This window comes from Nocardia sp. CC227C (assembly GCF_030767025.1).
GTDB lineage: Bacteria > Actinomycetota > Actinomycetes > Mycobacteriales > Mycobacteriaceae > Nocardia.
In genome coordinates this window covers 114,393-172,063 of the sequence record NZ_JASITE010000001.1, presented here as the reverse complement: position 1 = coordinate 172,063, position 57,671 = coordinate 114,393, and the positions used below count along the sequence as shown (strand labels likewise).

The 57,671-nt window shown below is 70.3% G+C and carries 50 protein-coding genes, 2 tRNA genes and 1 other RNA gene (2 of these 53 cut by a window edge); 30 read left to right on the top strand and 23 right to left on the bottom strand.

The window, feature by feature from the left end; all coding sequences use genetic code 11:
- From QMO76_RS00780 to QMO76_RS00760, 5 genes are all read left to right on the top strand, one after another.
- Positions 1-641: the 3' portion of a DUF4191 domain-containing protein gene (locus QMO76_RS00780; RefSeq protein WP_306359170.1), read on the top strand. It extends 103 nt beyond the left edge of the window; 641 of the gene's 744 nt are visible here — the last part of the coding sequence; the start codon falls outside the window, past its left edge; its stop codon occupies positions 639-641.
- Positions 642-785: 144 nt separating this feature from the next.
- Positions 786-1,316, top strand: coding sequence for an anthrone oxygenase family protein (locus QMO76_RS00775; protein ID WP_306359169.1), 531 nt, complete (start codon positions 786-788; stop codon positions 1,314-1,316).
- Positions 1,313-1,804: a hypothetical protein gene (locus QMO76_RS00770; protein ID WP_306359168.1), complete on the top strand. Its 492-nt coding sequence runs from the start codon at positions 1,313-1,315 to the stop codon at positions 1,802-1,804. Before QMO76_RS00775 ends, QMO76_RS00770 begins: the two co-directional genes overlap by 4 nt.
- A 44-nt stretch (positions 1,805-1,848) precedes the next feature.
- On the top strand, positions 1,849-3,126 hold the full coding sequence (locus QMO76_RS00765; RefSeq protein WP_306359167.1) for a sensor histidine kinase: 1,278 nt from the start codon (positions 1,849-1,851) through the stop codon (positions 3,124-3,126).
- Positions 3,123-3,791 carry a response regulator transcription factor gene (locus tag QMO76_RS00760; protein WP_306359166.1) on the top strand — a complete coding sequence of 223 codons (669 nt, stop codon included), beginning with the start codon at positions 3,123-3,125 and terminating at the stop codon, positions 3,789-3,791. The genes QMO76_RS00765 and QMO76_RS00760 overlap by 4 nt, the downstream gene beginning before the upstream one ends.
- A 15-nt stretch (positions 3,792-3,806) precedes the next feature.
- Here QMO76_RS00760 and QMO76_RS00755 read toward each other — a convergent pair whose 3' ends face one another.
- The 3 genes from QMO76_RS00755 to QMO76_RS00745 form a co-directional block, all read right to left on the bottom strand.
- Complete coding sequence (locus QMO76_RS00755; RefSeq protein WP_306359165.1) at positions 3,807-4,700, bottom strand: alpha/beta hydrolase family protein; 894 nt, start codon at positions 4,698-4,700, stop codon at positions 3,807-3,809.
- 108 nt (positions 4,701-4,808) lie between these two features.
- Positions 4,809-7,016: an MMPL family transporter gene (locus QMO76_RS00750; protein WP_306359164.1), complete on the bottom strand. Its 2,208-nt coding sequence runs from the start codon at positions 7,014-7,016 to the stop codon at positions 4,809-4,811.
- 114 nt (positions 7,017-7,130) lie between these two features.
- Positions 7,131-7,661 (bottom strand): RDD family protein, encoded by a 531-nt coding sequence (locus tag QMO76_RS00745; protein ID WP_306359163.1) that lies wholly within the window; start codon positions 7,659-7,661, stop codon positions 7,131-7,133.
- Between the two features lie 396 nt (positions 7,662-8,057).
- Here QMO76_RS00745 and glnA point away from each other — a divergent pair, with 396 nt between their 5' ends.
- Positions 8,058-9,494: a type I glutamate--ammonia ligase gene (gene glnA, locus QMO76_RS00740; protein WP_282782153.1), complete on the top strand. Its 1,437-nt coding sequence runs from the start codon at positions 8,058-8,060 to the stop codon at positions 9,492-9,494.
- Between the two features lie 225 nt (positions 9,495-9,719).
- On the opposite strand, the gene QMO76_RS00735 is transcribed toward glnA, so the two are convergent.
- Both QMO76_RS00735 and QMO76_RS00730 read right to left on the bottom strand, forming a co-directional pair.
- Positions 9,720-10,397, bottom strand: a complete 678-nt coding sequence (locus tag QMO76_RS00735) for a response regulator transcription factor (protein ID WP_306359162.1) — start codon at positions 10,395-10,397, stop codon at positions 9,720-9,722.
- On the bottom strand, positions 10,394-11,617 hold the full coding sequence (locus QMO76_RS00730; protein ID WP_306359161.1) for a sensor histidine kinase: 1,224 nt from the start codon (positions 11,615-11,617) through the stop codon (positions 10,394-10,396). Before QMO76_RS00730 ends, QMO76_RS00735 begins: the two co-directional genes overlap by 4 nt.
- A gap of 284 nt (positions 11,618-11,901) precedes the next feature.
- Here QMO76_RS00730 and QMO76_RS00725 point away from each other — a divergent pair, with 284 nt between their 5' ends.
- The gene (locus QMO76_RS00725; RefSeq protein WP_306359160.1) at positions 11,902-14,070 is read left to right on the top strand and encodes an MMPL family transporter; all 2,169 of its coding nucleotides are present in this window, start codon (positions 11,902-11,904) and stop codon (positions 14,068-14,070) included.
- Positions 14,071-14,248: 178 nt separating this feature from the next.
- A complete protein-coding gene (locus tag QMO76_RS00720) occupies positions 14,249-15,115 on the top strand; it encodes a tyrosine-protein phosphatase (protein WP_306359159.1) in 867 nt (288 codons plus the stop codon).
- A 58-nt stretch (positions 15,116-15,173) separates the two neighbouring features.
- Here the strand turns inward: QMO76_RS00720 and QMO76_RS00715 are convergent, their stop codons facing one another.
- Positions 15,174-15,641 carry a hypothetical protein gene (locus QMO76_RS00715; protein ID WP_306359158.1) on the bottom strand — a complete coding sequence of 156 codons (468 nt, stop codon included), beginning with the start codon at positions 15,639-15,641 and terminating at the stop codon, positions 15,174-15,176.
- A 109-nt stretch (positions 15,642-15,750) separates the two neighbouring features.
- On the bottom strand, positions 15,751-15,900 hold the full coding sequence (locus tag QMO76_RS00710) for a hypothetical protein (RefSeq protein ID WP_306359157.1): 150 nt from the start codon (positions 15,898-15,900) through the stop codon (positions 15,751-15,753).
- Between the two features lie 214 nt (positions 15,901-16,114).
- On the opposite strand from QMO76_RS00710, the gene QMO76_RS00705 reads away from it, so the two are divergent.
- The 4 genes from QMO76_RS00705 (at position 16,115) to QMO76_RS00690 (ending at position 21,091) form a co-directional block, all read left to right on the top strand.
- Positions 16,115-17,026, top strand: coding sequence for an oxygenase MpaB family protein (locus tag QMO76_RS00705; protein ID WP_306359156.1), 912 nt, complete (start codon positions 16,115-16,117; stop codon positions 17,024-17,026).
- Between the two features lie 112 nt (positions 17,027-17,138).
- Positions 17,139-18,788, top strand: a complete 1,650-nt coding sequence (locus tag QMO76_RS00700; RefSeq protein WP_306359155.1) for a CocE/NonD family hydrolase — start codon at positions 17,139-17,141, stop codon at positions 18,786-18,788.
- Positions 18,785-20,179, top strand: a complete 1,395-nt coding sequence (locus QMO76_RS00695) for a M20/M25/M40 family metallo-hydrolase (RefSeq protein WP_306359154.1) — start codon at positions 18,785-18,787, stop codon at positions 20,177-20,179. The genes QMO76_RS00700 and QMO76_RS00695 overlap by 4 nt, the downstream gene beginning before the upstream one ends.
- Positions 20,180-20,260: 81 nt before the next feature.
- Complete coding sequence (locus QMO76_RS00690) at positions 20,261-21,091, top strand: alpha/beta hydrolase (protein ID WP_306359153.1); 831 nt, start codon at positions 20,261-20,263, stop codon at positions 21,089-21,091.
- Positions 21,092-21,104: 13 nt separating this feature from the next.
- Here the strand turns inward: QMO76_RS00690 and QMO76_RS00685 are convergent, their stop codons facing one another.
- Positions 21,105-22,130, bottom strand: a complete 1,026-nt coding sequence (locus tag QMO76_RS00685; protein ID WP_306359152.1) for an endonuclease/exonuclease/phosphatase family protein — start codon at positions 22,128-22,130, stop codon at positions 21,105-21,107.
- Positions 22,131-22,272: 142 nt separating this feature from the next.
- Between QMO76_RS00685 and QMO76_RS00680 the strand changes: the two genes are divergently transcribed.
- The 5 genes from QMO76_RS00680 (at position 22,273) to QMO76_RS00660 (ending at position 26,887) form a co-directional block, all read left to right on the top strand.
- A complete protein-coding gene (locus QMO76_RS00680; protein ID WP_306359151.1) occupies positions 22,273-22,605 on the top strand; it encodes a glyoxalase superfamily protein in 333 nt (110 codons plus the stop codon).
- A 126-nt stretch (positions 22,606-22,731) separates the two neighbouring features.
- A tRNA-Ser gene (locus QMO76_RS00675) sits at positions 22,732-22,803 on the top strand.
- A gap of 9 nt (positions 22,804-22,812) precedes the next feature.
- Positions 22,813-22,884, top strand: a tRNA-Pro gene (locus QMO76_RS00670).
- Positions 22,885-22,915: 31 nt separating this feature from the next.
- The gene (locus QMO76_RS00665) at positions 22,916-25,288 is read left to right on the top strand and encodes a hypothetical protein (RefSeq protein WP_306359150.1); all 2,373 of its coding nucleotides are present in this window, start codon (positions 22,916-22,918) and stop codon (positions 25,286-25,288) included.
- 216 nt (positions 25,289-25,504) lie between these two features.
- The gene (locus QMO76_RS00660) at positions 25,505-26,887 is read left to right on the top strand and encodes a hypothetical protein (protein ID WP_306359149.1); all 1,383 of its coding nucleotides are present in this window, start codon (positions 25,505-25,507) and stop codon (positions 26,885-26,887) included.
- A gap of 28 nt (positions 26,888-26,915) precedes the next feature.
- On the opposite strand, the gene QMO76_RS00655 is transcribed toward QMO76_RS00660, so the two are convergent.
- The 4 genes from QMO76_RS00655 to QMO76_RS00640 all read right to left on the bottom strand — a co-directional run bounded on the left by QMO76_RS00655 (position 26,916) and on the right by QMO76_RS00640 (position 33,944).
- Positions 26,916-27,839: a helix-turn-helix domain-containing protein gene (locus QMO76_RS00655; protein WP_306359148.1), complete on the bottom strand. Its 924-nt coding sequence runs from the start codon at positions 27,837-27,839 to the stop codon at positions 26,916-26,918.
- 60 nt (positions 27,840-27,899) lie between these two features.
- Entirely contained in the window at positions 27,900-30,911 is a 3,012-nt protein-coding gene (locus tag QMO76_RS00650) for a bifunctional [glutamine synthetase] adenylyltransferase/[glutamine synthetase]-adenylyl-L-tyrosine phosphorylase (RefSeq protein ID WP_306359147.1), read from the bottom strand.
- Between the two features lie 71 nt (positions 30,912-30,982).
- Positions 30,983-32,323 carry a glutamine synthetase family protein gene (locus tag QMO76_RS00645; RefSeq protein WP_029932578.1) on the bottom strand — a complete coding sequence of 447 codons (1,341 nt, stop codon included), beginning with the start codon at positions 32,321-32,323 and terminating at the stop codon, positions 30,983-30,985.
- A gap of 94 nt (positions 32,324-32,417) precedes the next feature.
- Positions 32,418-33,944: an alpha/beta hydrolase gene (locus tag QMO76_RS00640; RefSeq protein ID WP_372341863.1), complete on the bottom strand. Its 1,527-nt coding sequence runs from the start codon at positions 33,942-33,944 to the stop codon at positions 32,418-32,420.
- Positions 33,945-34,118: 174 nt separating this feature from the next.
- Here QMO76_RS00640 and panB point away from each other — a divergent pair, with 174 nt between their 5' ends.
- From panB to QMO76_RS00620, 4 genes are all read left to right on the top strand, one after another.
- Positions 34,119-34,976 (top strand): 3-methyl-2-oxobutanoate hydroxymethyltransferase, encoded by an 858-nt coding sequence (gene panB, locus QMO76_RS00635; protein ID WP_306359146.1) that lies wholly within the window; start codon positions 34,119-34,121, stop codon positions 34,974-34,976.
- A 226-nt stretch (positions 34,977-35,202) separates the two neighbouring features.
- The gene (locus QMO76_RS00630; RefSeq protein WP_306359145.1) at positions 35,203-35,616 is read left to right on the top strand and encodes a hypothetical protein; all 414 of its coding nucleotides are present in this window, start codon (positions 35,203-35,205) and stop codon (positions 35,614-35,616) included.
- Entirely contained in the window at positions 35,616-36,572 is a 957-nt protein-coding gene (pip, locus tag QMO76_RS00625; RefSeq protein ID WP_306359144.1) for a prolyl aminopeptidase, read from the top strand. The genes QMO76_RS00630 and pip overlap by 1 nt, the downstream gene beginning before the upstream one ends.
- Complete coding sequence (locus QMO76_RS00620) at positions 36,569-37,465, top strand: CHAD domain-containing protein (RefSeq protein WP_306359143.1); 897 nt, start codon at positions 36,569-36,571, stop codon at positions 37,463-37,465. Before pip ends, QMO76_RS00620 begins: the two co-directional genes overlap by 4 nt.
- Positions 37,466-37,505: 40 nt before the next feature.
- Here QMO76_RS00620 and QMO76_RS00615 read toward each other — a convergent pair whose 3' ends face one another.
- The 3 genes from QMO76_RS00615 to QMO76_RS00605 all read right to left on the bottom strand — a co-directional run bounded on the left by QMO76_RS00615 (position 37,506) and on the right by QMO76_RS00605 (position 41,802).
- Entirely contained in the window at positions 37,506-39,521 is a 2,016-nt protein-coding gene (locus QMO76_RS00615; protein ID WP_306359142.1) for a LuxR family transcriptional regulator, read from the bottom strand.
- A 290-nt stretch (positions 39,522-39,811) separates the two neighbouring features.
- A complete protein-coding gene (locus QMO76_RS00610) occupies positions 39,812-40,753 on the bottom strand; it encodes a hypothetical protein (protein WP_306359141.1) in 942 nt (313 codons plus the stop codon).
- A gap of 2 nt (positions 40,754-40,755) precedes the next feature.
- Positions 40,756-41,802 (bottom strand): 3-oxoacyl-ACP synthase III family protein, encoded by a 1,047-nt coding sequence (locus tag QMO76_RS00605; RefSeq protein WP_306359140.1) that lies wholly within the window; start codon positions 41,800-41,802, stop codon positions 40,756-40,758.
- Positions 41,803-42,316: 514 nt separating this feature from the next.
- On the opposite strand from QMO76_RS00605, the gene QMO76_RS00600 reads away from it, so the two are divergent.
- The 4 genes from QMO76_RS00600 (at position 42,317) to QMO76_RS00585 (ending at position 46,181) form a co-directional block, all read left to right on the top strand.
- Entirely contained in the window at positions 42,317-43,981 is a 1,665-nt protein-coding gene (locus QMO76_RS00600; protein WP_306359139.1) for a fatty acid CoA ligase family protein, read from the top strand.
- A 14-nt stretch (positions 43,982-43,995) separates the two neighbouring features.
- Positions 43,996-44,148 carry a hypothetical protein gene (locus QMO76_RS00595; RefSeq protein ID WP_306359138.1) on the top strand — a complete coding sequence of 51 codons (153 nt, stop codon included), beginning with the start codon at positions 43,996-43,998 and terminating at the stop codon, positions 44,146-44,148.
- Positions 44,145-45,179, top strand: a complete 1,035-nt coding sequence (locus QMO76_RS00590) for an NAD(P)-dependent oxidoreductase (RefSeq protein WP_306359137.1) — start codon at positions 44,145-44,147, stop codon at positions 45,177-45,179. Before QMO76_RS00595 ends, QMO76_RS00590 begins: the two co-directional genes overlap by 4 nt.
- A gap of 171 nt (positions 45,180-45,350) precedes the next feature.
- A complete protein-coding gene (locus tag QMO76_RS00585) occupies positions 45,351-46,181 on the top strand; it encodes an alpha/beta fold hydrolase (RefSeq protein WP_306359136.1) in 831 nt (276 codons plus the stop codon).
- Positions 46,182-46,211: 30 nt separating this feature from the next.
- Here QMO76_RS00585 and QMO76_RS00580 read toward each other — a convergent pair whose 3' ends face one another.
- The 3 genes from QMO76_RS00580 to rnpB form a co-directional block, all read right to left on the bottom strand.
- The gene (locus tag QMO76_RS00580) at positions 46,212-47,645 is read right to left on the bottom strand and encodes an RNB domain-containing ribonuclease (RefSeq protein WP_306359135.1); all 1,434 of its coding nucleotides are present in this window, start codon (positions 47,643-47,645) and stop codon (positions 46,212-46,214) included.
- A gap of 13 nt (positions 47,646-47,658) precedes the next feature.
- On the bottom strand, positions 47,659-47,991 hold the full coding sequence (locus QMO76_RS00575; protein WP_306359134.1) for a hypothetical protein: 333 nt from the start codon (positions 47,989-47,991) through the stop codon (positions 47,659-47,661).
- 474 nt (positions 47,992-48,465) lie between these two features.
- An RNA gene (gene rnpB, locus QMO76_RS00570) (RNase P RNA component class A) lies at positions 48,466-48,878 on the bottom strand.
- A 29-nt stretch (positions 48,879-48,907) separates the two neighbouring features.
- On the opposite strand from rnpB, the gene QMO76_RS00565 reads away from it, so the two are divergent.
- Complete coding sequence (locus QMO76_RS00565; protein ID WP_306359133.1) at positions 48,908-49,795, top strand: alpha/beta hydrolase; 888 nt, start codon at positions 48,908-48,910, stop codon at positions 49,793-49,795.
- Positions 49,796-49,930: 135 nt separating this feature from the next.
- Here QMO76_RS00565 and QMO76_RS00560 read toward each other — a convergent pair whose 3' ends face one another.
- The gene (locus tag QMO76_RS00560) at positions 49,931-51,193 is read right to left on the bottom strand and encodes a bifunctional RNase H/acid phosphatase (protein ID WP_306359132.1); all 1,263 of its coding nucleotides are present in this window, start codon (positions 51,191-51,193) and stop codon (positions 49,931-49,933) included.
- 28 nt (positions 51,194-51,221) lie between these two features.
- Positions 51,222-51,959: a zinc ribbon domain-containing protein gene (locus QMO76_RS00555; protein ID WP_306359131.1), complete on the bottom strand. Its 738-nt coding sequence runs from the start codon at positions 51,957-51,959 to the stop codon at positions 51,222-51,224.
- Between the two features lie 189 nt (positions 51,960-52,148).
- Here QMO76_RS00555 and QMO76_RS00550 point away from each other — a divergent pair, with 189 nt between their 5' ends.
- A complete protein-coding gene (locus QMO76_RS00550; RefSeq protein WP_306359130.1) occupies positions 52,149-52,589 on the top strand; it encodes an OsmC family protein in 441 nt (146 codons plus the stop codon).
- A 104-nt stretch (positions 52,590-52,693) separates the two neighbouring features.
- On the opposite strand, the gene QMO76_RS00545 is transcribed toward QMO76_RS00550, so the two are convergent.
- Positions 52,694-53,824, bottom strand: coding sequence for a Nif3-like dinuclear metal center hexameric protein (locus tag QMO76_RS00545; RefSeq protein WP_306359129.1), 1,131 nt, complete (start codon positions 53,822-53,824; stop codon positions 52,694-52,696).
- 55 nt (positions 53,825-53,879) lie between these two features.
- Positions 53,880-54,959 (bottom strand): Rv2231c family pyridoxal phosphate-dependent protein CobC, encoded by a 1,080-nt coding sequence (gene cobC, locus QMO76_RS00540; RefSeq protein WP_372341877.1) that lies wholly within the window; start codon positions 54,957-54,959, stop codon positions 53,880-53,882.
- Positions 54,960-55,114: 155 nt separating this feature from the next.
- On the opposite strand from cobC, the gene QMO76_RS00535 reads away from it, so the two are divergent.
- Both QMO76_RS00535 and QMO76_RS00530 read left to right on the top strand, forming a co-directional pair.
- Positions 55,115-55,612 (top strand): low molecular weight protein-tyrosine-phosphatase, encoded by a 498-nt coding sequence (locus QMO76_RS00535; RefSeq protein WP_306359127.1) that lies wholly within the window; start codon positions 55,115-55,117, stop codon positions 55,610-55,612.
- Positions 55,613-55,626: 14 nt separating this feature from the next.
- Positions 55,627-56,517 (top strand): SURF1 family protein, encoded by an 891-nt coding sequence (locus tag QMO76_RS00530; RefSeq protein ID WP_306359638.1) that lies wholly within the window; start codon positions 55,627-55,629, stop codon positions 56,515-56,517.
- 66 nt (positions 56,518-56,583) lie between these two features.
- On the opposite strand, the gene QMO76_RS00525 is transcribed toward QMO76_RS00530, so the two are convergent.
- On the bottom strand, positions 56,584-56,904 hold the full coding sequence (locus QMO76_RS00525; RefSeq protein WP_306359126.1) for a hypothetical protein: 321 nt from the start codon (positions 56,902-56,904) through the stop codon (positions 56,584-56,586).
- 270 nt (positions 56,905-57,174) lie between these two features.
- Between QMO76_RS00525 and QMO76_RS00520 the strand changes: the two genes are divergently transcribed.
- A protein-coding gene (locus tag QMO76_RS00520; protein WP_306359125.1) for a VCBS repeat-containing protein crosses the window boundary here: on the top strand, positions 57,175-57,671 show its 5' portion. It continues 631 nt past the right edge of the window; only the first 497 of its 1,128 coding nucleotides appear in the window; it begins with the start codon at positions 57,175-57,177; its stop codon lies off the right edge, out of view.

Sequence of the window (57,671 nt, the reverse complement as noted above, 5' to 3'; positions counted from 1 at the left end):
CGTTCCAGATGCAGCGCAAGGAAGACAAACTGCTGCTGCCGCTGATGATCGGCGCACTGGTCGGCGTGACGGCACTGTTCCTGATCATCGGCCTGATCTTCGATGTGCAGTGGTTCCTGCTGCCGATCGGTCTGCTGCTCGGCGCGCTGGCCGCCTTCATCATCTTCGGCCGCCGCGTGCAGAAGAACGTGTACGCCAAGGCCGAGGGGCAGGCGGGCGCGGCCGCGTGGGTGCTGGACAACCTGCAGGGCAAGTGGCGCGTCACCCCCGGCGTCGCCGCCACCACCCAACTCGACGCCGTGCACCGCGTCATCGGCCTGCCCGGAGTGATCCTGGTGGCGGAGGGCTCGCCGGGCCGGGTGAAGTCGCTGCTCGCCCAGGAGAAGAAGAAGGTCGCCCGCCTGGTCGGCGACACCCCCATCTACGACGTGGTCATCGGCAATGACGAGGGCCAGGTCGCGCTGAGGGATCTGCAGCGCTTCCTCACCAAACTCCCCCGCAATATCGACGCCAAGCGCATGGAACTCATCGAGGGCCGCCTGTCCGCCCTCGCCACCCGCGGCGGCCCGGCGCTGCCCAAGGGCCCCATGCCGACCGGCGCGAAGATGAAGGGTATGCAGCGCACCATCCGCCGCCGCTGATTCCCGCCCGGGTTCGGCTTCCGTGCCCCGCCGCGTCGCCGCGGCGGGGCACGGCTGCATCCCGGAGGCATACGTCGATTGACGTACGCGGGTGGGGCGTGCGGGCCGATGTAGCCGCTCCCGAATGTTCCTACCGTCTCCGGCATGCGAAAACAGTTGACCAGATTGGCTGTTCCGACGGCGTACGCCTGGATAGCGATGGTGGCATTCGGCGGAATCGCGGTGGAGACGATCATCATCTACCCGAATGTCTTTCACGATGTGCCCGCGTCGCTGGCCGGGGCATCGGACTTCTTCGAGGTGACCGGACCCGCGGACTTCTTCCCGCCCATGGGGGCGCTCACGGTGGTGGCCGCGCTGGCGACCACCGCGCTGGCCTGGCGGATTCCGGGGGCGCGCTGGTGGCTGGCGGGCAGTCTGGGCTCGCTGGTGCTGGGCGAGTTCCTGTTCTCGGCGGTCTATTTCTGGCCGCGCAACGAGATCATGTTCGACGAGGGCGCGGCCGTGCATTCGACGGAGGTGCTGCGGCGGACCGCGACGGAGTTCGAGAACGGGCACTGGGTGCGGCTGACCATGAGCGGGGTGACCGCGGTGCTGGCGTTCATCGGCTACCTGCGGGTGTACCGGCACGCGACCGGTAGTGCGGCCGGTGCCGTCCGGGAGGTGGCGGCATGAACGAGCGGGCACCCGACCACGGGCCGGGAGGACACCGCACGAGCGCCACCGAACGCATACGCGCCGCGCTCGACATCTCCCCGCTCGCGGTGATCGCGCTGGCGGCGCTCGGCGTGCCCCGGGTGATCGCGCACGATCTGGGGCCGGTGCCCGCGGCGGTCAACGCGGTGCTGGTATTCGCGCCGATCGCGGTGTGGATCGGCTACGTGCTGTGGCGGCGGGTGCCGAATCCCTTTCCGGCGCTGCTCGCGGTCGGCGCGTGCTACGGCCTGCTGCTGGCGCTCACCCACCAGGTGCTCTGGGGCGCGGCCTTCGCAGACGATCCGCCGCGGTTGGGCGGCAATCTGGAAGGCAGGCTCTCGCCGGGCGCCGAGGAGTTGGTCATGCGCGGTTTCGCCATGGGCAGCAGCGTGGTCACCGGCGTGCTGCTCGGTGCGGCCACGGGCGCGGTGGCATGGTTGCTGGCGAAGGTCACCGATCGCGTCTGACGGACGATGACGACAGCGGAGACCCAGGAAGTGGGGCTGGTGAGGTGGAACCGACGGAGCCGCGAACCGGCGCGGGATCTCCCGGCGCGGATACTCCCGCCGCGCAACTGGAACCCTCCGCCGGGCTCGCTGAGCCGAGGCCGACATCGCCGCCTTCCGGCATCGAAGACCGCGCCGGGGCGAATCCCGTCCACCGCGGGCGGCTGATCGATCTCGGTCTCGGCATGCTGACCCTGGTGGTGGTCGGCACGGCCATCACGGCCAATGTCGGCGGGTCGGCCGCCGGGGTCGCGCCGTCCGCCTATGCCTTCGGCGCGCTGTTCGGCGGTCTGATGCTGGTGCGCCGCCGCTGGCCGGTCGGCACGCTGCTGGTGTCGAGCGCGGCGCTGCTGGCCTACTACATGCTCGACTATCCGCCGATCGGGTTGGCGCTGCCGGTGGCGGCGGCCCTGTTCTCGGCGGCCGAGCGTGGGCGGCTGTGGTGGGCGGCGGGCACCGCGCTGGCGCTGCTGGCGATCTCCACCGCCGTGCGGGTGGCGCAGGGCGACAATCTGGGTTTCGTTCTCGGACTGGAACTTCCGTCCTCGGCCGGGCTGATGGCGGCGGTGATCGCGCTCGGCGACAGCATCCGCTCCCGGCGCGGCTGGCGCGCCGAACTGGAACGGCGGGAGCGGACAGCCGCCGCGGAGCGCGAACGCGAGGCCGCGCGCCGGGTCGAGCGGCAGCGGGTGCGCATCGCCCGCGACCTGCACGACCTGCTCGCGCACACCGTCTCGGTGATCGCCCTGCACACCGACGTGGCCCGCGAATCGCTGCGTGACGATCCCGGCACCGCGGAGCGCTCGCTGACCGCCGCCCGCACCGCCTGCCGGGAGGCGAGCCGGGAGCTGCGCGCCACCGTCGACGCCCTGCGCACCCCGGAGGCCGCCGAACCGCCGACGCCCGGCCTCGACCGGGTCGATGAACTGATCACGGCCACCCGGGATTCCGGGCCGACGGTGCGATTCACGCGCTCGGGCGGTACCGCCCCGCTGCCCGCCATCGTCGAGACCACCGTCTATCGCGTAATTCAGGAATCGTTGAGCAATGTGCTGCGCCACGCGGACGCCCGCGCGGTCGATATCGAATTACGGTGCGAAGCCGCCGAATTGGTGGTACGCATCGCCGACGACGGGCGCGGCTCCCGAGGTGATGCGACCGGATGGGGAATCATCGGCATGCGCGAACGCGTGGCTCTGCTCGGCGGCAGCCTGCGCGCGGAGAATCGACGGCGGGGAGGCTTCATGGTGGAGGCACGCGTACCGGTGCGGAGCGCGGCGTGATCCGGGTGGCGCTGGTGGACGACCAGCACCTGGTGCGGGAGGGGCTGCGGGCGCTGCTGGAGCGCGCCGACGATATCGATGTGGTGGGCGAGGCCGATACCGGCGCGGCCGGAGTGGAACTGGTCAGCGCCACCCGGCCCGACGTGGTGCTCATGGATATCCGCATGCCGGGCGGCGACGGATTGGCCGCGACGAAACACATTGTCGCGCAACCGGAACTGCGCGACGTGCGGGTGGTGGTGCTCACCACCTTCGACACCGACGACAATCTGCTGGAGGCCATGCGCGCCGGGGCCACCGGATTCCTGCTCAAGGACACCGATCCGGACGGACTGCGGGCGGCGGTGCGGATCGTGGCGGGCGGCGACGCCCTGCTCTCCCCCGCCGTCACCCGCCGCGTGATGCGGGCCGCCGCGGCCGGACCGCACCCCCGCGCGGCCGAACTCCTGGACCGGCTCACGGCCCGCGAACGCGAGGTCCTGACCGAAGTCGGTGCGGGACGGTCGAATTCCGAGATCGCGGCGGCGCTGCACATGAGTCCCGCCACCGCGCGGACCCATGTCGGGCGGCTGTTGACCAAACTCGACGCCCGCGACCGGGCACGATTGGTCGCACTCGCCTACGAGACGGGGCTGATCACGCCGGGCGCGCGGCCGGAGCGCTGATCGACCCGCATGGCATCACCCGACATGCCTGCCCAGGAACGCCACCACCTCCGGCGTCACCGTGCGCCAGTACGCGTCGGTATGCCCACCCGGTGTGATGGAGGCGATCTCGAGCGGCGCACGGGCGATGAACTCCCGACAGCCGTGCACGAACTTGTCGCGGTCCCCGCACCAGAGCGCCATCGGGGCGGGACCGATTTTGCCGATATTGCGCAGCGGATCCAATGCGGCCCACTGGCTTTCGCTGGCGAAGGCATTGCGTCTGCGCATATCCGCCCAGGAGGTCAGCAGCCCCGGCGAGATGGTGGCCACGGCCCGCACCGGATCGCCGCGTTCGGTGCGACGGCGGGCGTAGAGCATGGCCCCGAAGCCGCCCATGGACACACCGGTGCAGGCGAAGGGCGTTTCGGCGTGGCCGCGGGCGGCGAGCCAGTGCGGCACCTCGTCCAGCAGCATGGACATCGGGTCGTCGCCGGGATGGTTCTCGTGCCAGTAGCTGTCGCCGCCGTCGACGGCGACGAAGCCGAAGGGCGGCGTCAGCCGCGCCGTGACGGCGGTGGCCAGGGCGTGGCCGATCCCGCCGACCCCGGCGGCGGTGTGCGCATTGCCCTTCAGGCCGTGCAGCAGGATCGAGATGGGCAGGTCGCGCACCCGCACCCCGGGCGGCAGGATGGTGACCACGTCCACCTCGCGCCCGCGCGCCGCCGAGTACACGCGCTCGTGCCGGATCACCGGCCCCGATACGACGGGCGTGATCTCCTCGTAGGCGTTGCGCAGCAGCACATGACGTACACCGGGCGGGCCGTTCAGGGCGTTCGCGGCGAAGGCGGCCACGCCGAGCAGTCCGGTGGAGGCGAACAGCGACCGACGGCTGAGTCCACGTGCCGTGGCCCGGTAGCGCTCGCTCATGCAACCTCCGAAGTCGTCACGACTGGACGTCCGCACAGTACCGACCGTATCTGAAAGTCGGTGAATAGCCAGCTACGCCGAAATGAACATGTCCGAGGTACGCATCTTTTACATTGTGCCGGACTTGACCGGGTCAATACGGGAGCCACGCCGAGCCCCGTCCTCGTCGATTACGGCTTCGCTCAGACCGATTCGCTGCTGGATCCGCTTCATCCAGGCCGGAGCCCACCAGCAGCGATCACCCAGCAAACGCATCACGGCCGGGACCAGCAGCATGCGCAACACGGTGGCGTCGATGAACAGCGCCGCGATCATGCCGTAGGCGATGTACTGCATGAGCACCAGATCGGAGAAGGCGAACGCGCCCGTCACCACCAGCAGGATGAGCGCCGCCGCCGTGATGATGCGCCCGGATTGCACGGTGCCGATCCGGATCGCCTCCTCGGTGGTCGCGCCCGCGCCGCGCGCTTCGACCATGCGGGACAGCAGGAACACCTCGTAGTCGATGGACAGGCCGTACACGATGGCGATGATGAGCACCAGCATGTTCGCCTGACCGGGCTGCGGGGTGAAATCCAGCAGCCCGGCCCCGTGGCCGTCGATGAATATCCAGGTCAGAATGCCCAGGGTGGAGCCGAGACCGAGCCCGCTCATGAGCGCGGCCTTGATCGGCAGCACCAGCGACCCGAAGGTCAGGAACAGCAGCAGCGTGGTCACCAGCAGGACCAGTCCGATCATCCACGGAATCCGGACCAGCAGGGCGTCGATGGTGTCCTTCTGCAATGCGGGCACGCCGCCGACCAGGACGGTCATCCCGTCGGGCAACTCCAGCGACCGGAGATACTCGATGGTGGCCCCGGCGTCGTTGATGTCGACCACCGCCGCCTTGGCCCGGTAGATGTCGGGCTGCGCGGGTGAGCGCGCGGGAATGTCGAACTGCCCCACCAGACCGGGCGCCTGATTGGCCTGATTCCACACCGGCCCCACCGCCTGGGAGTTGTCGGCGATGAAGACCAGTTCGAGGGGATCGGATTTGCGCAGCGGGAAGTAGTGGTCGATCTCCTCCTGCGCCACGCGAGCCGGATTGTCCGGCGGCAGATACTTCTCGCTGAAGCCGCCGAAGACGAGATTGTGCATGGGCACGATGAGCAGCACCAGCGCCAGCAGAATCGGGACCGCGACCTTGCCCGGATGCCGCATCACCCAGGCGGTGGTACGCGCGAGCAGCCCGTCGTCGAGTTCCTCGGCCGACTTGGTGCGACGGAATCGCTTCAGCCCCAATAGATCCACCCGGGGCCCGAGTACCGCGAGCACGGCCGGGAGGATGGTGATGGCGGTGACGGCGGCCAGGGTCACCGTCGCGATCGCCCCGTAGGCGATGGATTTCAGGAATGCCTGCGGAAACAGCAGCAGCCCACCGAGACTCGCCACGATCATGGTGGCCGAGAAGACGACGGTACGCCCGGCGGTCAGCACCGAACGCCGCACCGCCGTGCGGGTGTCGTTGCCCGCGGCCAACTCCTCCCGGAACCGGCTCACGACGAACAGGCCGTAGTCGATGGCGAGTCCGAGCCCGATCATCGAGACCACCGGGGAGACAAAGGAGTTCACCTCGGTGAAGTTGGCGACGAACCGCACGATACCGAACGCGCCGAAAATGGTGAGCAGCCCGGTGAGCAGCGGCAACGCCGCGGCGACCACGCCGCCGAAGATGAAGAACAGCAGCAACCCCACGAACGGAACCGCCAGCAGTTCCATGCGGCGCAGATCATCGGCGACGGTGTCCTCGAGCGCGCCCGCCACCGGTTGCAGCCCGCCGACTCGCATCTCGACGCCGGGAATCTCGAAGACGTCCTTGACCGCTCGGTAGTTGCGCTGGATATCGGTGTCGTTCTCCCCGCGCAGCGCGATGGCGGCGACGGCGCGGCGCTTGTCCTTGGTCGCGGTGGCGGCGCTGATCGCGCCGGTCTCGGTACGCCAGTAGGTGCCGACGATGCGGGAGATCTGCCCGGGATGCTCGCGCGGCAGGCTGTCGAGGTGATCGACGACGGTTCGGCTGAACTCCGGGTCGTCGACGGTGGTGCCCGGCGGCGCGGTGAACAGCACCACCACGTCCACATCGTGGTTGCGCCCGAAGGCCGCGTCGGCCAGCCGCCCCGCCTCCGCGGACTCCGACGACGGATCGAACATGCCACCCGAACTCAGATGATCGTTCAGGCTGAGCCCGTATCCCCCCAGGGCCAGCAGTGCCGCGACCGCGAGACCGATCACCGCGAACCGCAAGCGGCAGACCACATTTCCCCACCAAGCGAACAAGAGGCATCCTTCCGCGCGGTTCCCGCCGCCATTAAAGGTACATAACCCCTTTTCGCAATCGATGCCTCCGGGCTATGACACGAGGCCGGTACGCTCGGGCGACGCGCGCCAGGATCAGCGGGCGCGGACGAGGGCGGTGCCGGTGGCGCGGTCGTGCATGCCGCGGCCGTCGCCGTCGGTGAAGAGGGCGGGGACCACGAAGACGAGCAGAATCTGGCGCACCAGCGCGCGGACGAAGCCGACCGGCGCGTCGGCGTCCACGCGCAGCACCCGCTCCTTCAGGAAGAACTGACCGGGGGTGTAGCCGAACAGGGTCACCGTGGCGACGCCGATGACGAACCACACCAGCAGCGTCGGAGTGGACAGCGAGCTGATGATGACGACCAGATCCGGCGGCGGCTGTTGCCCGGCCGGGATGTCCATCTCGGCGATGAGCTTGTCCGGATTCGGGCGGAAGATGACCGCGGCCAGCCCCAGCGCCATGAACCAGTCCACCAGCAGGGCCGTGATGCGCCGCAGCATGGTGACCAGCGAGCCGACCCCTTCCTGCGGCAGTCCCAGATCCTTGCCCGGGTAGTCGCCGGGGGCGGAGCCGCCGGATTCGGCGTTCGGTCCGGACAGCCAGGAGCCGGTGATGCGTGCCATGCACCCAGCTTAGGGGCCCCTGCGGCGGCGTTTCGCACGGCGTGTGGGCGCTGGGGTGTCCGCGAGGTAACCGAAGGAGTGCTGAACCGACCGGTCCGGCGGTGAGGATTCTCACGCGTGCCCGGGTCGGCGTGGTAATCCCCCTATCTTTTCGGCGTCATGCGCGGCGATTGCCGCTGTTCGATGGCAGGATGTCGGTGCTGGTCGAGCGCAGCTCAGCGCCCTGCGCGGCCGTTTGCCGAACGCCGGGACACCGACGAACCCCCGGCCAGCTGTACGTGTAACACTGGCGAAACACAGCCTTGATTGTGGGGAAACACCGCATCCATACCGTCTGGTCGCGACGAACCCATGCAATCGTGAATTGGCTGGGAACCGATCCGTAAGGAGTACTAAGTGGCGTTCAGCACGGCCGACGAGGTCATCAAGTACATCAAGGAGGAGGAGGTCGAGTACGTCGACATCCGGTTCACCGACCTCCCGGGTGTGCAGCAGCACTTCTCGATCCCTGCGAAGGCGTTCACGGCCGATCTGGCCGAAGAAGGTCTCGCGTTCGACGGCTCGTCCGTCCGCGGCTTCCAGTCGATCGACGAGTCGGACATGCTCCTGCTCCCCGACTTCAGCACCGCTCGGATCGACCCGTTCCGTGCCGCGAAGACGCTGAACCTGAACTTCTTCGTGCACGACCCGTTCACCCGTGAGGCCTACTCCCGCGACCCGCGCAATATCGCGCGCAAGGCGGAGGAGTACCTGCGGTCGACCGGTATCGCCGACACCGCGTACTTCGGTCCCGAGGCGGAGTTCTACATCTTCGACTCGATCCGCTACGACTCGGCCATGAACGGCGCCTTCTACGAGATCGAGTCGATCTCCGGCTCCTGGAACACCGGCGCGGAGTTCAACCCGGACGGCTCCCTGAACCGCGGTTACAAGGTTCGCAACAAGGGCGGCTACTTCCCGGTCGCGCCGTACGACCACTACGTCGACCTGCGCGACAAGATGTCGACCGCCCTGCAGCAGGCGGGCTTCGAGCTGGAGCGCGGCCACCACGAGGTCGGCACCGCGGGCCAGGCGGAGATCAACTACCGCTTCAACACCCTGCTCGGCGCGGCCGACGACCTGATGCTGTTCAAGTACATCATCAAGAACACCGCGTGGCAGGAGAACAAGACCGTCACCTTCATGCCGAAGCCCCTCTTCGGCGACAACGGCTCGGGCATGCACGTGCACCAGTCGCTGTGGAAGGACGGCAAGCCGCTGTTCCACGACGAGGCCGGTTACGGTGGCCTGTCGGATCTGGCGCGCTGGTACATCGGCGGCATCCTGCACCACGCCCCGTCGCTGCTGGCGTTCACCAACCCGACCATCAACTCCTACCACCGTCTGGTGCCGGGCTACGAGGCCCCCATCAACCTGGTGTACTCGCAGCGCAACCGCTCCGCCGCGGTCCGCATCCCGGTCACGGGCAACAACCCGAAGGCCAAGCGCATCGAGTTCCGCGCCCCCGACTCCTCGGGCAACCCGTACCTGGCCTTCTCCGCCATGCTGATGGCCGGCCTGGACGGCATCAAGAAGAAGATCGAGCCGATGGCCCCGGTCGACAAGGACCTCTACGAGCTCCCGCCGGAGGAGGCCAAGAACATCCCCCAGGCCCCCACCAGCCTGGCCTCGGTCATCGACCGCCTCGAAGCCGACCACGACTACCTCACCGAGGGTGGCGTCTTCACCGAGGACCTGATCGAAACCTGGATCACCCTCAAGCGCGAAAACGAAATCGCCCCGGTCAACCTGCGCCCGCACCCGTACGAGTTCGAGCTGTACTACGACGTGTAAGCCTGACCTGCGCGTTCATGCCTGAATCGGCCCGTCGGTACGCGGCGGGTACGCAGTAGGCAGACAGAAGCGGCGGCCACCACTGCTCATGCGGTGGTGGCCGCCGCTTCAGCGTGGGTGCCGGAGTTCCGCGACCAGCCCCGCGCCCGGGCAGTTCGAGGTCATGACCGAGCACGCGCGGTGGACGAGGGTGGATACGGCCGAGCCGCAGGGCCGCAAGGGGATTCAGTGGCCGATGGGGTGGTCGCCCGCTTCCACCAGACCGCTTTCGTAGGCGAAGACGACGATCTGGGTGCGGTCGCGCAGGCCCAGTTTGGTGAGGATGCTCGAGACGTGGGATTTGACGGTGGCCGCGCCGATGAAGAGCTGGGCCGCTATCTCGGGGTTGCTGGCGCCGCGGGCGATGGCGGTCATGACGTCGCGTTCGCGGTCGGTGAGACGGGCGAGGCGGGCGGTGGCGGCGGAGTCGGCGGTGAGGCGGTGGGCGAAGCGGCCGATCAGGCGGCGGGTGATGGAGGGGGCGAGCAGGGCGCCGCCGTCGGCTACGGTGCGGACGGCGGCGGCGAGCTGGTCGGCGGGCATGTCCTTGAGGACGAAGCCGCTGGCTCCGGCGCGCAGGGCGCGGTAGACGTAGTCGTCGGGGTCGAAGGTGGTGAGGATGAGGACGCGGACCTCCCAGTCGGCCTCGGCCAGCAGGCGGGAGGTGGCCTCGAGGCCGTCCAGCTCCGGCATGCGGATATCCATGAGGACGATATCGGGGCGATGGCGGTGAGCGGCCTCGATGGCCGCCAGTCCGGTTCCGGCCTCGCCCACCACCTCGATGTCGTCGTGCATGCGCAGCACCATGGTGAAGCCGCTGCGCACCAGGGCCTGATCGTCGACGACGAGGACGCGGATGGTCATGCGGGGTCCTTCGAAGTTGCCAGGCGGTGGGCGTCGGCCCCGGCGGGGAGCCGGGCGGCCACCCGGAAACCACCGCCGGGGCGGGGCTCCGCGTCGAGCGTGCCCCCCAACAGTAGTGCGCGCTCGCGCATCCCGACTATGCCGTGCCCCGGCACGGCCGCCCCGGGACGGGCGGCGTCACCGCGACCGTCGTCGAGCACGTCCAGAGTGATCCCACCACCGGTCTTCTCACCGCGCAGGCGGATGTCGACGTGGGTGCCGGGGCCGCTGTGCTTGACCACATTGGTCAGCGCCTCCTGAACGATCCGGAACGCCGACAGTTCCAGGCGGGCGGCCAGCGGGGTCGGGAATTCGTCGATATCGACCGTGACGTCCAGGCCCGCCCGGCGGACCTGGTCGATCAGCCGCGGCAGATCGGCCAGGCCGGGCTGTGGCCCCAGATCGTCGTTGTCCACCTCGGGCCGCAGTACACCCAGCAGATGCCGCAGTTCGTCCAGTGCTTCGCGACCCGCCTCCTCCACCGCGGCCATGGCCTGGCGGGCGGCCTCGGGGTCGACGGCCGCCACGGCCTTGGCCGCGCCCGCCTGCACCGTCATCATGCTGACCCGGTGGGCGACCACATCGTGCAGTTCCCGGGCGATACGCGTGCGCTCCTCGGTGAGGATGCGCTGCTGCTCGGCGGCTCGCTCCCGGCGCAGCTGTTCGGCGCGCTGACCGCGCAGCCGGACCCGGCGGCCGATGTACCAGGCCAGTTCCATGACCACGACCCCGGCGAAGATGTCACCGAGGGCGAAGCCGTCGAGGGCTCCGTCGAGGATCACCAGCGCGATCGCGCCCGCTGCGCCGAGATAGGACCAGCGGCCGTCGCGGGCGTAGCGCCCGGTGGAGTACAGGGCGACGATGGCGATACCGCCCAGGCCGGAATAGCCGCTGCCCACCGTCACCGCCCAGGTGAACAGGACCGACCCGAGCACCGGCAGCGGGTGGCGGCGGCGCAGGCACAGCGCCGCGCTCGCCACCGCGAACAGAACCAGGACGACGACCGGAACCGACGACATCGGCCGCAGCACGAGCGTGTCGCCCGGCCCGTCGGCCACGTGGACGGCCGCGACGAACAGCACGGCGGCGAGCACCGCGTCCGCGGTGCGCGGCCAGCGGCGGAACGGTCCGCGGAACCCGCGCGCGGGGGCGCTGTCGTCGCCGGTCACGACCCCGGCCATCCGCTGGGGTGGTGGGACCGGCCGGGTACACCGGCTTCCCGGCGCGAGTTGTCGATGGGCACCAGGCAACGGTAGGTCAGCCGCCCACCGCCGGTAACCCACCGCGGGCTACCCGCCCCTCCGCCGCACGGGGGATCGCCCCTGCCTCGGCGACCCCCCTCGCGACGGAACGGAAACCTCCGGGCGGCGGACGACCCGCACCACCGCTCACCCCGACGATGAAACCCGCTGGCCGACAAGGGAGTCGGGACCTTAACCCAACCATCGCCGAGGAGTGCACGACCATGGACACAATCACCCGCCGCATCGGCGACGCCAGCGCGCGGAGACCCTGGGTTGCGGTCGCCGCCTGGCTGGCCGCCGTCGCCGTCGTCCTGACCGCCGCCGGCACGCTCGGCGGTTCGTTCGTCGACGACTTCGTCGCTCCCGGCAGTCAGAGCGAGCAGGCCATGGAGCTGCTCGCGGAGCGGTTCCCGGAGGCGGCGGGCGGCAGTGCGCTGGCGGTGTTCGCGGTGCCCGAGGGGCAGCGGCTCGGCACGCACCGGCCGCTCATCGAGGATGCGGTCGGTCGCATGGCCGAGGCGGAACATGTTGTGGCCGTGACCGATCCGTTCACGGCGGGCACGGTGTCCGCGGACGGCCGGATCGGCTTCGCGCAACTCACCTTCGACCAGCCCGCGACCGACCTCGCCCCGGAATCGCTGACGCCGCTGAATACGGTCCTGGAGCGGCTGCGCGAATCCGGTGTCACCGCGGAGCTGGGTGGTGACGCCGCGTTCATCAACTCCGAGACCCCCACCTCCGGGGCCGAGGCGGTCGGCGTCCTGGTGGCGCTGCTGGTGCTGGTCGTCGCCTTCGGGACGCTGGTGGCGGCGCTGGTGCCGATCGTGCTCGCCCTGGTGGCGGTGGCGGCCGGGCTCGGCGGCATCGCGGTGCTGGCCGCCGCCATGGATGTGTCCACCAGCGCGCCGACCATCGGCGCGATGATCGGTTTGGGCGTCGGCATCGACTACGCGCTGTTCATCGTGGCGCGCTACCGGGAGAACCGGGCCACGGGGCAACCGAATGCGGAGGCGCTGTCGAACGCCATGGGGTCGTCGGGGTCGGCCGTGCTGTTCGCCGGTGGCACCATCATGCTCGCCATGGTGGCGCTGGTGCTGACCGGTGTCGGCTTCCTGATCTCGATCGGGCTCGCCACCTCGCTGGTGGTGCTGATCGCCGTGACCACCGCGCTCACGCTGCTGCCCGCGCTGCTGGCACTGCTCGGCGACCGCATCGACGCCGGGCGGGTGCTGCGGCGCTCCCGGCCGCACGCCCCGGAGCGGTCGGTGTGGTGGCGGGTCGCGCATCGGGTGGCCGGGCGGCCCTGGCCGTATCTGCTCATCGCGACGGCGGTGCTGGTCACCCTGGCCACCCCGGCCCTGCACATGCGCACCGGATTCCCCGACGCCGGAGACGATGTCACCGCCACCAGCCACCGCCGCGCCTACGACCTGCTGGCCGAGGGGTTCGGACCGGGCGTGAACGGGCCGCTGCTGCTGGTGGTCGATCAGCGCGACGAGAGCGCCGATATCGTGGGATTGGCCGAGCGGGTCGCCGCCGATCCGGGCATCGCCTCGGTGGGCGACGCACGCACCTCGTCCGACGGTGACACGGTGATCCTGCCCGCCGTGCCCACCACCGCGCCCGCGGACCCCGCCACCTCGGAAACCCTGGAGCGGCTGCGCGCCCTGGCACCCGACAATGTCGCGGTCTCCGGAATGACCGCCATGACCGACGATCTCACCACCCGGCTGAACGAGGTGCTGCCGGTCTTCCTCGCCGCCATCCTGATCTCGTCGTTCCTGTTGCTGCTGATCGTCTTCCGTTCCGTGGCGATACCGGTGAAGGCCGCGGTGATGAATCTGCTGTCCATCGGCGGCGCGTACGGCATCGTGGTGGCGGTCTTCCAATGGGGTTGGGGCGCGGGCCTGCTCGGTCTGGATCGCACGTACCTGATCGCCTCCCCCATACCGACCATGTTCTTCGCCATCCTGTTCGGCCTGTCCATGGACTACGAGGTGTTCCTGCTGTCCCGGATCCGCGAGGAGTACGAACGCACCCGCGACAACACCGAAGCGGTGGCCCGCGGCATGGCGGGCACCGGCCGCGTCATCACCTCGGCCGCGCTCATCATGACCGCCGTGTTCGCCAGCTTCCTCGCCAATCCGTCACCGCTGGTCAAGATGATGGGCCTGGGTCTCGCGGCGGCGATCGTGCTGGACGCCACCGTCGTCCGCCTCGTCCTGGTCCCCGCCACCATGACGCTGCTCGGCCGGGCGAACTGGTGGCTGCCGAACAGGCTGCACCGCCTGCTCCCCCGCCTGCACCCGCACACCCGACCGGCCTTGTCGGAAAACTCCATTCCTGATATCAGTATTACCAATCCACATATGACGACCCGTCATTATTGAAATATCAACGGGTGGAGCACTTCTCACGGCCGTGTCCATCCCGCATCCCGCTGGGCGGGGTGGGTGTCCCAGTCGGTGGAAATGTCCGGGCGAAGCCGATATCGGAATGGTCACCGGATCTACGTTCGCGGCCATGAAAATTAGTTTGACAGGGCGGCTTCGCCTTTCACTGATCGGTATGACCACCGCCGCGGCAGCCGTGCTGGGACTCGGGGCGACGTTGGTGGCCCCCGCGGCCATCGCGGAGCCCGAGTTGGCGGCCGTGAGCCGGATCGAGTTGCAGGGGGCGGTGAATGTTCGCGACATCGGCGGGTATTGGACCTACGACGGATCGAAGACCAAGTCGGGGAAGGTGATTCGATCCGACGCGCTCGGAAAGCTGACCGATGACGATGTGGCGAAATTGGGGACGCTGGACCTGGAGCAGGTAATCGACATGCGGACGCCCGCCGAGGTGGAGGGGCTGGGGGCAGATCGGCTGCCGCCGGGGGTGCCGTTGGTGGCGCGGCCGATCGACGACACCGGCCTGTTCACGAAGATGTTCGAGGCGATCAGTTCGCGAGATCCGGTGAAGCAGGAGGAATTGCTCGGCGGCGGCAAGGCCGAACAGATCATGGGCGATGTGTACCGCAGCTTCTTCACCGCGGATTCGCTGGCCAAGTTCGGGCAGACGATCAAGGATCTCGCCGCGACCGACGACGCGACGCTCGTGCACTGCACGGCGGGCAAGGACCGCACCGGCTGGCTGACCTACGTGACGCTGCGCGCCGTGGGTGTGCCGGAGTCGTTCGCCCGCAAGGACTACCTGCTGTCCAACCAGTTTCGCGCCGAGTCCGACGCCGCCCTGCGGGAACAACTGAAGCAGGCCGGGCTGATGGAGAATCCGGATCTGCTGATCCCGCTGCAGGAGGTGCGCGACGAGTACCTGGACATCGCGTTGCAGACCATGGAGCAGAAGTACGGTGACTTCGGGAAATTCCTGACCGACGGCCTCGGCCTGAATCCGATGACCATCGTGAAACTGCGGAAGAACCTCGTCGACTGACGAATCCGTGACCGCCGCCCTCCCGCGCGCCGCGCGGGAGGGCACCGCGCGGGAGGATTCAGCCGCCGCTACGCCGCGCCATCGAACCGAGCACGCTCAGATCGAGATCCCCCGACGCCTCGGTCCAGCCGGTGGCGCGCAACTCGGTGGGTGAGCCGACCCCGAGCGCATCGTGCAGACCGATGGCGACCGAGCGGGCCAAATCGACCAGCGCGCTGTGCGAGATCGGCCAGAGTAGGCTGCGCCGCCAGTTTTCGATCTCCCGCTGCAACACCGGCGCATTCCAGCCCAGATCGGACAGCCGCTGCGCCGCGTCATCCGAAATCGGTTCCATCAGGTAGTAATTGCCGGTCAGTTCGGCGGACAGTTTGATGTCGAACTGTTGGAATTGCACATAACGATTTCCGGGCGCGGCGATGATAAGGGTTGCGCGGGATGGCAATTCGGCCAAACAGCGGACCAGTGCCTGGACGAATCCGTCCCATTCCGTTGTCACAACACGCTCGCTCTGCCCCCGTATGCCCATCGTGGCCGATCATACGCCGTCAGGTCGTCTGGGTCACCGCGCTCGCGAGGAAATCCACGCCCGTGGAACCGCCTCTCCCACATCGAAATGCGGCAGCGGCGCACATGTGTCAGCGATGCGGCGGGTGATACCCGATCGATGCGCTGAACACGGCGGGCGGACCGCCGTCGGCCACCGGTCGCGACCGTTCCCGCACCGCCGTCCGATGCCGATCCAGCCAGTGCCGGACACGCGCGCGCAGCGCGGACAACGCGATCATGATCGAACCTCCCTGTGCCCCCGAACCCGCTCCGGTTTCCAGCGAGTACCCACCGGACGCCGGACCACGCATGCGATATCGCATCGGATGCGGATGCCGCGCGCGGCACCGGATGCGGTTGCCACCCGAGCGAGATAATGAGACGATTCAGTAGCAACTCTCTCACGCTGTCAGGGTGTCGGCACCCGACAGCACGTGATCAAAGGAGATCACCATGACCGCCGCCGTGACCCCCCTCGATTCCGCGACCAAGAGAGCACACCCCGAACGCCGCCCGTTCGGTCCCGGCACCCGCATGTGGGACGAGGTCGGCCTCATCACCTTCTCGTTCACCGCCGGTTCGGCCTTCCTGCTACAGACCATGGAACCCACCATCTCCGCGGTGGTGGACGAGCACTCGACCTTCCGCACCGACCCCATGGGCCGCGCCGTCCGCAGCATCGCCTCGGTGATGATGTGGGTCTACGGCGGCGACGAAGCCCTGGCCGAGGCCGACCGGCTGCGCGAACTGCATGCCGGGCTGAACACCGAGAAGGAGGGCGTCCGCTACACCGCGCTGTCCTCCGGCCCCTGGGCCTGGGTGCTGCACACCGGCATCTTCGCCTTCACCGAGGGCAACCGATACTTCTCCCGCACCCCGCTCACCGAGGCGGACAAGGAACAGTACTACCAGGAGACCGTGCAGCTCATGCGCAACTTCATGGTGGCACCCAAGGAGATTCCGGCCTCCTACCGGGAGTGGGAGCCGTGGTTCGAGGACATGGTCGAGAACCACCTCGTTCCCACCCGGACCGCGCACGACTATCTGCGGGTCATCCGGTCCGTCGCCCCGCCCACCTGGCTGCCCGCGTTCCTGCGGCCGGTGTGGAAGGCCGCCGTCGCGCCGGTGGGACGGTTGCAGTACTTCTTCACCGTCGGCACCACCCCGGAGGTGGTGCGCCGCAAGCTCGAGCTGGAATGGACCGAGCGGGACGAACGCAATCTGAAGCGGCTGGGCTGGATTCTGGGCCGCACCATTCCGCTGCTGCCGGAGCGGGTCCGCTACTTCCCCATCGCCTACGAGGCGCGCCGCCTCGAGCGCGACCGCGCCCGGCTGCGCAAGGTGATCGACTTCCGGCCGCTCTGACCTCGGTCGCGATGCGCCCGCCGCCCGGCGGGCGCGCGTGTTACACCCCCGGTTCCTGGGGCTGGACGGACGCCCAGGCAGACTCGATAGTCCTATGGTGCGATCGGGATTCGTGAGGTGGCGGGTGGTGGCCGTGGTCGCGGCCACGCTCGGAATGGTGTTCGGGGCGGTGCTGCCCATGCGGGCGGCGGCGGAGGCGGCGTATCAGCACCGGCAGGAGTTCATCACCGCTCCCGACGGCACCCGGCTGCACGCGGACGTTCTGCGGCCGGTCGGCGTGGCCGACGACGTGCGGACGCCGGTCATCATGACGGTGAGTCCGTATCGGGCGCATCTGGCGTATCTGAGCCAGCCCCGCCTCGGGGGCGGGCCGTCCACCAAGGACCTCAGCGTGGAGATGTTCCTCGCGGCCGGATACACCTACGTGATCGTGGACCTGCGCGGCTTCGGCGGCTCCAACGGCTGCCCCGACTTCGGCGGTCCGAACGAGCGCTCGGATGTGAAGACGGCGGTAGAGTGGGCCGCCGGCCAGCCGTGGTCGACCGGGCGGGTGGGCCTGACCGGGATCTCCTACGAGGCGTGGACCGGCATCATGGGCCTCGCCGCCCGGCCCGCCGGATTGGCGGCCGTCGCCGCGTTCGCGCCGGTGGTGGACCCGTACTCGTACCTGTACATGCAGGGTATCGCCTGGAAGTTCTCCGGCAAGCCGGTGACCGAATCCGGGGTGCGGCCGGGCGATCTGGCGGGCATGGAGCATGTGCTCATCGCGTCGACACCGGGCCACTGGGCGGATTCGGCCGAATACCAGGCGAATGCGTCGAGCTTCGATCCGGGCTGCTTCCAGCGGTATCTGAGCGAGACCGGCAATCACGATCCGGCCACGCGGTTCTGGCAGGAGCGGGATCTGGTGGAGCAGGTGCGGGGCAGCACCATTCCGCTGTTCCTCGGGCAGGGGTTCGTCGACTACAACACCCGCGCGCACCGGGTGTTCGAGCTGTGGGACGCACTCGGTCCGGGCGAGCACAAGGCGTGGTTCGGGCAGTGGGGGCATCGCAACTGCTTCGAGAAGTGCGGGACGCCGTTCTTCGGCGATGAGCTGATGGGCTTCTTCGACAAGCATGTGGCGCGGCGGGACGTGACGGTGCCCGGACCGCGCGTCACCGTGGGCCAGTTCGACGGGCGCTGGCGCGGGGAGCAGACCTGGCCGCCCGCCGACGCCCGCCCGGTGAGCGTGGCGGTGCGACCGGGCGCCTACACCGATCGCGGCCTGGTGCCCGGCCCCGACCGCGACGTGTGGAGCTTCAGCCAGCCGCTCGCGCAGGACCAGCACTTCGCCGGCGTCTCCACGGCCACCCTGCATCTGGACGGCCCCGCCGAGGCCACCGTGACCGTGGAGCTCTACGACGTCGCGCCCGACGGCCGGGCGACGGTCATCACCCGCGGCATCGCCCCGGTGAGCGCCACCGCGAATGTTCGCCTGCTGGCCCAGGATTGGCCGATCCCGGCCGGGCACCGCATCGGCGTCCGCATCACCGACGTGATCGACGACGTGTGGGCGCATCCGCCGGCCTTCGCCCGCGTCACGCTGACCGGGGGGCAGGTGCGGCTGCCGCTGCTGGAGACGGTGCGCACCCCGGATATCCCCGGCGGGCTGACCGAGGGCATTCCCAAGTGGCGCGCCGAGAAGACCATCACCCTCCCGCCCGAACTGGTGAACAATGCAACGGTGACAGTCGACTTCCCGCCCCGAGCCACCCGATGACCGCGACCGCCGCCACCGGCCCCGCCGTCGACGCGGCCACCGCCGAACGCCTGGCCGAGGCTTTGCGCTGCGTCACCATCTCCCGCGAGGATCCGGCGGAGACCGACGACAGCCAGTTCGCTCGGCTCGCCGCGCATCTGGAGCGCAGCTTCCCGCTGGTGCACGAGCGGCTGGACCTGGAGACCTTCGGGCACAGCCGGTTGTACGCCTGGACCGGAACCGAGGAGTCCGCGACGGCATCCGAGGCGGCGGGAACCCTCGGTCGCGCGCCCGCGGCGGCCATCCTGCTGGCGCATCTGGATGTGGTGCCCGTCGACGACGAGGCGGCGTGGACCCATCCGCCGTTCGCCGGGGTCGTGGACGACGAATTCATCTGGGGCCGTGGGGCCATCGACGACAAGAGCCGCGCCGTGGCGCTGCTGGAGGCGGTGGAGGCGGCACTGGCGGCGGGGGTGCGACCGCGCCGGACGGTGTATCTGGCACTCGGACACGACGAAGAGGTGTTCGGCGACGGCGGGGCCGTGCGGATGGCGCGGCGGCTGCGGGAACTCGGCGTGCGGGCCGATCTGCTGCTCGACGAGGGCGGGGTGATCACCCAGGGCGTCGCCGACGGGGTGGACCGGCCGGTGGCCACCATCATGGTGGGCGAGAAGGGCTATGCGACGGTGCGGCTGTCGGTGTCGGCGGTGGGCGGGCACTCGTCCATGCCGGGGCGGCGCACCGCGGTCGGCCGCTTGGCGCGGGCGGTGGCGCGGGTGCAGGAGCATCCGTTTCCGCTGCGCATGACCCCGGTGACGGCCGATATGCTGGCCCGGATCCGGGTGTTCATGTCCCAACCGCGGCGCACGGCCCTCGGCTTGAGCCGGGTGGCCGGTCCCGCCATTCTGCGGGTGCTGGCGCTGCGCCCGCAGACCGAGGCCATGGTGCGCACCACCACCGCGCCCACCGTCATCCACGGCGGCGTGAAGGCGAACGTGCTGCCGCAGCGCGCCGAGGCACTGGTGAATTTCCGTATCCTGCCGGGTGATTCGGTGGACGGCGTGCTCGCGCACTGCCGCCGGGTGATCTCCGATCGCGAGGTGGCCGTCGAGCTGGTCGGCATGTCCTCCGAGCCGACCACGGCCCGCTCCCCCGGCCCGTGGTTCGCGACCATCGCGGAGCTGGCGCGCGCGGTGGTGCCCGGGATCGCGGTGACCTCCGGCCTGGTGCCCGGCGCGACCGACTCCCGGCACTACGACGATCTCGCCGAGACCCGCTGCAATTTCGCGCCGATCGTGCTCACCGGCGCGGACCTGGAGCGGATTCACGGCACCGACGAGCGGCTGTCACGCGAGAACTACGGCCGCCTGCTCGATTTCAACCGCCGACTCATCGAAAACCTGGCTCGCTGATCCGCCCACGACCGCGCCGCGGTGGGAGAATGGCCCGGCACCCAGGCCCGGATTGTCGCGTTATGCGACCGAGGAGGAGCGATGACCACTACCGAGACCGGCGAATTCGACGGCAAAGGCGGCCGGATCTACTGGCGAGCGTGGCTGCCCGAGGCCGAACCGCGCGCGGTCGCGGTGATCGTGCACGGCATCGCCGAGCATTCGGGACGCTACGAACACGTCGGCCGGCGCCTCGCCGACGCCGGTATCGCGGCCTACGCCCTGGACCACATCGGGCACGGGCGGTCCGCGGGCGGCAAGGCCAATATCGAATCCATGGAGAGCACCGCCGACAATGTGGAGACCATGCTCTCCATCGCCACCGAGCGGCATCCGGGGCTGCCGCGCTTCGTGATCGGCCACAGCATGGGCGGGCTCATCACCGCCTACCTGGCCACCCGCGCGCCCCTGGACGTGTCCGGCATCGTGCTGTCGGCGGCGGCCGTCGAGATCGAGGCCGGGAACCCCATCCAGCGCATGCTCGGCCCGCTGGTCTCCCGGTTCGCCCCGAATCTCGGTGTGCTGAAACTGGATTCGACGCTCATCAGCCGCGACCCCGCGGTGGTGCACGCCTACGACACCGATCCGCTGGTGTACACGGGACCGGTGGTGGCGCGCACCGGAGCGGAAATGCTGGAGGCCACGGTCCGGGTGAAGGAGCGCCTGTCGACGCTGACCGCGCCGCTGCTGGTGCTGCAGGGCACCGCCGACGGCCTGGTCGCGCCCGCGAGCGCCGACGTGCTCGAAAAGGGCGTCGGCTCACAGGATCTCACGGTCATCCGGTACGAGGGCCTCTACCACGAGGTGTTCAACGAGCCGGAGCAGGACAAGGTGCTCGGCGATATGCTCGCGTGGCTGGAGGCGCGCCTGTAGGAGGCGCGGTCGCTCACAACCGCAGACGGGCGAGCACCGCGCGGTGGTCGGAATCGGGGATCACCAGGGTGCGCACGTCCTCGGCCTGGCCCTCGGCGACCAGCACCCGATCGATGCCGATGACCGGACCCCAGGACGGCTGTTCGGGCCAGCTGGTGAGCCGCCCCGCACCGGCCAGTTCGGCGGCGTCGGCGAAACGGCCGGTCAGCAGCTGCCGGTAGGCGTAGTGGTCGAAGGTGGCGTTGAAATCCGCGCCGACGACGGCGGGGCCGGACGTGGCGGTGAGCAGCTCGCGAATGCGGCGCATCTCATCGACCCAGGCCGGGAAGTTCAGCGGCGGTGGGACGGGGTGGAACTGGAAGACCGTCACGGGTCCGCGCCGCGGGTGCAGCATGGTGGCGCGCAGATTAGCCAGTTCGAAGCCCTCGAGGGTGACGCCGTCCCGGAGCGGGTGGCGGCTGAAGATGCCGCCGCCCGCGCCGCCGCCCAGCGGCGCGACGTACCGGTACGGCAGTTCGGCATCCAGCCCGGCGGCCTCCAGGCGCAGCAGCATCTCGGGGGTGAGCTCCTCGAGCGTCAGCAGTTCGATGCCGTTGTCGCGCACCTCCCGCACCAGCGCGTCCGCGTCCGCCTTGCCGAAATACAGGTTGGACTGCATGACCGGCATCTCGACGGCGTAGTCGGCCTTGCCGTCCGGCACGAACAGGGTGAGCTGGCTGAACAGCGCGGCCGCGACGACCGCTCCGGCCAGCAGTGCGCTGCGCCAGCCGCGCGCCAGCAGCAGCAGCGCCGCACCGGCCACCGCGCCGAGCATGAGGTAGGGCGCGAAGGAGGCCGCCAGCACGATCTCGCGCTGCGCCCACGAGGCGTAGTGCAGGGCCACCCCGGCACATCCGACGACCACGGACAGCCAGCCCAGCACCAGCAGCACCCGGGAGAACCGGTGCCGCACCCGATCGGCCCGCGACCGCGCCGGCACGACCGTGTCGTCGGCCGCCGCATCCCCCGGATATCCGGCGAAACCCTGCTGTTGCACCACGTGATACCTCCCCTTCGGCGACCACCCTACTGGACAGCGGCACGCCCGCTTCCGGCCGCGCGAACGCCGCCGATGTGCTCGTCCGCCCCGGCATCCGGCACACCGGGGCGCGACTGTCGGTGGCGTCTGCGACCATCGGCGCATGCGCGAACAGGTTGTCCCCGTGCTCCGCGTCGCCGATGCCGCGGCCACGGTCCACTGGTACGAGCGGCTCGGATTCACCCAGCGGTGGGAGCACCGTTTCGCACCCGACCTCCCGGCATTCGTCGAGGTGGCGCGGGGTCATATGCGGTTGTTCCTGTCGGAGCACACCGGTGACGCCCAGCCGGACACGCTCGTCTACCTCTCGGTGCGCGATGTCGACGCCATCGCCGCCGAATTCGGTGTGGCGGTCGAGGACGCGCCGTGGGCGCGGGAGATCGAGCTGCGAGATCCCGACGGCAACCGACTACGGATCGGCACACCCACCGACTGAGATCACCGGGCGCGCGTCCTCCGGCACCACGCTTTCACCCGCCCGGAAGACTCGACGGGCTCCAGGCTGGACGCCCGGTAAATTCGCGTGCCCGATCACGTGGCCGCGGATACGATCCGAACGTCTCGTGGAGTAGATCAGCGGCAGATCTCCCGGCTGCTCACCGGGCGGGCGCGGGTTCGAATCCCGCCTCCACGTCTACGACGCCCTGGTGTAGCTCAGTGGCAGAGCACCCGGCTCGGCACCGGGAAGGCGCGGGTTCGAATCCTGCCGCCAGGTCTGATCCGTCATTTCAGTGTGGGGAGATTCGTTGTCCGATCAGTCGTTTCGGGACGGTCCGGCGCGGTACGCGACCGGGCAGTTGGAGCGCGCCGCCGCGGCGGCCGCCCGAGCCGCCGAGGGCGCGGAGCGGGAGCGGGCGCGCACCCGGGTGCGGCGCTGGCGCGACGTGCTGGCCGGCATGGCGAACGGTTCGCTGCGCGTCGGGGACCGCACGCCGGTCGCGGGGCTGCCCGCGTGGGTGACCCTCGAGGTGGCCCACGGCGGCTTCGCGACGGGGCGGGCGCTGGCGGAACTGCCGCTCGGCGCGGCCGAATCCGCGCTGCTCGCACGACTGCCCGACGAGGTGCCCGGTCGCACCGATCGGGAGCGGTTGAACCGCTGGTATCTCGGCGATGCCGGGCAGGCCGAACTGCTCACCGCCCTTCGATCCGGGCGCTATCGGATCGAGGTGCCGGAGGACGCCGCACTGCCCGTGGTCGCGCTGCTGCTGGACCGCGGTTTCGACACCGAAGCCCTGGATCTGGTGGCGGAGCTGTCGCCGCTGCTGGGTCGGCTGCGATTCGTGCCGCCGTTCGACCCGACGGCACGACCCGCGGGCACGGCGGTGCGGGTGGCCTCGGTCGGCGAGGTGCGCCGCGCGTTGCGTGCCGCGCGGACGCCGGAGCCGCTGACCGCCATGCGCACCACCCTGGAGGTGTGGAATCCGCTCTACGACCGGTTGGTCGCCCTGTGGTGCGCGACGGTGGCGGGTGAGCTGCCGACGCTGGACGAGGCCGGGGCGGTCCGCGGCGGCTGGCCGTGCCGTCGGCTGCCCGCGAACTGGGCGGGCGAACGCGACCGCTGGCTGGCCGATGTCGCTGTCGCACAGCGGGATTACGGCCGGATCGGGCGGCACGCCCATCCCAAGGGCAATTTCGCGCGCCTGCACGACGCACTGCTCAGCTGCCCCGACGGTAGCGCGAATCTCACGGCCCGCCAGGTCGGCTGGATTCGCCGCGCCATCGCCAATACGGTCACCCGGCACGGTGCGCCGGACAGCGCCGAACGCGCCCGGGTACGCGCTGACCATAAGAAATCCATTGCGGCCCCGCCGCATACGGCATTCGCGGCAGTGCTCACCGAGCGGCTCCGGGACTATCCGGCCGAGGGCGGCATTCCCGACCTCGCCCCGATATCGGCTCCGGTCTCCGACGCCGACGGCTGCGACATCCCCTCCGGCACAGCCGTTCCCCGGCATCTGCTGGACAAGGCGGCCCGTGCCCTGGAGGCGTCGGCCGACGAGTTGATCCGGCGCGGCATCATCGGCTCCGGCGATATGCTGGCGCGGGTGCTGCCGCAGCTCACCGCGCACCTGCTGGCCGCCGATATCGCCGACCCGGCCGCCGCGAACCTCTACGGGCAGCTCTATACCGCCTTCCGACGCCGCCGCGGCCTGCTGCTGCTGAACCTGCGGGGCCAGGCGCGCTTCGAAGAACTGCCGTGGGTCACCGCGATGGAACCGCTGCGGGTCGACGGTACGGCCGGATCGCGCGCGGACGCCGCCCGTGCGCGACGCGGTACCGGCGGCTCGACCCGCGACAGCGCGCGGGCGGCGCGGCGGCTGCTCGGGCAGATGACGCTGCTGACGCTCGGCGCGTTTCCGTATGCCGTACTGCCGAATCCGCTGGTGCGGGAATTCGGTGCGCTCGCGCGGCAGGCGGAGCTGGGATTGCCGCTGGTCGAGGAGGTGGCGGCGGATATCTTCATGGGCACCTTCACCACCAAGTGGGCCGATGCCGCGCAGGTGGCCGGGCGGACGCTGGAAGGAACGCTGTACCAGGCGTATTACGACCTGCCGTCGCCCGGCGACTGGATCGGGCACGGCAAGACGAAGCGGCGGTGGGGCCGGGCCACGGCCACGGGATTCACCGAACTGTGCACGCGCCGGGCGGGCGAGGCCGGTTGCGACGGCGGCTATGTCGCGCGCAATGGGGCGATTCTGGAGCAGAGCCAGATCCTCACCACACACAATCTGGCGGTTCTCATCGACGCGCTCGACTTGTCGGAGCGCGTACGGGAGGACGCGCCGGACCTCGCCCGCGACACCTTCACCTGGGTGGTACGCCAGCTGAGCCGCCCCACGCCGACCCAGCACGCGGAGCTCACCGCGGCGAAGAACGCCGCCTACGCCTGGCGTCAGGGAGTGTTCCTGCTCGCCGCATGCGACCGCGACACCCAGCGGGAGCAGGTGCTGCGCCTGCGCGCCGACGCCGGGGGCACCCCGCTCGCACTCGCCGTCGAGGGCTTGGGCCATATCGTCGAAGGCGGTCGTTTCACCCGGCAAGGCTGGGTGCCCGACGGCTCCGGCCGCCGCCTGCTCGGCTGGACGGCACGGCGGCACTGGCTCTTCGGCGGGCCTTAGGTCCGGTGTCCCTACCGGACGCCGCCTGCTCAGCTGGACAGTGCGGCGACACCGGCCGTCCGGCGAGCCCGCCACGGGAACTCCCCGCCCCGTACGTCGACCGACCGGATGCTTCGCGGCGTGGCGCGGCGAATCACCGGAAGGCACACCCGCACCGGAACCCGGCGAGCACCGGGTGCGTCCTATCTACACGACACCCGTGGACGGAGGCCGCCGATGGACCCGGAACTGCCGCACCCCGGCGTCGCCGCCCGCCGCGCCCAGCACGGTGCGGAACGCGAGCAGCGGCGCGTATCGCACGCTGGCGTCGACCCCGACTACATCTGGCGGATGGAGCATTTCGCCGGGCTGACGCACGCCGAGATTCACGAGCGAGTGCGAGAGATGGATCCAGCCGCCATGCACGAGAGCGCCGACACCTGGGTCGCGGTCGCCGACAGCCTGAGCGGAGCGGCGACCGGCCTGCACATGACGGTGCAATCCGCGCTCGCCGAGGCGTTGCAGGGGCAGATCGCCGAGGCCGCCGCGGCGGCGGCACGTGCGTTCGTGGCACAGGCCATGGACGTCGCGGAGGTGGCGCGCAATGCCGGGCGTCGCATCACGGCCGCCGCCTACGGAGCCGAGGCAGTGCGGAGAACGGTGCCGCCACCGGCTTCCGACGTGACGACGGGCGCGCACGCCGCGACGGCCTTTCCGACGGGCATCGCGGACCCGGCGGCGCAGCGATTCGCGGAGGAGCAGTATCAGCTCGCCGTGGCCGCGCTGGAGGCGAACTACGTGCCGATCTACCCTCCGGCCGGATCCGGCGTACCGGCCTTCGAGCCCATCCGATCCGCCCGGGATGGGAGCGAATACGGTTCCGCCACAACGCTTCCCGACCCGACCGCGCCCGGCCGCCCGAGCTCGGCCACCAACCCCGCTCACCCGACCGGATACGATGGCCGATCCGACGCGACATCGGACCGCGAGAGCCGGTTACCCGCTACGCCCACCGAACCGACTGCCGCTGTCGGGAATTCGCCTGGCCCCGAGGACCAGAACGCGCCCGCCCGGACCGACCCCGGAACGTCCGAGCCACCGCCCCACGCCAGCTCGCAGGGCGCGGCGCACGACGATCCCACGACCACACCGTCCGGCGTGGCACCCGGCCCGTCGGTGCTACCACATTCCGCGACGACACCCGGCCCGACCGCACCGCTTCACCCGACGACGCCCGGCCCGACACCGTCACCGCCCCCGCCCGCGACGCCCGGCCCGATGACACCGCCGGGCTCACCGGGGACACCCGCCTCTCCCCTGACACCCGGCGACCCCGGCCGCGGCACCCCCGGCCAGCCGACCGACCGAACCTCCCGCGCCCCAACACGTTCCGAAAACCCATCCCGTGGCGCGTCCTGGCTCCCGGGCCTGTACCCACCCATGGCGGCGCGCGGCGGCGGCGACCAGGACGCGCCCCGCACCACCCCCGCCTGGCTCGTCTGGAATCGCGAGCGGGAACTCCTCGGCGACCCGCCACCGTGCGCCCCCGAGATCATCGGCGCGGATATCCCCGCCACCCGACCGCGCACCCGAGCCACCGACCGAGCGGATGGGCCGTGATCACACCGGCACGGCGTGACGACGCCGCTCATTCCCGCCGCCGCAGCCAGTTGATCGGATCGCCGTCATCGAGTTCGTACGCGCCGTCCCGCATTTCGGTGCGCAGCCAGTGCCGCACCAGGTACCGCCGATGCGCCGAATAGCCGAGCACGTGCGCGATCACACTGCCGAGCACGAAACTCTCCGGCGGATCGCAGAGCGCGTCGATGAGGGTGTCCTCCCATCCGCCGCGCCGGTCGATCTCGCGCACGGTGTCGAGCCAGCGCACCGCCACCCGCTCGTGCCGGTCCACCAGTTCGGGCAGGTCGTTGCCGCGCGGACCGGGCATATCCTCGCCGTCGATGGCGGCGAGCCACACCTCCTTGGTCTCGACGAGATGGTCGAGCACCTCGGCGATGGAGACTTCCGGCCCCCGGAACGCTTCCACCGTCAGCTCCGGCATCCGCACCCGCCGATACTGTTCCTCGGTGAGCCGCCCTGCCGCGGTGAGCAATTCGCGCGCATCCTCGATGTCGTGGTGCAGCAGCAGCGTCGTCGGATCCATATCCGACCGCCCCCGCGCCGCGTTCTCCACCCAGAGCGACGTGGGCGGATGGAAGTGGATGCCATTGGCCGCGGGCAGCCACCTGCGCCGCTGCTCCGCGGTGGTGGCGCTGGGCGGATGTCCGAAGGCGCGGCGGAACGCCCGGCTGAAGCCCTCCACCGAGTCGTACCCGGCCGCGAACGCCACCTCGGTCACCGATTCCCCGGTGGACAGCGCCCATGCCGAGCGCTCCAGCAGCACCCGCCGCTTGAGGGCGACCGGGGACTCCCCGGTGCCGCGGGAGAACTGCCGGGTGAAGTGGAAGGGCGAGGCGTACGCGCCCGCCGCCATCTCCCCCAGCGTGGCGTTGTCCTCGCTCAGGACGGCGTCGAGCAGTTCCCGCAGCCGGTCTCGTCCGTTCTTGGGCACACCGGCAGTCTGCCAAGCCGGTCGCCCCCGCTCGACCGATCTTGCGCGTTCGCGCGGAAACTAGCCGCCGAAGACCCGCTCGACCACGGTCTTCGCCCGGCGTGTCACCCGCATGTAGTGGTCCAGGAATTCACTGCCGTCGTCATTGGGCCATCCGGCGACGATGGCGATGGCCGAGAGCAGCCGTCCTGGGCCGGGCAGCTGGTCGGCGGGTTTGCCGCGCACCAGCACCAGGGCGTTGCGGGCCCGGGTGGCGGTGAGCCAGGCATCGCGCAGCAGCGCCGCGTCGCTGGGGTCGATGAGTTCGGCGGCCTCGATGGCGTCCAGCGACTGCAGGGTCGAGGTGTTGTGCAGGGCGGGCACCTCGTGCGCGTGCTGGAGTTGCAGCAGTTGCACGGTCCACTCGACGTCGGCGAGCCCGCCGCGACCGAGTTTGGTGTGGGTGGCCGGATTCGCGCCGCGCGGCAGTCGCTCGGAATCCACCCGCGCCTTGATGCGGCGGATCTCGCGCACCCCCTCCGGGGACATGCCGCCGTCCGGGTAGCGGATCGGGTCCACGATGTGCAGGAACCGTTCGCCCAGCGCCGGATCGCCCGCCACGAATCGGGCCCGCAGCAGCGCCTGCACCTCCCAGGACTGCGCCCACTGCCGGTAGTACGCGGCGTAGGCGGCCAGGCTGCGCACCAGTGCGCCGTTGCGGCCCTCGGGGCGCAGCCCGGCGTCCACCTGGAGCGGCGGATCGGTGCTCGGCGCGCCGAGCAGGCGCTGCACCTGTTCGGCGATGCCGATGGACCACTTCACGGCGACGGTCTCGTCCTCACCGGGGCGCGGATCGCAGACGAACAGCACATCGGCGTCGGAACCGTAGCCAAGCTCCAGACCGCCCAGGCGGCCCATGCCGATGACTGCCATGGCGGCGGGCGCGGGTTTGCCGCGTTCCACCTCGCTGGCGCGGATGACCGCCTGCAACGCCGCCTCCAGGGTGGCGATCCAGACCGACGACAGCGCCTCGCAGACCTGCGGCACCTCCAGCATGCCCAGTACGTCCGCCGAGGCGACGCGGGCCAGCTCGCGGCGGCGCAGCGAGCGGGACGTGGCGACCGCCCGCTTGGGTTCGTCGTAGCGCGCCGCGCCGGACAGGATGCCGCGCGCCACGTCGGCGGGCCGGGTGGCCAGCAGCAGCGGCCCGTTCGGGCCGTCGGCGTACATGCGAATGGTTTCGGGCGCGTTGATGAGCAGGTCCGGCAGGTAGGCCGAGGAGCCGAGCACGATCATGAGCCGCTGCGCGATGGCGCCCTCGTCGCGCAGTTCGCGCAGGAACCAGATCTCGCTGTCCAGCCCCTCCGAGACCCGGCGGTAGGCCAGCAGCCCGGCATCGGGGTTCGGGGTGTCCCCGAGCCATTCCAGCAGGGTCGGCAGCAGCAGCGCCTGGATGCGGCCCTTGCGGCCGACCTCGCCGGTGAGGGCCTTGAGGTGGCCGAGCGCGTTCTCCGGGGCGGCGTAGCCGAGCGCCGCCAGCTGCCGCACGGCCGCCGCGGGGCTCAGCCGCAGTGCGGCGGCGTCGAGTCGCGCCACCGATTCCAGCAGCGGCCGGTAGAAGAGTTTGGCGTGCAGCCGCCGCACCCGCACGGTGTTGCGCTTGATCTCGCTGCGCAGCACGCCCACGGCGTCCTGGCGGCCGTCGGGGCGCATGTGCGCGGACCGCGCCAGCCAGCGCATGCCCTCCTCGTCGTCGGCGGCGGGCAGGGTGTGGGTGCGCTTGAGCCGCTGGAGTTGCAGGCGGTGTTCGAGCAGCCGCAGGAATTCGTAGGAGGCGGTCAGATTCGCGGCGTCGTCGCGGCCGACGTAGCCGCCCGCCGCCAGCGCGGTGAGCGATTCCACGGTGCCCTGCACGTGCAGGGATTCATCGGCCTTGCCGTGCACCAGTTGCAGCAGCTGCACCGCGAACTCGACGTCGCGCAGCGAGCCGTGCCCGAGCTTGAGTTCGCGCTCGCGCATATCGGCGGGGACCAGATCCTCGACGCGGCGGCGCATGGCCTGGACGTCGGCGACGAAGTCGGTGCGTTCCGAGGCGGTCCACACCATGGGCATGAGTGCGTCGCGATACTGCTCGCCGAGTTCGAGATCGCCGGTGGCGGGCCGCATTTTGAGCAGGGCCTGGAACTCCCAGGTGCGCGCCCAGCGCTTGTAGTAGGCGATGTGCGAGTCCAGGGTGCGCACCAGCGCACCGGCCTTGCCCTCGGGTCGCAGCGCGGCGTCGACCTCGAAGAAGGCCGCGCCGCCGACGCTCATCATCTCCGCGGCCAGGCGGGTGGCGGTGGTGTCGGCGGGTTCGGCCACGAACACCACGTCCACGTCGGAGACGTAGTTCAGTTCGCGCGCACCGCATTTGCCCATGGCGATGACGGCGAGCCGCACCGGCACCGGACGGTCGGCGCACACCCGGGCCACCGCCACCGCGAGCGCGGCGGTGAGGGCGGCGTCGGCGAGGTCGGTCAGATGCCAGCCCACCTGCTGGTACGGCAGTACCGGTTCGTTCTCGACGGTGGCGGCCAGGTCCACGGCCGCCAGCAGCATGAGCTGATCGCGATACCGCTTGCGCAGCAGGGCGACCGCCTCCGGCCCGGCGACCTTGGCGCGGTACAGCATGGGGCCCGCCCGCGGGCCGTCCTCGGGCTCCGCGGCGACGGCGTCGAGCAGCTCGGCGATGATCTCCTCGCGCCCCGGCAGTTCGCGGCGGCGCAGCAGCTGCCATGCGCCGGGATCGGCCACCAGGTGATCGGCGAAGGCGCTCGACGACCCGATCAGCGCGAACAGCCGACCGCGCAGCGAGGTATCGGTTCGGAGTTCGGAATCGAGTGCTGCCCAGTCATTTCCGAGCGCCTCCCGCAGGCGCATGAGTGTGAGCAGCGCCAAATCCGCGTCGGGGGAACGAGACAGCGCCCACAGCAGCGGAACACTCTCGACATTGTCCCATGCCAACTCCCGAAGGTTGTTGGCTGCGGACGGCTCGAGCAAGCCGAGCCGTCCGACACCGGGGACCGCGGAACGGGCAGTCGGTGGCCGGACCATGCTCCCAAATTACCTGTCAGGCGGGGCGATCGCCGTAACGGTCCCCGCTCGGTTATCGGATGCCGGGCTCGCTACAGGCCCAGGTACTCCTGCAATTCGAACGGCGTCACCTGGGACCGGTAGTCTGCCCATTCACGACGCTTGTTGCGCAGGAAGAAGTCGAAGACATGCTCGCCGAGCGCCTCGGCGACCAGCTCGGACTTCTCCATGTTCTTCAGCGCCTCGTCCAGGCTGCCCGGCAGCTCGCGGAAGCCCATGGCGCGCCGCTCGGCCGATGTCAGCGACCACACGTCGTCCTCGGCCTCCGGCGGCAGCGTGTAGCCCTTCTCGATACCGCGCAGACCGGCGGCCAGCAGCACCGCGAAGGTCAGGTACGGGTTGCAGGCGCTGTCGGGGCTGCGGATCTCGACGCGGCGCGAGGACGACTTGTTGGGGGTGTACATCGGCACCCGGACCAGCGCGGAACGGTTGGAGCGCCCCCAGGACGCCGCGGTCGGGGCCTCGCCGCCGTGAATGAGGCGCTTGTAGGAGTTGACCCACTGGTTGGTGACGGCGCTGATCTCGTGGGCGTGCTCGAGGATGCCCGCGATGAAGGCCCGCGCGGTCTCCGACAGGTTGATCGGGTCGTCCGGATCGGCGAAGGCGTTCTGCTCACCCTCGAACAGCGACATGTGGGTGTGCATGGCCGAACCCGGGTGCGCGGCGAACGGCTTGGGCATGAACGTGGCGCGCACGTTCTCGTCGATCGCCACTTCCTTGATCAGGTAGCGGAAGGTCATGACATTGTCGGCCATGGACAGCGCGTCCGCGTAGCGCAGGTCGATCTCCTGCTGGCCGGGCGCGCCCTCGTGGTGCGAGAACTCCACGGAGATGCCCATGGACTCCAGCGCGTCGATGGCGTGGCGGCGGAAGTTCGGGGCCTCGTCGTGCACGGCCTGGTCGAAGAAGCCGCCGTTGTCGACCGGGACCGGCGAGGAGCCGTCGTAGGGGCCGGGCTTGATCAGGAAGAATTCGATCTCCGGGTGCACGTAGCAGCTGAAGCCCATATCCCCGGCCTTGTTCAGCTGGCGGCGCAGCACGTGGCGCGGATCGGCCCAGGACGGCGAACCGTCGGGCATGGCGATGTCGCAGAACATGCGCGCGGAGTGCTGATGCCCCTTGGAGGTGGACCACGGCAGCACCTGGAAGGTGGAGGGGTCCGGCTTGGCGACCATATCGGCCTCGGAGACGCGGGCAAACCCTTCGATCGCCGAACCGTCGAAGCCGATGCCCTCTTCGAAAGCGCCCTCGAGTTCGGCGGGAGCGATCGCCACCGACTTGAGATAGCCCAGGACATCGGTGAACCAGAGCCGTACGAAGCGGATGTCCCGCTCTTCGAGCGTCCGCAGCACGAATTCCTTCTGGCGATCCATGCTCGCGAGCGTAGGCAGTCGGAGTTAAATCCGTGTTACATGGCAGCTGCGTTGTGAAACCCGCACCGCCCGACGACTCCCGCGGTGCGCGACTTCAGCAGGTCAGTCCCGGCGTGGGCGGCGTCAGGTCGATCAGGTACTCGATGACGGGGGTGTCGACACAGTCCGACACGCCGGACAGCGACACGGTGTGCCGGGTGCCGTCGTAGGTGATCAGCGCGGCGTCCAGCTGCCGGGCCAGGTCCACGCCCGCCTGGTACGGGGTCGCCGGATCCTCGGTGGTCGAGACCACGACGGTGGTGGGCAGATTCGGGATCGAGACCTCGTGCGGGGTGGCGGTGTTCGGCACCGGCCAGACGGCGCACAGTTCCAGCGGGGCGGCCCCGGTGCCGCGCCCGTCGTCGAGGAACGGGGCGACGCGGCGATATTCGGTATCCTGCTTGGCCGCGACGGCCCGGTCCTCCACCGGCGGATCGTCCACACAGCGAATGGCGTTGAACGCGTCCGCGGTGTTGTCGTAGGTGCCGTCCTCGCGGCGGCCGTCGTAGAGGTCGGCGAGCGCGAGCAGGGTGTCGCCGCGGCCCTCGCGCAATTCGTTGAGGCCCTTGGTGAGCGCGGGCCAGAACCGGTTGGAGTACAGCGTCTGCTGCACGCCGGTGATGGCGTCGCCGTAGTGCAGCCCGCGCGGGTCGTCGGTCACGGCCGGGGTATCCCACAGCGGGTCGACCAGCTCCCGGAACCGCTCGACCGACGCGGCGGGGTCGGTGCCGAGCGGGCAGGCGGCCTCGATGGCACAGTCCGCCGCGTAGGCGTCGAATGCCTGCTGGAAGCTCTCGGCCTGCAACACCGACTCCCGGACCGGGTCCGCCGCGGGGTCCAGCGCGCCGTCGAGCACGAGCGCGCGCACCCGGTCGGGGAATCGCTCGGCGTAGGTGTAGCCGAGCCGGGTGCCGTAGGAGTAGCCCACGTAGCTGAGCTTGTCGTCGCCGAGCACCGCGCGGATCACGTCCATGTCCTGGACCACCTCGCGGGTGCCGACATGGGCGAGGAACTCCTTGCCGGTGCGCTCGACGCACTTGCTCGCGTAGTCCTTGTTGTCCGCCTCGGCGGCGGCGATACCGGCCGGGTCGTTGTCGAAGGGCGGCTCGGCGCGCTCGGCGTCGATCTCGGCCGGGGTCAGGCAGGTGATGGCCGGGGTGGACGCGCCGACGCCGCGAGGGTCGAAGCCGATGCGGTCGAAGCGCTCCATGAGCGCGGTGCCGTCGCCGACGGTGTTCATGGTGAGCCCGGAGACCCCCGGGCCGCCCGGGTTGAACAGCAGCGATCCGATCTTGTCGCCGGTGGCCCGGAGGCGGGAGACGGCGATCTCGGCGGTATCGCCGCCCGGATTCTGGTAGTCGACCGGCACCCGCACCCGGGCGCATTCGAGGCCGCGCGGCAGTTCGTCCGCGCTGAACTCCGCGCAGCTGCCCCATCGCACGGTCTGGCCGTAGAACTCCGCCAGCCCCGCGGGCGCGGTTGCCACCGGATTCCCGGTCACCGTCTCACTGCCGCACCCGGACGCCACCATCGCCACCGCCGCGACCGCCAGCACGGCGCGACCTGATCGCTCGAACCCCATGCCACAGATCGTGCCATGGCCCGCCCGGTTGCCTGCGCGTCGCTCCGGCCGGCTCCCGGGCCGGTCATTGTGAGGAATTGCACCGTGGGCTCGGCCACGGCGCGTGGGACACTGAAGGGCGTCAGTGAAACCCGGGGACCCGATTGGGCCTCGAGGACGACGAAAGGGACGATGATGTCCGTATCCGATGCGGAAACCCCTGCCTACGGCGCTGCACCGGCACCGGCGACTCCCGCCAAGCGGAAGACGCGAGTGCATCACCTGCAGCAGATGAAGGCCAATGGTGAGCGCTGGTCCATGCTCACCGCCTACGACTATTCCTCGGCGCGCATCTTCGAAGAGGCCGGTATCCCGGTGCTGCTGGTCGGCGATTCGGCCGCCAATGTGGTGTACGGCTACGACACCACCGTGCCCATCACCGTCGACGAGCTGATCCCGCTGGTGCGCGGTGTGGTGCGCGGTGCGCCGCACGCGCTGGTGGTGGCGGATCTGCCGTTCGGCAGCTACGAGACCTCGCCGGAGCAGGCCCTGGCGACGGCCACCCGCTTCCTGAAGGAGGGCGGTGCGCACGCGGTCAAGCTGGAGGGCGGCGAGCGGGTCGCCGACCATATCGCCAAGCTGACCGCCGCCGGCATCCCGGTGATGGCGCACATCGGCTTCACCCCGCAGAGCGTCAACACGCTGGGCGGTTTCCGGGTGCAGGGGCGCGGCGACGGGGCCGAGCAGCTCATCGCCGACGCCATCGCGGTGCAGGAGGCCGGGGCCTTCTCCGTGGTCATGGAGATGGTGCCCGCCGAGCTGGCCGGGCAGGTCACCCGCAAGCTGACCATTCCGACCGTCGGCATCGGGGCCGGGGTGGACTGTGACGCGCAGGTGCTGGTCTGGCAGGACATGGCGGGCTACACCAGCGGCAAGACCGCGAAGTTCGTCAAGCGCTTCGGCCGCGTCGGCGACGAATTGCGCACCGCCGCCTCGGCTTTCGCCGACGAGGTGCGGCGCGGCGCATTCCCGGGTCCGGAACACAGCTTCTGATCGGACCGGGCGAGCGGGACGGCGGCCCGGCCCCGCTCGCCCATCCCCGGGCGATTCATAGCCATCGGCTCTCACCGCTGGGCGTGGCCGGACTTTCCTGGCCCGCGGCGGGAAAACGGTGGCAGACTCGGAGCGAACGAGTTGGATCGACCAAAGGGAACACATGTCGCAGGGCCGTTGGACGAGCACGCTTCATATCCGCGGGGCAGCACTGCTACTCGCCGGCGTGGCAGCCGTCGCGCTGACCGCCGGATGCGGGAGCACCACCTCCGGATCCGGACAGCCCGAGGGCTCCGCCTCCCCGTCGACCTCCAGCTCCGCGCCGACGACCACCGGCGGCGCCACACCGGCCGCGCCCGCCCAGGGTGAACCGCTCACCGTCTCCGACTCCGTCGCCCAGCAGCTGTGCGACATCATCGAACCGCAGCTGTCGGACTGGCGGGTGCAGGGGCCGACGCTGGGCAAGATCTCGCTCAACGGCTCCGTGCACGAATGGGCGCTGCGCAACGGCGCGATCAACGGGCGGGTGCTCGGCGACAAGGACTCGGTGGACCGGATCATGACCGCGCAGTGCCCGGATGTGCACGCGCAGGCGGTCAGCGCGCTCGAACTGCCCAGCCTGGCGGCGGGACTGCTGTAATGCGCGAACTGTACCCAGCGCTGGAACCGCACCGCGAGGGCATGCTGGATGTCGGTGACGGACAACGGATCTACTGGGAGGAGAGCGGGAACCCGGACGGCAAGCCGGTGGTGTTCCTGCACGGCGGCCCGGGCGGCGGCACCTCCCCGCTGCACCGTCGCTTCTTCGATCCGCGGGCGTACCGGATCGTGCTGTTCGACCAGCGCGGCTGCGGCCGCTCCGCCCCGCACATCGCCGACGGGACGGGACTGGAGACCAACACCACCTGGCATCTGGTCGCCGATATCGAGGCGCTGCGGGAATTCCTCGGCATCGAGCACTGGCAGGTGTTCGGCGGTTCCTGGGGTTCCACGCTGGCGCTGGCGTACGCGCAGCGCCATCCCGAGCGGGTGACCGAACTGGTACTGCGCGGCATCTTCCTGCTGCGACGCAAGGAGATCGACTGGTACTACAACGGCGCGGCAGGATACGTGTACCCGGACGAGTGGGAGAAGTTCCTGGCCCCGGTGCCGCCGGACGAGCGGGATTCGGATCTGGTTGCCGTGTACCACCGGTTGCTGCACTCCCCCGACCCCGAGATCGCCACCGCGGCGGCGATCGCCTGGTCCACCTGGGAGGGGGCGACGAGTTCACTACTGCCGCAACCGGATCGGGTGGCCGAGACCGCCGAGGAGCGGTTCGCGCTTGCCTTCGCCCGGATCGAGAACCACTACTTCACCCACGGCGGATTCCTCGACGACGGGCAGTTGCTGCGCGATATCGACCGCATCGCCCATATTCCGGGCGTGATCGTGCAGGGCCGCCAGGATATCGTGTGTCCCGCCGTCAGCGCGTGGGATCTGCACCGCGCATGGCATAATTCGGAACTGCACATCGTGCCCGACGCCGGGCACGCCGCCACCGAGCCCGGTATCACCCACCATCTGGTGGAGGCCACAGACAAGTTCCGCTCATGACGCACACCGCCGCAGGTCCCGCCGTAGTCGCCGCGGTCTCCGACGACGTCGACCGGTTGCTGTCGGCCGAACCCGATGTGCGCGACGATCTTCCGGACTCGGTACACCAGATGCGGGTGGCCACGCGGCGGCTGCGCAGCGTGCTGCGGTCCTACCGGCTCGTCTTCCGCCGCCGCCCCATCGACGAGTTGCGCGATGAATTGCGCTGGCTGGCAGGCGTATTGGGGGTAGCGCGGGATGCCGAGGTGCGCGCGGAACGCTTCGAGACCCTGCTCGCAGAGCATCCGGAGCTGACCAAGAAGAGATTTCGAATCGGCGGGAACAACGCTCCCGCGCGGGGTTTGCGCAAGCTGCTGGTGACCGCGGAACGGGAGCGCTACGCCGCCGCGCACACCGAGATCATGACCGCACTCGACAGTGCGCGATATCGCACCCTCACCGATCGGCTGCGGACCCTGCTGGACGACCCGCCCCTGCGCAAGCCGCACGCGCGGCGTCCGGCCGAGCGTTTCTTCCGGTCGGTGCTGCGCGACGACTTCCATCGCGTGCGCCGCCTGGTCCGGGTCGAGCCCACCCTGTCCGAAGCCGAACGCGTGGAGCACCTGCACGATATCCGCAAGGCCGCCAAGCGCCTGCGCTATGCCGCCGACGCCGCCGTCCCACTGCTGAACGGCACCGCCAAATCGCTGTCCGGCAATGCCAAACGCCTGCAGACCGTGCTCGGCGACCACCGCGACGCGGTCGAGGCCGAGGCCGCCATTCGCGACCGCCTGCGCGAGTGCGCCAATCCCGCCTGGCAGGCCCTCTGCGAGGACGAGGCGGCCGCCGCCCGCAAGTCACTGGAGCAATACCCGGCCACCACGGAGTTCCTGCGCACGAGTTTCGACGGCTGAGCGCGGCCCGCGCCGTCACCGGTCTCACCCCCGCGTATCCTCATCCCACCGCCGACCGCGTCGACCCCACATGCGCCGCCAGTACGAACCGAAGCTCGCTGCGGCGGGCGACGGACAGCTTGCGGTACACCCGGGTGAGGTGCTGCTCCACCGTGCTGGTGGTGATGGTCAGCGCCGCCGCGATATCGCGATTGCGCTTGCCCAGCGCGGCCAGTTCCGCGACTCGCCGCTCGGCGGGGCTGAGGGTTTCGAAGGCGCTGGGGGCCAGGCGGACCCGGGGTATCGGCTCGGTGGCGGGCGGTTGCCGGTCGCCGCGCAGCCGACGCAGCAGTAGTTCGGCGTCGCACTGTTCGGCCAACCGGATGGCGTCGCGCAGCAGCGGCCGGGCCCGGTCGGTGTCGCCCATGGATCGGTAGGCGCGCCCCAGATCGCCCAGCGCCATCGCCAGTTCGAGGTCGCCGTCGCCCGCCCGCGCCACCGCGACCGCGCGGCGCAGCAGGCTCACCCGCCGGTGCGGGTCGCTGGTCGCGGCGAGAATCCGTAGCGAAACCCCGGCGCTGCGGTGGCCGTCGGGGCCGCCGACCAGGTCCAGGTGCATGCTCGCGAAGGCGCGGGCCTCGCGTTGGCGGCCGACGGCCAGGTGCGCGGCGGCCACGTCGTTGCGCCACGGGACGAGCCACGCGTAGTCCATTCCCCACTGCCGCATGAGGTTCCCGCATTGCCGGAAGTGCCGCAGCGCCTCGTCGGGCTGTCCCGTGGCCAGGCAGTGTTCGCCGTGCGCGCTGAGATACGCCAGGGCGAAACGGGATTCGAACATGGCCCGGGGCACCGGTCGGCGCAGCTGCGCCGCGGCCTCGGAGTGCTTGCCCTGGGCGGTGAGCGCCCGCACCAGCACGCCGATGGGCCGCCCCGCCCATACGCCCAGGTGTTCGGCGGGGACCAGGTTCAGGGCGAGCACCGCGTTCTCGGCGGCCTCGGCGAGTTTGCCCCTGCGCAGCAGCGTTTCGGCGCGCACGGCGGCGAACACGGATCGCCAGGTGGGAGCGTGCCGGGCCGCCGCCTCCGCCAGCAGCGAGGTGCACCAGGCGTCGGCGAGGTCGAGCCGATCGGTGTGGATGAGGCTGTCGACGGCCGCCACCAGCGCCTCCATCGTGGTGATGGTGAGCCGGTGCCCGGCCAGGATGCGCTGGGCGGCGGTGGCGATGTCGGCGGGCGGTCGCGGTGTGGCCAGGGCGCCGAGCAGGTCCGCGGCCTGCCGATGCGGGGAGTCCCGCTGGCCCGGCGCGGCGGTGTCGCGGGGACGGCCGGAGAAGAGGGCGGGGTGGCGCTCCACATGGGTGGGATGGGTGTACCGCATCCAGGCGCGGAGGAATTCGATGCCGGGGCCGACGGTGAGCGCACCGCCGACACCGCGTTCGAGCCGGGCCAGCGCGCGGTCCACATGCTGCCCGCAACCGTGCCACAGCATGAACGACACCGCGGCGGGCACCTCCGGGTAGGGCACCAGCCCGGCGGCCAGCGCCGCCCGTAGTCGCCCGAAATTGCGGGTGCGCCCGGATGGGTTGATCCGCCATTCCACCGCGACGAGCCGGGTGGCGATGGCCGCGCGCTCCCGGGCCCGATCACTGGCCCGGTAGCCCAGCTCGAGATACTTCGCCGCCCAGTCGAGCTGATCCTCGGCCACCGCCTCGGCCGCGGCGGCGACCAGCACCCGTGCCGCCCAGGCGGTGCCGGTCTCCCCCGCGGCGTAGAGGTGCGGCGCGACCACGGCCGGTCGGAATCCGCTGCCGTGCAGCACTTCGGCTGCCCGGCCGTGCAGATCGCGCCGCTCCCCCACGGACAGGTCCCGCAGCAGGCGCGCACCCACCGCGGGTTCGACGCAACGCTGCCCCTCGAATGCCGCCGTCATCTCCAATTCCGCGATGATGCGGTGGGTTTCGGAGGCATCGGTGCCCAACAGCGCCGCCACCCGGGCGACGGTGGCGGCGGGACCGAGTACCGCCACCGCGCGCGCGACGGTCAGCCGCGGCCCGTCGGACCGCAGCAGTTCCGCCATACCGTGCTCGTCGTCGTCCGCACGGCGGTGCCGCGCCGGTCCGCGCGTCCCGCCGACGACGGACAGTGTTTTCCGAGTTTTCCGATCCCGACCGATCGACCGCTGCATGGTCGACATCCCTTCATCGATGTCCTTCAGTCCCGACTGAGGGGAGGGCACGACGAGCTGATGTGCTGGAGCGGCATCGTTGCAGCGGGGTGGACGCCTGACGGCGGCCGGTCTCAGCCGGGCACGACGGTGTGTTCCGTGCCCGCCGACGCGTCCGTCGGCGAGCGATCGGATGAATCAGGTTAACCCGCAAACTGATTGGCGTGCAGCTCGGCGACGGAACCCGAGAGCGACAGCGGCAGGGGCCGATACGGCAGGCAGGCCGCCGCGCTGTCGTCCACGCCCAGGAACAGCACCGTGCGCACCCCCTCGAGCAGCCCCGATGCGGCGGCCTGCGCATAGGCGTGCACCGGCGCCGCGCTGAACGGATCCCCCAGTGCCGGATCCACGCCCGCGACGGCCGCCACCGGAATGCCCAATCGGTAGGCCAACCGCTCCCGGAACCCGGCCACCGGCGCGGGCGCGAGCAGCACGGCCTTGCCGGTGGCGAAATCCGCCGCGTCGATGCCCTCGTCGGCCAGGCAGGCGCGCACCACCCGATCGGCCAGCTCCAGCGGATCGCCCGCCCCGGCCCGCACGCTCAGGGTGTTGCGGCCGTCGGTGCCCGCCGACTCCAGGTTCACCCAGGCGGTGGGCGGTGCGGAACCCTCGATCTCGCTGGTGTGCGGGCGGCCGAATCCGCCCGCCCCGGTATCGGATCGGAGCAGCACGGCCGCACCGCTGGCGGTGTAGGGGAAGTCGTCGCGGTCCCGCGTCATGGACGGGTGGGTGTCACCGGCGACCACCATGGCGTATTCCACCTCGCCGGGCGCCAGGAAGCATTGCGCGGCCATGAACGCGTGCAGCACACCGGTGGCCCCGTTCATGAGGTCGAACGAGAAGGCGGGCACATCGCCGCTGGCGTACTCCAGGCCGATGCCGAGGCGCTTCTGGATGAGCGCCGCCACCGCGGGTTCGGAGATATTGCTGTCGCGGAAGACGCCCGCGTTGATCACCAGGCCGACCCGGTTCGGCGACACCCCGGACTGTTCCAGGCAGGCCCGCCCGGCGCGGCTGGCCAGTTCGAAGAAGCTGCCGGTGTCCTGATCGGTGCACACGGCGGCGGTCACGATCGCGGTCGGCATACTCACGCCTCCAATCGGCTGATGGTCGCGGCGAGGTGCCCGGAGACCACCCCGGACGCCTCCGGAATCAGCAGCACCTTGGATCCCTTCGGAATGCGCTGCCGAGCCAGGTGCTCGTGCAGCACCAGGAAGTGGGAGGTGGAGGCGGTGTTGCCGAATTCGTCGTAGACGTTGAGCGCCTGCGGCATCGGGGTGTCGAAGTGCTGTTCGGTGAGCTGGCTGATGTATTCGATGGCCGGGCCGCTGAACTGGTGGTGCACCCAGTAGTCGTATTTCTCGCTCTCCCAGGTGCGTCCGGTTTCGGTCAGGAAGTCGTCCATCCGACTGATGCCCTGCTGGAAGCGCGATTCGCTGGCCAGCGCCCGGTTGTCGGTGTACATGGCGATGCCGGTGGTCTTCTCACTCGGCATGCCCAGGCAGTGCTCGGCCCCCGCGGAGGTGGTCATGAGCTCGATGTAGTGGATCTCGTCGTGGTCGTCACCGCGGCCGTCCACCACCACCGCCACCGCGGCGTCGCCGACGGTGAGCGCGGCGAACTGGGGGTCGTAGGGCTGGCTGATCTCCCGGGCGGCGGTGTCGGCGATGGGCGTGATCTGCTCGCCGCTGACCACCAGGCCATTGCGCACCACGCCCGCCTTGATCATGCGGTCCAGCAGCAGGACGCCGGTGATCATGCCCGCGCAGGCATTGGACAGGTCGAAGTAGCGCGCCTGCTTCGCGCCCAGCGCATTGCGCAGCATGAGCGCGAAAGACGGTGCGTAGCAGAAATATTCCGGCCCGCGAAAGCGTGTGATCGAGACGTTGATGATGACGTCGAGATCCTCGGCGGCGTAGTCGGAGTGCGTCAGGCAGTCGTCGATCGCCCGCAGCGCCAGTTCGAACGAGGATTCGTAATCGTCCGGATCGCTGTTGTGCACGCGGCGATTCTTGATTCCGGTGATCCGCTCCAGGTCCAAGGCCCTGGGGATCGACAGACTGGCGATCACGTCCTCGGTGGAACGGACGGTGCCGGGTGTGTACGCACCTATCGATTCGAAACGGGTACGCATAGCCCCCTACTCTCTGGAAAGATTGTGCGAGTTCGGTCGAATTCTGGTGCGGCGATTCGTATTCGGATCGATCATCCGAAGCAATGCCGTCGTTATCCAGTAGCCCCGATGCCGATTCGAACGGTACCAGTACCCACTGGTAACTCTGCGCCACAGCAGTCCCGTCAATCACAGCCGTTACAGCGGCGTTTCAGTTTAAGATCGATAGAACCGCAAGGTAGACAGTGGTATTCGCGAGCCGTCGGGAAAACTCGCATAGGGGGTGCGCTAGGGGGTGCGGGAGAACCTGTTGCGGTACTGCTCGACACACCAAACCCGTTGCGCGGCAATGTATTGGCATACTTCGCGCGGTAGCGGACTCGCATTGCTCGAGGTAACCTCGCCGTACTGTCGTCACATTCATCGGCGAATTCGACCGCAGTTGTTCTCCCTTCCGTATCCGACATTTCCGCGCGTGCGATACCGCTGCCGCCGGCGCGAATATCGAGCGCGCGAAATTCCACGAGGTGATGCCATGACCGCCGCGACCTACTGGCGCGCGCTCGACCGATTCCGTGACATCGTCGCCACCCATCCCGACCGGGAGGCGGTGATATACGCCGACGGCCGCACCGCCACGGGTCTGCCCGACTACCGGCAGCTCACCTACGCCGAACTCGACGAGTGGTCCGACGCCATCGCGGCGAACTTCCTCGCCGCGGGCGTGGGCCGGGGGATGCGGACCATCGTGCTGGTGCGGCCGGGACCCGAGCTCTACGCGGTGCTCAACGGACTGTTCAAAATCGGTTCCGTACCGGTGATCATCGATCCCGGCATGGGGCTGTTCAAGATGATGCGCTGCCTACAGGCCGCCGATGCGGAGGCGTTCGTCGGGGTGCCCGAGGCGCAGGCGGTGCGCATCGTCTTCCGCGCCTACTTCCGCAAGGTGCGGCTGGCGGTCACCGTCGGACGCGGCTTCTGGCGCGGCCCCACCCTGGACAGCTGGGGCCGCACCCCGCCCGCGCCGCTGCCCGAACGCGAGCCCGCGCCCGACGACGAGCCACTGCTCATCGCCTACACCACCGGCAGCACCGGTCCGGCCAAGGCGGTGGTGCTCACCCACGGCAATCTCAGCGCCATGATCGAGCAGGTGGACGCGGCGCGCGAGCATATGGAACCGGGCACCTCGCTCATCACCGCGCCGGTGGCGGGCATTCTGGAGCTGCTCATCGGATCCCGCTGCGTGCTGCCGCCATTGATCCCCTCCAAGGTCGGGGCCACCGATCCCGAGCACGTGGTGGACGCGGTGCACCGGTTCGGGGTGAAGACCATGTTCGCCTCCCCGGCGGTGCTGATTCCGCTGCTGCGCCATATCGAGCAGCACGGATCGACGCTGCCGACGCTGGAGAGCGTCTACTCCGGCGGTGCGCCGGTGCCGGACTGGTGCATCGCCGGGCTGCGTGCGGTGCTGCCCGAGGACGCGCGGGTGTACTCCGGCTACGGGGCCACCGAGGCGCTGCCCATGGCCACCATCGAATCCCGGGAACTGCTGGGCGATCTCGTGGAGGCGGCGCACCGCGGGGAGGGCGTGTGCGTGGGCAAGCCCGCCCTGCACGTGCGGGCGCGCATCATCGCGATCACCGACGATCCGCTGCCCACCTGGCACGATGTCGACGAACGGGCCGAGGAGCTGGCCGCCACGGATTGGGTCGGCGAACTGGTGGTCTCCGGGCCGAATGTGAGCACCCGCTATCTGTGGCCGGATTCGGCCAATACCGTCGGCAAGATCCGCGACGGCGAGGTGGTGTGGCATCGCACCGGCGACCTGGCGCGCATCGACGACCAGGGGCGAATCCGGTTCTGCGGGCGCAAGAGTCAGCGTGTGGAAACCGCCGACGGGCCGCTGTTCACGGTGCGGGTGGAGCAGGTGTTCAATGTCGTGTCCGGAGTGGCGCGCACGGCGCTGGTTGGCGTCGGCGAGCGCGGTGCGCAGCGGCCGGTGCTGTGCGTGGAACTCGAGCCGGGGGCCGACCGCAAGGCCGTGGAGGTCGAAATGTACAAGCGCCAGGCCGAATTCGAGATCACCGCCCCGGTGACGGCCTTCCTGTTCCATCCCGGATTCCCGGTGGACATCCGCCACAACGCCAAGATCGGGCGCGAGAAGCTGGCCGTCTGGGCCGCCAAACAGCTCGATTCCTAGTCCAGGAGGAGACGGTGAAAGAGATTGTGCTGCGGTCGTTCCTATCCCTGGGATCACTGGTCCGGCTGGCGGGGACGATCACCGCGGCGGTGAGTATCGCCGCCGACGAACGAGCGAGCCGCACCGGGCGGTGCGGTATGCGCGGGATCGGCCGGGAGGCGCGGTGAGGGCACTGGTGACCGGGGCTTCCGGGTTCCTGGGCGGGGCGTTGGTGCGCCGCCTGGTGCGCGACGGCGACTACCGGGTATCGATTCTGGTGCGCCCCACCAGCACTCTGCGTGATATCGCCGCCGTGCTGGATCAGGTGGAGGTGGTCAATGGCGACCTCGGTGATCCGGCCTCGCTGGAACGGGCCGTCGAAGGTGTCGACATCGTATTCCACAGTGCCGCACGGGTGGACGAGCGTGGGACCCGGGAGCAGTTCTGGAACGAGAACGTCACGGCGACCGAGCGGCTGCTGACGGCGGCGCGGAACAAGGGGGCGCGGCGGTTCGTGTTCATCTCCAGCCCGAGCGCGCTGATGGACCGCGACGGCGGGGATCAGGTCGATATCGATGAATCGGTGCCGTACCCGCGCCGCTTCCTGAACCTCTACTGCGAGACCAAGGCGGCGGCCGAACGGCTCGTACTCGCAGCGAACACACCGGATTTCACCACCTGCGCACTACGGCCGCGCGCCATCTGGGGTGCGGGTGACCGGTCCGGGCCGATCGTGCGGCTGCTGAGCCGGGCGGCGGCGGGAACGCTGCCGGATCTGTCGTTCGGCCGCGAGGTGCACGCCTCGCTGTGCCATGTCGACAATATCGTCGAAGCCTGCGTCAAGGCCGCTGGCTCCGACGAGGTCGGCGGGCGGGCGTATTTCATCGCCGACGCCGAGCAGACCAATGTGTGGCGGTTCCTGCGGCAGGTCGCCGCGGAACTGGGCTATCGCCAGCCGGGACGCAGGCCGCCGCGGCGGGTGGTGGAACTGGCCGTCGAGGTGATCGAAACCCTCAGGCGCGTACCGTATCTCGCCGAACACTGGACTCCGCCGCTGTCGCGGTACACGGTCGCGGTGCTCACCCGCACGGGCACCTACGACACCGGGGCGGCCGCCCGCGACTTCGGCTACCGGCCGATCACGGACCGGGATACCGGAATGGCGGAATTGCAGCGGTGGCTGCGCTCCGGGGAGGTGATTCCCACGACGACGCGCTGACCGGCGATCGGGCGCTACTCGCCGAGCCTTGTGTTACCAGCGGTACCAGCTAGCATGGATTGCATATTCCGTGCCGGGGTATTCCGCTGGTGACAGCTCCGGCCGGATGAGCAGTGATGAGCAGTACGGCGATGAGCAGTACAGCACCGCACTCAATGAGGAGAGCGCCCGATGCCGGTATTCGACTTCCACGGCGTTTCCGTCGCCTACGACCGTGCCGGATCGGGCGACCCGATCTTGTTCTTGCACAATATCGGTGGTGACCGGCGGATCTGGTCGCATCAGACGCGGGCCCTCGCGGCCACCAACAGCGTGTACGCCCTCGACCTGTTCGGCTTCGGCGAATCCGATATACCGACCAGTGGGTACACGGTCGACAATTACGTGCGCCTCGTCTCGGAGTTCATCGCCGATCACGGATTGCGGGACGTCACACTGGTGGGCAATTGTTTCGGCAGCGCGGTGTCGCTGTTCTACGCCCGGCAGGAGACCCGGCGGGTGCGCGCTCTGGTGCTGTGCAGTCCGCTCACCGCCGCCACCCTGCGTCCGACCCCGACCGGTTGGACCGCCAAGGCCGCCCGGCGCATCCGACTCGACGCGCTGGCCGCGGCGACCAAGGTGCCCACACTCGCGGCCGGCTGGGTGGTGCGCGAACAGCTCGGCCCGCGCGGCCGCCACATGGACGCCACCGCCTTCGCCGACTTCCGCGACCGCTGGACCGAACCCCGCCGCCTGCTGGCCCCCGCCGCCATCGCCCGCGACTTCGACCGCTTGGCCGCGCTGGACGACTTCCGCCCCACCCTCGCCTTCCCGCCCATCACCACCATCTGGGGTGCGAAGAACCGCATTCTGTCCGCCACCGCCGGATCGGCGCTCAACCGCACCCTCTCCCCCGTCCGGTCGCTGCTGCTGCCCGACTGCGGCCACCTGCTCATGCTCGAGGATCCCGACACCGTCACCGCCGCGATCCGTTCGGCCACCGCCTCCGCCATCGCCAGCTGACGGCCGACGCGGCTCAGGACCCGACGCGGCTCAGGGGGCCGGGTAGTCGAACATGACCGTGCGGGCGGCCGGATCGGCCTCGACCAGACGGACCCTGACCCGCTTCCCCTCCGGCGGTCCGCCCGTGCATTTCGACAGCACGGGCGGGTCGGCGACGAAGATCTCCGCGGGACGGGTGCCATTGGCCTCGCGCAGCACGACCGCCTCGAATGCCGTGCCCACCCGAGAGTGCAGCACCGTGGACTCGGTGAGGTCGATGCAAGCGCGTTCCAGCTTGCCCGCCACCGCATCGGAGCGGCGCATGGATTCCGCGGCGGCGTCCAAACCCTCCCGCACCCAGGGCGGAACCTCGACGCCCGCGCAGTGCGCCAGGCAGATCTCGGTGGCGTAGCGGTCGGAGAGGCGGCGCAGCGGCGCGGTCACATGGGCATAGGCCGCACCGATGGCGCTGTGCTGCAGAGTGTCCGGATCCTCGCCGTCCAGCACGGTGTAGGACGCGCCGCGCAGCAGACCGGTGGCCTCGGACATGAGTACCAGTGCGGCCGGGGTGTTGGGGTCCAGGCGGGCGAGCATGCGGCCCACGGATTCGTCGGCGGGCCAGTCGATTCCGACGGCAGCCGCGGTGCGGCGCATGGATTCGGCGGCGGACGCGGGGGCGGGCGGCATGGTGCGCAGCAGGCCGAGACGGTGCGATCCGCCGCCGTCCAGCATGATTCGGGCGGCGCACATGCCGGTGAGCAGCGAAACCTGCTCGTTCCAGTCGTCGGCGGCGGTGCGCGGCTCCACCACCAGCTGCCAGTGGTCGTCGGTGTTGTCCACACGGATCACGCTCTGCGAGGGCAGCCGCAGCGAGATCGCGCCGCGCGCCAGCCCGGCCTCGATGCGCAGGCGGCCGAATTCGGGCAGCGCGGCGATGGCGGGGTGCAGCCGACCGGCGTCGGCGTCGGCCTGCACCCCGGTGTAGTCCAGACGGGCGCGGGAGCGCACCAGGGCGCGTGTCACCGACCAACTCGTCGGCTCGGCGTTCGCGTCGAGTTCGATGGTCCAGAGCGCGGCGGGGCGGTCGAGGTCGGGCAGCAGGCTGGAGCGGTCCTCCGACAGCACGCGGGGATGCAGGGGCACCGTGCCGTCGGGCAGATAGAAGGTCTGGCCGCGCACCAGGGATTCGCGGGCGAGCGCACCGTCCGGCGCGACCACGGCCGCGACATCGGCGATGGCGTAGTGGAGTCGGAATCCCGTCGGGGTCCGTTCGAGATGCAGCGCCTGGTCCAGATCCAGTGCGCCGGGCGGGTCGATGGTGACGAGGGGAATGTCGGTGCGGTCGACCCGGTCGCCCGCGAACGCGTCCACCGCGTCGCGGGCCTCCGAGAGGGCCTCGGCGGGATACGCCGAGGCCAACCCGAATTCGGTTCGGACGGCGCCGAAATCGACCGGCGCCGAAACGATCCGCTGATGTAGTTCCACCGGGGGGCTGGTCCTACTGCAGAGCCAGCATGGTGCCGTTCAACTGGTCGAACGGCCCGAAGACGGTGAACACGACCCGGCCCTCCGGATACTGCGACGACAGCTTCGCCGCGGAATCCAGCGCCTGCCCGAAGGAGGCGGCGGACGGATGCGGCAGACCGGCGAGGGTCTGCCCGAAGTGGCTGTCGGCCACCCAGCGCGTATCGGCGGGAGTGAGATCCACCTGCACCCCACCCGGCAGCGGGGTCACGGCGACCGCCGAGGCGGACCCGGAACCCATCACGGCCAGCACGGCAGCGGTACCGGCGAGCAGCCCACCGGTGACCAGCTTGCGAGCAATTCGCATATAGACGAAACCTGCTTTCCGACGTTCGTTGATGCCCTGTCGCCCCGTTGCTATCACCCGCAACGGAACTTTCCAACGCGCAACACTTTATGAGATCAGTCACGCTCCCGGCTAGTTCCGGGCAGAACGACCGGTCGACACGCCGTGCCGCGCCGCGTCCCGACCGCTCCACCCGAGCTGTAGGGTTGCCGTCGCATCCGCCGCGTGACCGCGCGTGGACGCCTACTTCCGACACCGAGCGATCCGAGGAGTTCCCCACCGCATGTCGATGATCCTCTTCGACCACCTGCTGCCCCTACTCGGCCCGGAGCAGGCCAGTTACTGGGCTCAGTTGCTCGTCGTACAACCGAACTGACCGACCGGACGCAGACGGCGGCGGCGACCCCCTCGGGGGTCGCCGCCGCCGTCGCGTCGAGCGCCGAAACGGGATATCCCCCACGGCGATCGCGATAGCCGTTGGCTATGCGCACGGGGCGGACGAGTCGGTCTGTAAGCCGGATCCTGTCCCCGGTTCGCACCGGGGGACGGCCATCCATCTGGACACACCGTTGCCGGGTGCCTCGAGCAGTCCACCCGCAGGCTCGGGCGAGCAGCCCTCGAACGCCTGCGCAGCCGCACTCTCGCCGAGAGTGCGGCCTTCGACCTTGCTCCGGGCGGGGTTTACCGAGCCGCGCCGGTCACCCGGCGCGCTGGTGCGCTCTTACCGCACCGTTTCACCCTTACCCACACCTGACGTGTGGGCGGTTTGTTTTCTGTGGCACTGTCCCGCGGGTCGCCCCGGGTTGCCGTTAGCAACCGCCCTGCTCTGTGGAGTCCGGACTTTCCTCGGCGACGGGCGGCGGCACAGCCGTGCCCGTTCCCATCGCCGCGGCCGCCCGACCGACTCGTCCGCGCAACCAGGGTACGGTAATGGCTCATGGAGCGTGTCGAGGTGGGGTTCGAATCGGAGGGTCACCGCTGTGCGGGGTGGCTGTATCTACCGGACGGACCACCCAAACCGCGCCCGCTGGTCATCATGGGGCACGGGCTGGGGGCGGATCGGGAGATGGGGCTGGATCGCTATGCCCGGCGGTTCGCGGCGGCCGGAATGGGCGTACTGGCCTTCGACTACCGGCATTTCGGCGGCTCGGAGGGTGAGCCGCGGCAGGTGATCAATATCGCCCGCCAGCGGGCGGACTGGCGGGCCGCCATCGCCTACGGGCGCACCCTGCGCGGATTCGACGCCACCCGGATCGCACTGTGGGGCAGTTCCTTCGGCGGGGGCCATGTGCTCGCGGTCGCGCCGGAGGACGACTACCTCGCCGGAGTGGTGGCGCAGTGCCCGTTCACCAGCGGCTGGTCCTCGGCCCTGGCGAAGGGACCGATCAGCCTCACCAAGACCGGCACGCTGGCACTCACCGACCTGGTCATCGGACCGCTGCGCCGCAAACCCGTCGGCGTGCGGCTGGCCGGACGCCGACGCTCCGCCGCGCTCATGAGCGCCGCCGACGTCCCCGAGGGATTCGGCCGCCTCGCCGAGGAGAGCACCGCCTACCGCCCGAAAGTCGCTGCCCGCGTCGGGCTCTCGGTGCTGTTCGACAAACCGGTCAAGCGCGTCAAGGACATCAAGGTCCCGGTGTTCTACGCGGTCTGCGAGCACGACAGCGTCGCCCCGCCCGGCCCGACACTGGAAGCCGCCGCCCGCACCAAACACGCTGTCGTCAAGCAATATCCGATCGGCCACTTCGACATCTACTTCGACGACTGGTTCGAGAAGGCGGTCTACGACCAGACCGAATTCCTGACCGCGGTGCTGCGTCCGTAGCGCGGGCCGATCAGTCGCGGCCGCCGGACGCCGCGGTGCGGTCGGCGGCCACCGCTGCTTCGGCCATTCGTCCACCTCCAGACGCCGCCGAAGTACCCCGCGCCGTACTCGGCAAACGCCCGCCCCGGGGCGGGCTTACAGGTAGGAGGTGTCGTTGACCAGCCGGACGGAGGAGCCGCCGTCGGAGTAGAACTCGGCGATCGAGAGCGAGGCCAGGTCCAGGTGCAGGCGGTAGAGCAGCGAGGGGCCGACCCCGAGTGCGAGTTGGAGCAGGGTCTTGATGGGCGTCACATGGCTGACCACGAGGACGTTCTCGCCGGGATGCAGCGCCACCAGGTCGCGGCGCACCGCCTCGACCCGCTCACGCACCTGGTCGAAACTCTCACCGCCGGGAGCGGGCAGCGACGGATCGCCCAGCCAGCGGGTGTGCAGTTCCGGATCGTGTTCGCGCGCCTCGGCGAACGTCATCCCTTCCCACGCACCGAAATCGGTCTCGATGAGCCCGTCCAGCACCCGCACCGGCACCCCCAGCGCGTGCCCGGCGGCCTCCGCCGTCTCCCGCGCCCGCCCCAGCGGGGACGAGACGATCGCCGAGATATTCCCCCTCGCCGCGAGCATCTTCGCGGCCCTGGCGGCCTGCTCCCGCCCCAGCACCGTCAGCGGCGGATTCCCGCGCCCCGAATACCGCCGCTGCACCGACAGTTCCGTCTGCCCGTGCCGCAGCAGCAGCAACCGCGTCGGCCGCCCCACCGCCCCGGTCCAACCGGGAGCCGTGTGCGCGCCGCCGCTCGCCGCGACATCACCGCGTGCCGTCGATGCCGTGGACGATTCCGCGACCGCATCGGGCGGCGTGGATGTACCGCTGCGCGACGTGGTCTCGCCCCCGATACCATGGTCGGGTCCGCTCACCTCGGTGCGCGTGCCCGAGCCCGGGGGCACCGGGTCGGCCGTGTCCCCCGGCACGTCGGCCAGCGCACCGCGGACCTCCCCCACCAGGTCGCCGTCGTCCATGGCCTGGTTGGCCAGCCGGTCGGCGTCGGAGTTCTGCGCGCGCGGGATCCAGTCGAAGCGCACCCCGTCGAAGCCCGCGACGAGCTGCCGCGCCCGGTCGGCCAGCGGAATCATGGCCGCGTGCTTGACCTTCCAGCGGCCCGACATCTGCTCGACCACGAGCTTGGAGTCCATGCGGACCGCCACCTCGGTGGCCCCGAGTTCGGCGGCGGCCTCCAAACCGGCGATGAGACCGCGATATTCGGCCACATTGTTGGTGGCGACGCCGAGGTACTCCCAACGCTGCGCGAGCACCCGCGCATGATCGGCATCCCAGACCACCGCGCCGTACCCGGCGGGCCCGGGATTGCCGCGCGATCCACCGTCGGCTTCGACGATCACCTTCACCGTTGCTCGCCCTTCCCGGCGCGGCCGCTCACAGTCCCGATTGCTTGGTGCGCACCAGGATCGCACCGCATTCGGGACAGCGGACCACCACGTCGGGTGCGGTCTTGGCGATGCGAGCGATCTCGCCGCGATCCAGTTCGATCCGGCACGCCCCGCAGCGGCGGGCCTGCAACAGGGCCGCGCCCACGCCGTAGCTGGCGCGCTGCTTGTCGTAGACGGCGGTCAGCTCGGCGGGGAAGCGACCGGACAGGGCGGCGCGGTCGGATTCGCAGCGCTGCGCCGCGGCCTCCAGATCCCGCAGCGCCTCGTCGCGCTTGCGCTGAGCCTCGGTGAGCAGCCGTTCGGCATGGTCCAGATTGGCCCCGGCGTGATCGTGGTCGGCGGCCGCGGCCTCACGCCGCTCCATCACCTCGATGAGGTCGTCCTCGAGCACCGTGCGGCGGCGCTCCAGGCTCGCCAGTTCGTGCTGGAGTTCCGAGAGCTGCTTGGCCCCGACCGATCCGGCGGTCAGCATGCCGCGGTCGCGCTCCTCGCGCTTGCGCACGGCGTCGATCTCACCCTCGAGCTTGCGGATATCGCGATCCAGATCGTCGATGAGGATCTCCACCTTGACCGCCGCGTCCTTGCGCGCCGTCCGCTCCGCCTCGAGCTGCCGCACCTCCTGCTCCTCGGGCAGCACCTTGCGACGGTGCTCGATCCGCGTCAGCTCGGCGTCGACTGCGGCGAGGTCGAGCAGCTTGGCTTGGATCGATGGTTCGACATTCAACGCGGAGGCTCTCCTGGACGCTGTGGACAGTTCAAGACCCCCACCGTACTCCGTCGGCAGCGTCGATTTCCCAACCCACCCGCCAGCTGGGCGGATGTTCACCGCGAGGCGTGCGCGTGGACCGCACCCGTGACCCGGCCCACGAATTCGCGGTGGGCAGCGGGGCGGATATCCGACACACTCTCGGGTATGAGCGAACATCGGTACGAGGTCGAGGTGGTGTGGTCCGGGGCGACGACGGACTACCGGTCCTACAGCCGCAATCACGAACTGCTGACCGCCGGGCGGCCGCCCATCCTCGCCACCGCCGACCCCCAGTTCCGCGGCGACCCGGAACGCTGGAATCCGGAACAGCTGCTGGTGGCCTCCCTCTCCGACTGCCACATGCTCTGGTACCTGCACCTGTGCGCAACGGCCGGGGTGGTGGTCACCTCCTACCGGGATACCGCACTGGGCGTAATGGACGACGAACGCTTCCGCACGGTCACCCTGCGCCCGCACATCACGGTCACCGACGCGGCGATGATCGACAAGGCGCACGGCCTGCACGCCGAGGCGCACACGCGGTGCTTCATCGCCAACTCGGTGAACTTCCCGGTGCTGCACGAGGCGACGATCGTGGCGGAATAGCGTGCGCTGCAACGATTTTCCTGATCGGTAGCACCGCAGGCACCAGCGGGAAGGGCGACGGCCGACGAAGGCGGCACGGCCGCCGCCGACCTTCGGCCGTCCGTTCAGCAATCGGCCGCGCCGATGGTCCACGGGTCGGTGCGCAGCGTCGAGACACGCGTCTCGACCCCCGGCAGCGCCGCCCGCACGACACCCTCGGCCTGTGCGCACCAAGGGAATTCGGTGGCCCAGTGCGCGGCGTCGATGAGCGCCGGACCGCCGGAGCGCAGGTGCTCGTCGGCGGGGTGGTGGCGCAGATCCGAGGTGACGTAGGCGTCCACCCCGAGGCGGGACACGGTCGACAGGAAGGAGTCGCCCGCCCCGCCGCACACCGCCACCGTGCGGACGACGCGCTCGGGATCACCGGCGGCGCGCACCCCCCAGGTGGTGGCGGGCAGTGTTGCGCGGACGCGCGCGGTGAACGTTCGCAGCGGCTGCGGCTGCGCCAACTCCCCGACCCGGCCGATGCCCAGTCCGGACGGCAGGGGTGCGCGCTCGGTCACGTGGTAGGCCGGTTCCTCGTAGGGATGCGCCGACCGCAGGGCGCTCAGCACCGCCCGCCGGGCCGACGGCGGGGCCACCACCTCGACGCGGTCCTCGGGCACGATCTGGAGTTCCCCCACCGCCCCGATGGCCGGGGCGGCACCGTCGAGCGGCCGGAACTGCCCCGTCCCGGTCACCGACCAGCTCGCCTCCCGGTAGTTACCGACCGCACCCGCACCGGCCGCGAACAGCGCCTCCCGCACCGCCTCGGTATGCGTGCGCGGCACCAGCACCTGCCACTCGTCCTGCGCCCCAACAGGTTTGGGGTCGAGCGGCCCGGTGACGCGGAGCCCGATGGTGTGCGCCAGCGCGTCCGACACCCCCGGATCGGCGGAGTCGGCGTTGGTGTGCGCCGTGAACAGCGCGCAGCCCGAGCGGATCAGCCGGTGCAGCAGAGCACCCTTCGGCGTGCTCGCCGCCACCGTGTCCACGCCGCGCAGCAGCAGCGGATGGTGCACCACCAGCGCCTGCGCACCCCACTCGACGGCCTCGTCCACCACCGCGGCGGTCGCGTCCACGGCGAACAGCACCCGCGTCACCGCCTCGCCCGGATCACCGCAGACCAGCCCCACCGAATCCCAGGATTCCGCCAAGCGCGGCGGATACGCCGCGTCCAGCACACCGATGACATCCGCCAACCGCACCGCCGTCACGATCAACCTCCTCCAACGCCCGAACGAACATCGTTCACCGGATACCCGCCTCGGATCACAATCCGACGTCTTCGATGGCCGCGACCAGACGGTCCACCTCGGCAGCGGGGCGAACCGCCACGCGCAGGCAACCGGCGTCCAGTCCCGGGAAGGTATCACCCCGGCGCACCGCGATACCCTTGTCCGCCAGCCGCTTCCGCAGCAGTTCCGCATCCGGGACACGAATCAGCAGGAAAGGACCGGCGGCGGGCTCGTGCACCGCGATGCCGAGCGCGCGCAGCCGGGGGATCATGGCGGCGCGGTCGGCGGCAATGGCCCGCGCCGTGCGGCGCGTCTCGGCCACGGCGGCCGGTGCGCTGGTCGCGGCAATGGCCTCCAGTTGCAGGGAGCCCAGCGGCCAGTGCGGGCGGCCGTGGCTCAGCCTCGCCAATATCTCCGGCGCGCCGAGGGCGTAACCACAGCGCAGCCCGGCCAGCGCCCAGGTCTTGGTGAGGCTGCGCAGCACCAGCACATCGGGAAAATCCTTGCCGGACAGGGATTCCGGTTCACCCGGCACGGCATCGGCGAAGGCTTCGTCCACCACCACGATCCGCCCGGGGCGGCGCAGCGCCAGCAGCGCCTCGGCCGGGTGCAGCACCGAGGTGGGATTGGTCGGATTGCCCACCACCACCAGATCGGCCCGCTCGGGCACCAGCCCGGCGTCGAGGGCGTACGGCGGCTCCAGCACCACCCGCGTCACCGGCACGCCCGCCTCCCGCAGCGCCAACTCGGGCTCGGTGAAGGACGGATGGATCACCGCCGCCAGCCGCGCCCCCAGCCGCGGCAGCATGGCGAACCCCTCCGCCGCCCCGGCCAGCAACAGCACCTCCTCGGCCCGCCGCCCGTGCCGCGCCGCCACCGCCGCCCGCGCGTCCGCCACCGCACCGCCGTCCGGATACCGCCCCAGCTCCCCCAGCCGCCCGGCCAACCGCACCCGCAACCACTCCGGCGGCGCGGTCCCCTGCACATTCACCGCGAAGTCGACCATCCCCGGCCGCGCATCGACATCCCCGTGATGGCGCAGCCGCTCGCGATCGACGGAGCCGTGCGACTCGATGGCAGCACGCTTCGGGTCGGTGGGGGACGCATCCGCCACCAGTTCCGATTCGCGGCTCGCCGCGGTGTCCTCGTCGCGGCTCGCCGCGGTGTCCTCGTCGCGGCTCGCCGCGGTGTCCTCGTCGCGGCTCGCCGCGGTGTCCTCCGGCACAGCTCCCTACCCTACGTGGCGGCCCCGTAGGTCGAACCGACACAATGGCTGTTGTGGGCGAGCTGCATGTGACCTTCATCTGCACCGGCAATATCTGTCGGTCGCCGATGGCCGAGAAGATCTTCGCGGCGCATCTCCGGCGCGCCGGTCTGGCGGACCGGGTGCGGGTGAGCAGCGCGGGCACCGGCGGCTGGCACGTCGGGGACGACGCCGATCCGCGCACCACCGATGAGCTGCGGCGACACGGATATCCGGTGGGGCATGCGGCGGCGGTGATCGGAGCCGACCATCGAGCGGCGGATCTGCTGGTCGCCTTGGACACCTCGCACGAGCGCGCCCTGGCGCGCATGGGGGTGCCGTCGGCGGCCCGGCGGCTGCTGCGCAGCTTCGACCCGGCGGCCGACGGTCCCGATATCGCCGATCCGTACTACGGCGACCAGCGCGATTTCGAACTGGTGCGCCAGCAGATCGAGGCCGCCGTCCCCGGCCTGCTGGACTGGGTGCGCGAACAGCTCGGCGAGCCGGTGCGGGGCGTCTCGTGAGCGGCCGGTCGGCGCTGCGGCGCATCGGATTCCTGCTGCGGCCCAGCTGGCTGATCCTGGCCGCGGTGGTGGCCGGATTCGCCTACATGTGCTTCACCGTGCTCGCCCCCTGGCAGCTGGGCAAGAACTCCGCCACCGAGCACCGCAATCAGCGGATCGCCGATTCGGTGCGGGCCGCGCCGGTCGACGTCACCGCCCTGCTCGACGGCACCGACACCGACAGCGAATGGCAGCGCGTCACCGCCTCCGGCGGATACGTGCCCGACTCCACGCTGCTGGTGCGGCTGCGCCATCTCGACGGCGCGCCCGCCTTCGCGGTGCTGGCCGCCTTCCGGCTCGACGACGGCCGCACGGTGCTGGTCGACCGGGGCATGGTGGCAGCCGTCGACGGTTCGCGGCCGCCCGCCATCGCTGATCCGCCCGCCGGGACGCAGCGGCTGGAGGCCCGGGTGCGCAACTCCGAGGGCATTCCGGCGGACAGACCCCCGATGACGGAGGACGGCCTGCGCCAGGTGTACTCGATCGACACCGCGCAGGCGGCGCAGGTGCTCGACCTGCCGATCACCGCGATTCCCACCGACGGCCGCGGCGGCTACCTGCAACTGTCGGAGGATCAGCCGGGCGTCTTCACCCCGGTCCCGCTGCCGCAACTCGACGCCGGACCGTATCTGTCCTACGGCCTGCAATGGCTGGCCTTCGGCATCATGGCCCCGCTCGGTCTCGGCTACTTCGTCTACGCCGAACTCCGCGCCCGCCGCCGCGAGAACGCCGCGGCCGACTCCCGCGACACCGCCCCTGTCACCCCGACGGAGAAGGACGCGGACCCCGCCACCCCGCCACCCGCGAGAAAGGCCCAGACCACCGAAGCCCGGTTGGCCGACCGCTACGGCGGCACCCGCCGCTGAGGACCGGAATCGCGGCCCGATCGACCGACCCCGGGGACCGATCGCGGCTGTGACGCCGGGCTCGGCTCAGTCGACACGGGTGACGCTGTGCGTGAACCGCATATCCGGCCAGGGCGGCCGACGCAGCATCGCGGCGGTGGCGAGAGCGGCCGCCACCAGCCCGACCAGCTCACCCAGCAGGGCGATCCGGGTCCGGTCGTAAGCGGGTTCGAAGGTCACCTTCCCCTCGTGGATCACATACATTCCGACCGGCCGGGGCGTCTTCCGGAAGTACCCCGTCCGGCTGACCGGGACGATGGTCGTCCCGTCCGGCGTCTGATACGGCGTCCCGAAGGTATCTCCCGCGTCCGCGGTCGGCAGCTCGGCCAGTCGATCCCGCACGGTCATTGCGCTACCCCAATCGTGAGTCCCTGCGCCACATCGTGTTTCGATACGACGTACCAGACCAGGGTATGCCGGAGGACCATTCGCCCGTGTGCGAGCGGTGACGATCGGCGCGATTCCGCGACCCCCGGCGCGGCTTTTGGGCGCGTTGCACAGCGAATCCCGGATTCGGAGGCAATTCCACAAATTCGCGGCAATGCGGCATCGACACTGTGACCCACGCCATAGATTCCGAGCCGCTTCACCTCGACACGCTCTACCCCAGGAATACCTATGCGCCAGCGCCTCACCCTTCTCGCCGCCACCACCGCCTGCTGTCTGGTCGCCACCGGCACCGCGACGGCCGGCACCATTTCCTTCGCCCCGGCGGTGAATTCCCCGACGGGCGGGGATTTCCCGTCCTGGGGTCCCGGCCCGTCCCCGATCGGTGTGGTCACCGCCGATTTCGACGGCGACGGCAAGGCCGATATCGTCAGCGCCGATTTCGGTGGTCCGGGCCCGGTGCTCATGACCGGCAACGGTGACGGCACCTTCGACCCGGGGACCCGGGTCGGCACGCCCGGCAACGGCTACGGCGCGGTCGCCGCCGGTGATCTCAATGATGACGGCCGACCCGATGTGGTGGCCCAGTCGTGGACCTTCATCGCGACCTTCATCAACAACGGCGACGGCACCTTCGCCGCCGCCAAGACCTATCCGACGCTGGAGGGGGCCCAGCAGGAGGTCATCGTCGCCGACGTGAACGGCGACGGCACACAGGATGTGCTGAG

Excerpts from the sequence above, each read along its gene's own strand:
- QMO76_RS00775 (WP_306359169.1), top strand. The coding sequence starts at position 786 with ATGCGAAAACAGTTGACCAGATTGGCTGTTCCGACGGCGTACGCCTGG.
- QMO76_RS00770 (WP_306359168.1), top strand. The coding sequence starts at position 1,313 with ATGAACGAGCGGGCACCCGACCACGGGCCGGGAGGACACCGCACGAGC.
- QMO76_RS00755 (WP_306359165.1), bottom strand. The coding sequence starts at position 4,700 with ATGAGCGAGCGCTACCGGGCCACGGCACGTGGACTCAGCCGTCGGTCG.
- QMO76_RS00745 (WP_306359163.1), bottom strand. The coding sequence starts at position 7,661 with ATGGCACGCATCACCGGCTCCTGGCTGTCCGGACCGAACGCCGAATCC.
- QMO76_RS00735 (WP_306359162.1), bottom strand. The coding sequence starts at position 10,397 with ATGACCATCCGCGTCCTCGTCGTCGACGATCAGGCCCTGGTGCGCAGC.
- QMO76_RS00730 (WP_306359161.1), bottom strand. The coding sequence starts at position 11,617 with ATGGCCGGGGTCGTGACCGGCGACGACAGCGCCCCCGCGCGCGGGTTC.
- QMO76_RS00725 (WP_306359160.1), top strand. The coding sequence starts at position 11,902 with ATGGACACAATCACCCGCCGCATCGGCGACGCCAGCGCGCGGAGACCC.
- QMO76_RS00720 (WP_306359159.1), top strand. The coding sequence starts at position 14,249 with ATGACCACCGCCGCGGCAGCCGTGCTGGGACTCGGGGCGACGTTGGTG.
- QMO76_RS00715 (WP_306359158.1), bottom strand. The coding sequence starts at position 15,641 with ATGGGCATACGGGGGCAGAGCGAGCGTGTTGTGACAACGGAATGGGAC.
- QMO76_RS00710 (WP_306359157.1), bottom strand. The coding sequence starts at position 15,900 with ATGATCGCGTTGTCCGCGCTGCGCGCGCGTGTCCGGCACTGGCTGGAT.
- QMO76_RS00705 (WP_306359156.1), top strand. The coding sequence starts at position 16,115 with ATGACCGCCGCCGTGACCCCCCTCGATTCCGCGACCAAGAGAGCACAC.
- QMO76_RS00695 (WP_306359154.1), top strand. The coding sequence starts at position 18,785 with ATGACCGCGACCGCCGCCACCGGCCCCGCCGTCGACGCGGCCACCGCC.
- QMO76_RS00690 (WP_306359153.1), top strand. The coding sequence starts at position 20,261 with ATGACCACTACCGAGACCGGCGAATTCGACGGCAAAGGCGGCCGGATC.
- QMO76_RS00680 (WP_306359151.1), top strand. The coding sequence starts at position 22,273 with ATGCGCGAACAGGTTGTCCCCGTGCTCCGCGTCGCCGATGCCGCGGCC.
- QMO76_RS00660 (WP_306359149.1), top strand. The coding sequence starts at position 25,505 with ATGGACCCGGAACTGCCGCACCCCGGCGTCGCCGCCCGCCGCGCCCAG.
- QMO76_RS00650 (WP_306359147.1), bottom strand. The coding sequence starts at position 30,911 with ATGGTCCGGCCACCGACTGCCCGTTCCGCGGTCCCCGGTGTCGGACGG.
- QMO76_RS00645 (WP_029932578.1), bottom strand. The coding sequence starts at position 32,323 with ATGGATCGCCAGAAGGAATTCGTGCTGCGGACGCTCGAAGAGCGGGAC.
- QMO76_RS00640 (WP_372341863.1), bottom strand. The coding sequence starts at position 33,944 with ATGGGGTTCGAGCGATCAGGTCGCGCCGTGCTGGCGGTCGCGGCGGTG.
- panB (WP_306359146.1), top strand. The coding sequence starts at position 34,119 with ATGTCCGTATCCGATGCGGAAACCCCTGCCTACGGCGCTGCACCGGCA.
- pip (WP_306359144.1), top strand. The coding sequence starts at position 35,616 with ATGCGCGAACTGTACCCAGCGCTGGAACCGCACCGCGAGGGCATGCTG.
- QMO76_RS00620 (WP_306359143.1), top strand. The coding sequence starts at position 36,569 with ATGACGCACACCGCCGCAGGTCCCGCCGTAGTCGCCGCGGTCTCCGAC.
- QMO76_RS00615 (WP_306359142.1), bottom strand. The coding sequence starts at position 39,521 with ATGGCGGAACTGCTGCGGTCCGACGGGCCGCGGCTGACCGTCGCGCGC.
- QMO76_RS00610 (WP_306359141.1), bottom strand. The coding sequence starts at position 40,753 with ATGCCGACCGCGATCGTGACCGCCGCCGTGTGCACCGATCAGGACACC.
- QMO76_RS00605 (WP_306359140.1), bottom strand. The coding sequence starts at position 41,802 with ATGCGTACCCGTTTCGAATCGATAGGTGCGTACACACCCGGCACCGTC.
- QMO76_RS00600 (WP_306359139.1), top strand. The coding sequence starts at position 42,317 with ATGACCGCCGCGACCTACTGGCGCGCGCTCGACCGATTCCGTGACATC.
- QMO76_RS00585 (WP_306359136.1), top strand. The coding sequence starts at position 45,351 with ATGCCGGTATTCGACTTCCACGGCGTTTCCGTCGCCTACGACCGTGCC.
- QMO76_RS00575 (WP_306359134.1), bottom strand. The coding sequence starts at position 47,991 with ATGCGAATTGCTCGCAAGCTGGTCACCGGTGGGCTGCTCGCCGGTACC.
- QMO76_RS00565 (WP_306359133.1), top strand. The coding sequence starts at position 48,908 with ATGGAGCGTGTCGAGGTGGGGTTCGAATCGGAGGGTCACCGCTGTGCG.
- QMO76_RS00550 (WP_306359130.1), top strand. The coding sequence starts at position 52,149 with ATGAGCGAACATCGGTACGAGGTCGAGGTGGTGTGGTCCGGGGCGACG.
- QMO76_RS00535 (WP_306359127.1), top strand. The coding sequence starts at position 55,115 with ATGGCTGTTGTGGGCGAGCTGCATGTGACCTTCATCTGCACCGGCAAT.
- QMO76_RS00525 (WP_306359126.1), bottom strand. The coding sequence starts at position 56,904 with ATGACCGTGCGGGATCGACTGGCCGAGCTGCCGACCGCGGACGCGGGA.